This window comes from Halomonas smyrnensis AAD6 (assembly GCF_000265245.1).
GTDB lineage: Bacteria > Pseudomonadota > Gammaproteobacteria > Pseudomonadales > Halomonadaceae > Halomonas > Halomonas smyrnensis.
Window position 1 is genome coordinate 165,024 of the sequence record NZ_AJKS02000006.1, and the last position, 56,197, is coordinate 221,220.

The 56,197-nt window shown below is 69.9% G+C and carries 49 protein-coding genes (1 of these 49 running past the window's edge); 21 read left to right on the forward strand and 28 right to left on the reverse strand.

Going from position 1 to position 56,197, the window contains the following annotated elements:
- The first annotated feature begins 121 nt into the window (after nucleotides 1–121).
- From UYS_RS0209100 to UYS_RS0209120, 5 genes are all read left to right on the forward strand, one after another.
- Nucleotides 122–1,645 carry a leucyl aminopeptidase gene (locus tag UYS_RS0209100; RefSeq protein WP_016855199.1) on the forward strand — a complete coding sequence of 508 codons (1,524 nt, stop codon included), beginning with the start codon at nucleotides 122–124 and terminating at the stop codon, nucleotides 1,643–1,645.
- A gap of 171 nt (nucleotides 1,646–1,816) precedes the next feature.
- The gene (locus UYS_RS0209105) at nucleotides 1,817–2,896 is read left to right on the forward strand and encodes a branched-chain amino acid aminotransferase (RefSeq protein ID WP_016855200.1); all 1,080 of its coding nucleotides are present in this window, start codon (nucleotides 1,817–1,819) and stop codon (nucleotides 2,894–2,896) included.
- Between the two features lie 57 nt (nucleotides 2,897–2,953).
- Nucleotides 2,954–3,694, forward strand: a complete 741-nt coding sequence (locus UYS_RS0209110; RefSeq protein WP_016855201.1) for an SDR family oxidoreductase — start codon at nucleotides 2,954–2,956, stop codon at nucleotides 3,692–3,694.
- Nucleotides 3,695–3,703: 9 nt separating this feature from the next.
- On the forward strand, nucleotides 3,704–4,147 hold the full coding sequence (locus UYS_RS0209115; protein ID WP_016855202.1) for a DNA polymerase III subunit chi: 444 nt from the start codon (nucleotides 3,704–3,706) through the stop codon (nucleotides 4,145–4,147).
- Between the two features lie 285 nt (nucleotides 4,148–4,432).
- Complete coding sequence (locus tag UYS_RS0209120) at nucleotides 4,433–7,270, forward strand: valine--tRNA ligase (protein ID WP_016855203.1); 2,838 nt, start codon at nucleotides 4,433–4,435, stop codon at nucleotides 7,268–7,270.
- 75 nt (nucleotides 7,271–7,345) lie between these two features.
- Here UYS_RS0209120 and UYS_RS0209125 read toward each other — a convergent pair whose 3' ends face one another.
- Nucleotides 7,346–7,786, reverse strand: coding sequence for an META domain-containing protein (locus tag UYS_RS0209125; RefSeq protein ID WP_016855204.1), 441 nt, complete (start codon nucleotides 7,784–7,786; stop codon nucleotides 7,346–7,348).
- A gap of 118 nt (nucleotides 7,787–7,904) precedes the next feature.
- Here UYS_RS0209125 and UYS_RS0209130 point away from each other — a divergent pair, with 118 nt between their 5' ends.
- A complete protein-coding gene (locus UYS_RS0209130; protein WP_016855205.1) occupies nucleotides 7,905–8,309 on the forward strand; it encodes a DoxX family protein in 405 nt (134 codons plus the stop codon).
- A 91-nt stretch (nucleotides 8,310–8,400) separates the two neighbouring features.
- Here UYS_RS0209130 and uxuA read toward each other — a convergent pair whose 3' ends face one another.
- The 6 genes from uxuA to UYS_RS0209160 all read right to left on the reverse strand — a co-directional run bounded on the left by uxuA (nucleotide 8,401) and on the right by UYS_RS0209160 (nucleotide 14,813).
- Nucleotides 8,401–9,576, reverse strand: coding sequence for a mannonate dehydratase (gene uxuA, locus UYS_RS0209135; protein ID WP_016855206.1), 1,176 nt, complete (start codon nucleotides 9,574–9,576; stop codon nucleotides 8,401–8,403).
- A gap of 17 nt (nucleotides 9,577–9,593) precedes the next feature.
- Nucleotides 9,594–11,060 (reverse strand): mannitol dehydrogenase family protein, encoded by a 1,467-nt coding sequence (locus tag UYS_RS0209140; protein ID WP_016855207.1) that lies wholly within the window; start codon nucleotides 11,058–11,060, stop codon nucleotides 9,594–9,596.
- A 112-nt stretch (nucleotides 11,061–11,172) separates the two neighbouring features.
- Complete coding sequence (locus UYS_RS0209145; RefSeq protein WP_016855208.1) at nucleotides 11,173–12,462, reverse strand: TRAP transporter large permease; 1,290 nt, start codon at nucleotides 12,460–12,462, stop codon at nucleotides 11,173–11,175.
- The gene (locus tag UYS_RS0209150) at nucleotides 12,459–12,950 is read right to left on the reverse strand and encodes a TRAP transporter small permease (protein WP_016855209.1); all 492 of its coding nucleotides are present in this window, start codon (nucleotides 12,948–12,950) and stop codon (nucleotides 12,459–12,461) included. The genes UYS_RS0209145 and UYS_RS0209150 overlap by 4 nt, the downstream gene beginning before the upstream one ends.
- A gap of 64 nt (nucleotides 12,951–13,014) precedes the next feature.
- The gene (locus tag UYS_RS0209155; RefSeq protein ID WP_026068445.1) at nucleotides 13,015–13,983 is read right to left on the reverse strand and encodes a C4-dicarboxylate TRAP transporter substrate-binding protein; all 969 of its coding nucleotides are present in this window, start codon (nucleotides 13,981–13,983) and stop codon (nucleotides 13,015–13,017) included.
- A 116-nt stretch (nucleotides 13,984–14,099) separates the two neighbouring features.
- On the reverse strand, nucleotides 14,100–14,813 hold the full coding sequence (locus UYS_RS0209160) for a GntR family transcriptional regulator (protein WP_016855211.1): 714 nt from the start codon (nucleotides 14,811–14,813) through the stop codon (nucleotides 14,100–14,102).
- Between the two features lie 186 nt (nucleotides 14,814–14,999).
- On the opposite strand from UYS_RS0209160, the gene UYS_RS17210 reads away from it, so the two are divergent.
- Nucleotides 15,000–16,244, forward strand: coding sequence for an AGE family epimerase/isomerase (locus tag UYS_RS17210; RefSeq protein ID WP_237738441.1), 1,245 nt, complete (start codon nucleotides 15,000–15,002; stop codon nucleotides 16,242–16,244).
- Nucleotides 16,245–16,360: 116 nt separating this feature from the next.
- Here the strand turns inward: UYS_RS17210 and UYS_RS0209170 are convergent, their stop codons facing one another.
- Nucleotides 16,361–16,801 carry a VOC family protein gene (locus tag UYS_RS0209170; RefSeq protein ID WP_016855213.1) on the reverse strand — a complete coding sequence of 147 codons (441 nt, stop codon included), beginning with the start codon at nucleotides 16,799–16,801 and terminating at the stop codon, nucleotides 16,361–16,363.
- Between the two features lie 100 nt (nucleotides 16,802–16,901).
- On the opposite strand from UYS_RS0209170, the gene UYS_RS0209175 reads away from it, so the two are divergent.
- Both UYS_RS0209175 and UYS_RS0209180 read left to right on the forward strand, forming a co-directional pair.
- Nucleotides 16,902–17,444, forward strand: a complete 543-nt coding sequence (locus UYS_RS0209175) for a DNA-3-methyladenine glycosylase I (protein WP_016855214.1) — start codon at nucleotides 16,902–16,904, stop codon at nucleotides 17,442–17,444.
- Between the two features lie 59 nt (nucleotides 17,445–17,503).
- Nucleotides 17,504–18,586 (forward strand): metal-dependent hydrolase, encoded by a 1,083-nt coding sequence (locus UYS_RS0209180; protein WP_016855215.1) that lies wholly within the window; start codon nucleotides 17,504–17,506, stop codon nucleotides 18,584–18,586.
- Between the two features lie 86 nt (nucleotides 18,587–18,672).
- On the opposite strand, the gene UYS_RS0209185 is transcribed toward UYS_RS0209180, so the two are convergent.
- The gene (locus tag UYS_RS0209185; protein ID WP_016855216.1) at nucleotides 18,673–19,272 is read right to left on the reverse strand and encodes an FMN-dependent NADH-azoreductase; all 600 of its coding nucleotides are present in this window, start codon (nucleotides 19,270–19,272) and stop codon (nucleotides 18,673–18,675) included.
- Nucleotides 19,273–19,391: 119 nt separating this feature from the next.
- On the reverse strand, nucleotides 19,392–20,165 hold the full coding sequence (locus tag UYS_RS0209190) for a COG3650 family protein (RefSeq protein WP_016855217.1): 774 nt from the start codon (nucleotides 20,163–20,165) through the stop codon (nucleotides 19,392–19,394).
- A gap of 175 nt (nucleotides 20,166–20,340) precedes the next feature.
- Here UYS_RS0209190 and UYS_RS0209195 point away from each other — a divergent pair, with 175 nt between their 5' ends.
- Nucleotides 20,341–21,255 (forward strand): LysR family transcriptional regulator, encoded by a 915-nt coding sequence (locus UYS_RS0209195; RefSeq protein ID WP_016855218.1) that lies wholly within the window; start codon nucleotides 20,341–20,343, stop codon nucleotides 21,253–21,255.
- Between the two features lie 10 nt (nucleotides 21,256–21,265).
- On the opposite strand, the gene UYS_RS0209200 is transcribed toward UYS_RS0209195, so the two are convergent.
- Together UYS_RS0209200 and UYS_RS0209205 are read right to left on the reverse strand one after the other, a co-directional pair.
- Complete coding sequence (locus UYS_RS0209200; protein WP_016855219.1) at nucleotides 21,266–22,903, reverse strand: ATP-binding protein; 1,638 nt, start codon at nucleotides 22,901–22,903, stop codon at nucleotides 21,266–21,268.
- Nucleotides 22,903–23,616 (reverse strand): winged helix-turn-helix domain-containing protein, encoded by a 714-nt coding sequence (locus tag UYS_RS0209205; RefSeq protein ID WP_016855220.1) that lies wholly within the window; start codon nucleotides 23,614–23,616, stop codon nucleotides 22,903–22,905. Before UYS_RS0209205 ends, UYS_RS0209200 begins: the two co-directional genes overlap by 1 nt.
- Nucleotides 23,617–23,967: 351 nt before the next feature.
- On the opposite strand from UYS_RS0209205, the gene UYS_RS0209210 reads away from it, so the two are divergent.
- From UYS_RS0209210 to UYS_RS0209245, 8 genes are all read left to right on the forward strand, one after another.
- On the forward strand, nucleotides 23,968–26,877 hold the full coding sequence (locus UYS_RS0209210) for a ribonucleoside-diphosphate reductase subunit alpha (RefSeq protein WP_016855221.1): 2,910 nt from the start codon (nucleotides 23,968–23,970) through the stop codon (nucleotides 26,875–26,877).
- Between the two features lie 191 nt (nucleotides 26,878–27,068).
- Entirely contained in the window at nucleotides 27,069–28,304 is a 1,236-nt protein-coding gene (locus UYS_RS0209215) for a ribonucleotide-diphosphate reductase subunit beta (RefSeq protein WP_016855222.1), read from the forward strand.
- A gap of 145 nt (nucleotides 28,305–28,449) precedes the next feature.
- Nucleotides 28,450–29,430, forward strand: coding sequence for a phosphogluconate dehydrogenase (NAD(+)-dependent, decarboxylating) (gene gnd / locus UYS_RS0209220; protein WP_016855223.1), 981 nt, complete (start codon nucleotides 28,450–28,452; stop codon nucleotides 29,428–29,430).
- A gap of 344 nt (nucleotides 29,431–29,774) precedes the next feature.
- A complete protein-coding gene (locus UYS_RS0209225) occupies nucleotides 29,775–31,862 on the forward strand; it encodes a TonB-dependent receptor family protein (protein ID WP_016855224.1) in 2,088 nt (695 codons plus the stop codon).
- A 69-nt stretch (nucleotides 31,863–31,931) separates the two neighbouring features.
- Complete coding sequence (locus UYS_RS0209230) at nucleotides 31,932–32,336, forward strand: NUDIX hydrolase (RefSeq protein WP_016855225.1); 405 nt, start codon at nucleotides 31,932–31,934, stop codon at nucleotides 32,334–32,336.
- 1 nt (nucleotide 32,337) lies between these two features.
- Complete coding sequence (locus UYS_RS0209235; RefSeq protein ID WP_016855226.1) at nucleotides 32,338–32,559, forward strand: DUF3565 domain-containing protein; 222 nt, start codon at nucleotides 32,338–32,340, stop codon at nucleotides 32,557–32,559.
- 68 nt (nucleotides 32,560–32,627) lie between these two features.
- Nucleotides 32,628–34,454 (forward strand): monovalent cation:proton antiporter-2 (CPA2) family protein, encoded by a 1,827-nt coding sequence (locus UYS_RS0209240; protein ID WP_016855227.1) that lies wholly within the window; start codon nucleotides 32,628–32,630, stop codon nucleotides 34,452–34,454.
- Nucleotides 34,455–34,465: 11 nt separating this feature from the next.
- Nucleotides 34,466–35,659: an amino acid deaminase gene (locus tag UYS_RS0209245; RefSeq protein ID WP_016855228.1), complete on the forward strand. Its 1,194-nt coding sequence runs from the start codon at nucleotides 34,466–34,468 to the stop codon at nucleotides 35,657–35,659.
- Between the two features lie 166 nt (nucleotides 35,660–35,825).
- Here UYS_RS0209245 and modC read toward each other — a convergent pair whose 3' ends face one another.
- From modC to UYS_RS0209280, 7 genes are all read right to left on the reverse strand, one after another.
- The gene (gene modC / locus UYS_RS0209250; RefSeq protein WP_016855229.1) at nucleotides 35,826–36,968 is read right to left on the reverse strand and encodes a molybdenum ABC transporter ATP-binding protein; all 1,143 of its coding nucleotides are present in this window, start codon (nucleotides 36,966–36,968) and stop codon (nucleotides 35,826–35,828) included.
- A gap of 228 nt (nucleotides 36,969–37,196) precedes the next feature.
- Nucleotides 37,197–37,892 carry a molybdate ABC transporter permease subunit gene (gene modB / locus UYS_RS0209255; protein ID WP_016855230.1) on the reverse strand — a complete coding sequence of 232 codons (696 nt, stop codon included), beginning with the start codon at nucleotides 37,890–37,892 and terminating at the stop codon, nucleotides 37,197–37,199.
- A gap of 3 nt (nucleotides 37,893–37,895) precedes the next feature.
- The gene (gene modA, locus UYS_RS0209260; RefSeq protein ID WP_016855231.1) at nucleotides 37,896–38,720 is read right to left on the reverse strand and encodes a molybdate ABC transporter substrate-binding protein; all 825 of its coding nucleotides are present in this window, start codon (nucleotides 38,718–38,720) and stop codon (nucleotides 37,896–37,898) included.
- 70 nt (nucleotides 38,721–38,790) lie between these two features.
- Nucleotides 38,791–39,171 (reverse strand): winged helix-turn-helix domain-containing protein, encoded by a 381-nt coding sequence (locus tag UYS_RS0209265; protein ID WP_016855232.1) that lies wholly within the window; start codon nucleotides 39,169–39,171, stop codon nucleotides 38,791–38,793.
- Between the two features lie 50 nt (nucleotides 39,172–39,221).
- Nucleotides 39,222–41,498: a helicase C-terminal domain-containing protein gene (locus UYS_RS0209270; protein WP_040478170.1), complete on the reverse strand. Its 2,277-nt coding sequence runs from the start codon at nucleotides 41,496–41,498 to the stop codon at nucleotides 39,222–39,224.
- The gene (locus UYS_RS0209275) at nucleotides 41,483–43,168 is read right to left on the reverse strand and encodes a VRR-NUC domain-containing protein (RefSeq protein ID WP_026068447.1); all 1,686 of its coding nucleotides are present in this window, start codon (nucleotides 43,166–43,168) and stop codon (nucleotides 41,483–41,485) included. Before UYS_RS0209275 ends, UYS_RS0209270 begins: the two co-directional genes overlap by 16 nt.
- A gap of 48 nt (nucleotides 43,169–43,216) precedes the next feature.
- A complete protein-coding gene (locus UYS_RS0209280) occupies nucleotides 43,217–43,744 on the reverse strand; it encodes a retropepsin-like aspartic protease family protein (protein WP_016855235.1) in 528 nt (175 codons plus the stop codon).
- A 97-nt stretch (nucleotides 43,745–43,841) separates the two neighbouring features.
- Between UYS_RS0209280 and UYS_RS0209285 the strand changes: the two genes are divergently transcribed.
- Nucleotides 43,842–44,480, forward strand: a complete 639-nt coding sequence (locus tag UYS_RS0209285) for a flavin reductase family protein (RefSeq protein WP_016855236.1) — start codon at nucleotides 43,842–43,844, stop codon at nucleotides 44,478–44,480.
- A gap of 223 nt (nucleotides 44,481–44,703) precedes the next feature.
- Here the strand turns inward: UYS_RS0209285 and UYS_RS0209290 are convergent, their stop codons facing one another.
- The 5 genes from UYS_RS0209290 to UYS_RS0209315 form a co-directional block, all read right to left on the reverse strand.
- Complete coding sequence (locus tag UYS_RS0209290; RefSeq protein ID WP_016855237.1) at nucleotides 44,704–46,077, reverse strand: MFS transporter; 1,374 nt, start codon at nucleotides 46,075–46,077, stop codon at nucleotides 44,704–44,706.
- Between the two features lie 81 nt (nucleotides 46,078–46,158).
- The gene (locus UYS_RS0209295) at nucleotides 46,159–48,189 is read right to left on the reverse strand and encodes a CocE/NonD family hydrolase (protein ID WP_016855238.1); all 2,031 of its coding nucleotides are present in this window, start codon (nucleotides 48,187–48,189) and stop codon (nucleotides 46,159–46,161) included.
- Between the two features lie 17 nt (nucleotides 48,190–48,206).
- Complete coding sequence (locus UYS_RS0209300) at nucleotides 48,207–49,514, reverse strand: ATP-grasp domain-containing protein (protein ID WP_016855239.1); 1,308 nt, start codon at nucleotides 49,512–49,514, stop codon at nucleotides 48,207–48,209.
- Between the two features lie 197 nt (nucleotides 49,515–49,711).
- Complete coding sequence (locus UYS_RS0209310) at nucleotides 49,712–50,896, reverse strand: toxic anion resistance protein (RefSeq protein ID WP_016855240.1); 1,185 nt, start codon at nucleotides 50,894–50,896, stop codon at nucleotides 49,712–49,714.
- Nucleotides 50,897–51,000: 104 nt separating this feature from the next.
- Nucleotides 51,001–51,933, reverse strand: a complete 933-nt coding sequence (locus UYS_RS0209315) for a hypothetical protein (RefSeq protein ID WP_016855241.1) — start codon at nucleotides 51,931–51,933, stop codon at nucleotides 51,001–51,003.
- A gap of 209 nt (nucleotides 51,934–52,142) precedes the next feature.
- On the opposite strand from UYS_RS0209315, the gene UYS_RS0209320 reads away from it, so the two are divergent.
- On the forward strand, nucleotides 52,143–52,379 hold the full coding sequence (locus tag UYS_RS0209320; RefSeq protein ID WP_016855242.1) for a hypothetical protein: 237 nt from the start codon (nucleotides 52,143–52,145) through the stop codon (nucleotides 52,377–52,379).
- A 6-nt stretch (nucleotides 52,380–52,385) separates the two neighbouring features.
- Here UYS_RS0209320 and UYS_RS0209325 read toward each other — a convergent pair whose 3' ends face one another.
- The gene (locus tag UYS_RS0209325) at nucleotides 52,386–53,087 is read right to left on the reverse strand and encodes an extensin-like domain-containing protein (protein ID WP_016855243.1); all 702 of its coding nucleotides are present in this window, start codon (nucleotides 53,085–53,087) and stop codon (nucleotides 52,386–52,388) included.
- Between the two features lie 57 nt (nucleotides 53,088–53,144).
- Nucleotides 53,145–53,321 (reverse strand): hypothetical protein, encoded by a 177-nt coding sequence (locus tag UYS_RS18680; protein ID WP_016855244.1) that lies wholly within the window; start codon nucleotides 53,319–53,321, stop codon nucleotides 53,145–53,147.
- A 146-nt stretch (nucleotides 53,322–53,467) separates the two neighbouring features.
- Here UYS_RS18680 and UYS_RS0209335 point away from each other — a divergent pair, with 146 nt between their 5' ends.
- Nucleotides 53,468–54,469, forward strand: coding sequence for an LLM class flavin-dependent oxidoreductase (locus UYS_RS0209335; protein WP_016855245.1), 1,002 nt, complete (start codon nucleotides 53,468–53,470; stop codon nucleotides 54,467–54,469).
- Here UYS_RS0209335 and UYS_RS19085 read toward each other — a convergent pair.
- Nucleotides 54,430–55,854 carry a sensor histidine kinase gene (locus UYS_RS19085; protein WP_474995137.1) on the reverse strand — a complete coding sequence of 475 codons (1,425 nt, stop codon included), beginning with the start codon at nucleotides 55,852–55,854 and terminating at the stop codon, nucleotides 54,430–54,432. The two genes, UYS_RS0209335 and UYS_RS19085, sit on opposite strands and share 40 nt — an antisense overlap.
- A protein-coding gene (locus UYS_RS0209345) for a response regulator transcription factor (RefSeq protein WP_016855246.1) crosses the window boundary here: on the reverse strand, nucleotides 55,851–56,197 show its 3' portion. Its footprint extends 328 nt past the window's final position; the window shows 347 of its 675 coding nt (coding positions 329–675); its start codon lies off the right edge, out of view; the stop codon is at nucleotides 55,851–55,853. Before UYS_RS0209345 ends, UYS_RS19085 begins: the two co-directional genes overlap by 4 nt.

The following is a 56,197-nucleotide window of genomic DNA, read 5'->3' on the forward strand; positions in this document are numbered from 1 at the left end:
GGGGAGTGTCGGGCGCCACAGATCGGTGTGAAGTCCGGCAGGCTCCTGGGGTACACTGGGACGACTCGGCAATATGCCGGCATTATCCAGAATCCCCCACCGCTTGTCTTGTGGAGACACCATGGAATTCCCAGTTCAGACGGCCAATCCCGCCAAGGTCGAGACGGCCTGCCTCGTGGTACCGGTGTTCAAGGATGGCGACCTGCTGCCCGCCGCCGCCAAGCTCGACGATGCCAGCGAGCGGCTGATCGGCCAGCTGATCGAGCGCGACGACTTCGACGCCAAGCTGGGCAACGTGCAGATGGTTCCCTTCGCCCCCGGGCTGAACGCCGACCGCCTGCTGCTGGTCGGCCTGGGAAGCCGTGACAAGTGCCAGGAAGGCGCCTTCCGCAAGGCCGTGGACGCGGCCTTCACCGCCCTGGCGACGCTGCCCGCCGACGACGCCGCGGTGACCTTCACCGACGTGCCGGTCCCCGACCGCGACAGCGGCTGGAAGGCGCGCACGGTCGCCGAGGCCGCCCACCGCGCGGTCTATCGCTTCACCGAATTCAAGTCCGAGCCCGGCCCGGCGCCGAAGCTCGAGCGCGTGTCCCTGCTGGTCAGCGAGGGCGACGACGCCGAGGCGGCCCGCGAGGGCGCCCGGGTCGGCGACGGCATCGGCCAGGGCATCAACGCCGCCCGCACCCTGGGCAACCTGCCCGGCAACGTCTGCACGCCGCGCTACCTGGCCGAACGCGCCGAGCAGCTGGCCGCCGGCTCCGGCGGCGCGCTGAGCGCCGAGATCCTCGACGAGGAAACGCTGGAGGCGCTGGGCGCCCACTCGCTGCTCTCCGTGGGCCACGGCAGCGACGAGCCCTCGCGCCTGATCGTGATGAAGTACCAGGGCGCCGAGGACCCCGACGAGGCGCCCCACGTGCTGGTCGGCAAGGGCATCACCTTCGACTCCGGCGGCATCTCGCTGAAGCCCGGCGCCGGCATGGACGAGATGAAGTTCGACATGTGCGGCGCCGCCAGCGTGTTCGGCGCCGTCACCTCGGTGCTCGCCGTGCGGCCGAAGATCAACCTGGTGGCCATCGTCGCCAGCGCCGAGAACATGCCCAGCGGCCGCGCCACCAAGCCCGGCGACATCATCAAGACCCTCAAGGGCCTGTCGGTGGAAGTGCTCAACACCGACGCCGAGGGCCGCCTGGTGCTGTGCGACGCCCTGACCTACGCCGAGCGTTTCGAGCCGGCCAGCGTGGTCGACATCGCCACCCTCACCGGCGCCGCCATCATCGCCCTGGGCCACCACGCCACCGGCCTGATGGCCAACGACGACGACCTGGCGCTGGACCTGCTCGACGCCGGCGAGACCTCGTGGGACCGCGCCTGGCACCTGCCGCTGTGGGACGAGTACCAGGAGCAGCTGGACTCCAACTTCGCCGACCTGGCCAACATCGGCGGCCGCCCGGCGGGCACCATCACCGCCGGCTGCTTCCTCTCGCGCTTCGCCGACAAGTTCCCCTGGGCACACCTGGACATCGCCGGCACCGCCTGGAACTCCGGCGCGCAGAAGGGCGCCACCGGCCGCCCGGTCAGCCTGTTGACCCAGTATCTGCTGGACCGCGAGGCCGAGGGCCAGGTCGAAGCCGACGGCGAGGCCTGAGCGCCGCCGCCACGCCCGGGCTTGTCTTTTGGGCGTGGCGATCTTTTCATGTGAATGTCGACATTCCTTGACCGGGCGGCCTCCCGCCCGGTCACCCTGTTCAGCCTGCCGGGGCGCCGGCCGCGCCCCGAGAGAAGCGGAGACCAAGCCGTGTCCACCGAACGTTTTTCCATGCTGCCCACCGCCGATGCCACGGCGACCCCGATCCGTGAGGAGATCCTGAGCGACCCCGGCTTCGGGCGCTACTTCACCGATCACATGGCCCATGTCCGCTGGACCGTCGACGCCGGCTGGCACGGCCATGAGGTACGCCCCTACGGTCCGCTGACCCTGGACCCGGCCGCCGCGGTGCTGCACTACGGCCAGGAAATCTTCGAGGGCGTGAAGGCCTACCGCCATGCCGACGGCTCGGTGTGGACCTTCCGCCCCGAGAAGAACGCCGAGCGCTTCCGTCGCAGCGCGCGTCGCCTGGCCCTGCCGGAGCTCTCCGACGAGGACTTCATCGACTCGCTCAAGGGGCTGCTGGCCCAGGACCACGACTGGGTGCCGACCCCCGCCAGCGAGGCCGACGAATCGAGCCTCTACCTGCGCCCGTTCATGATCGCCAGCGAGACCTTCCTCGGCGTGCGCCCGTCCCACGAGGTCGACTACTACGTCATCGCCTCGCCGGCCGCGGCCTACTTCAAGGGCGGCATCAAGCCGGTGTCGATCTGGCTGTCCTCGCACTACAAGCGCGCCGCCCCCGGCGGTACCGGCTTCGCCAAGTGCGGCGGCAACTACGCCGCCTCCCTGGCCGCCCAGAAGGAAGCCGCCGACCACGAGTGCAGCCAGGTCGCCTTCCTCGACGCCGCCGAGAACAAGTGGATCGAGGAGCTGGGCGGCATGAACCTGTTCTTCGTCTACCGCGACGGCCGCATCGTCACCCCGCGCCTGACCGACACCATCCTCGAGGGCGTGACCCGCGACTCGGTGCTGACCCTGGCGCGCGACGAGGGCCTGACCCCGGAAGAGCGCCCGATCAGCATCGACGAGTGGCGCGAGGGCGCGGCCAGCGGCGAGATCGTCGAGGTCTTCGCCTGCGGCACCGCCGCCGTGATCACCCCGGTGGGCGAGCTGGTGACCGAGGACGACACCATCCGCCTGACCGCCGAGGGCGACAACGAGATCGCCAAGCGCCTGCGCACCCGCCTGCTGGACCTGCAGTACGGCCGCAGCGAGGACAAGTACGGCTGGCTGACCCGCCTGGTGTAAGCCTCCCTCCCCGGGCCTTCGCCCGGGGAATCCGCCCCTTCCCGCAGGAGACATCGCATGAATCCCGTGATGCTGATCACCGGTGCCGGCCGCGGCATCGGCGCGGCCACCGCGCGGCTGGCGGCTCGCCGGGGGTATACGGTGGTGGTCAACTATCTGCGCGACCATCGGGCCGCCGAGGACGTGGTCGACGCCATCCGCGAGGCGGGCGGCCAGGCCATCGCCGTCCAGGCCGATGTCGCCAGCGAGGACGGCATCCGAGGGCTGTTCGCCGCCGTCGATGCCGAGCTTGGCCGCCTGGACGTGCTGGTCAACAACGCCGGCGTGGTGGACATCAACTGCCGCGTCGAGGACATGGACTTCGACCGCGTCGAGCGCATGATGCGCGTCAACGTCGCGGGGCCGATGATCTGTGCCCGGGAGGCGGTGAAACGCATGTCGACTCGCCGCGGCGGCAACGGCGGCGCCATCGTCAACGTGTCGTCGGTGGCCGCCCGCCTGGGCGGGCCCAACGAGTACGTCGATTACGCCGCGTCCAAGGGCGCCGTCGACAGCCTGACCCGCGGGCTGGCGCGCGAGGTCGCCGGCGAAGGCATTCGCGTCAACGCCGTTCGCCCCGGCGTGATCCGCACCACGATCCACGCCAGCGCCGACAATGCGGGCAAGGTCGACACCGCCGGCCAGCGCATCCCGCTGGGCCGCATCGGAGAGCCCGAAGAGATCGCCTCGGCCATCCTGTGGCTGATCGGCAGCGAGTTCTCCACCGGCTCGATCATCGACGTCGATGGCGGCGTGTAACGAGGAACCATGACCCGCATCGATTTCTATATCCTCCCCGAGACCACCCTGGAAGCGCGGCTGGCGTTCGCCTGCCGGCTGGCCGAGACCATCGCCCGCAAGGGCTACCGGCTGCACCTGCACGCCGAGGACGAGGCCATGGCCCGGGAGCTGGACGACACCCTGTGGACCTTCCGGCCCGACGCCTATCTGCCCCACGCGCTGCTCGGCAGCGAGCAGGCCGACAGCGTGCCGGTGACCCTCGGCTGGCAGGAACCGCCGCCCGGCGACGCCGGCGTGCAGGCGATGCTCAACCTGCACCCGGAAATTCCCGAGTGGTTCTCGCGCTTCGAGCGGGTCGCCGAGATCATCAACCAGCACCAGGCGGTGCTGACCGCCAAGCGACGATGCTGGCAGACCTACAAGAAGCGCGGCTACCCGGTCACGCCGCACCATCTGCGCGCCGGGGCCTGAGTTCCGCCTCTTCTTGAGCCGCACCGTTCGGGGCTACACCGTCGACAGGTCTCCGAGGGGCGCTATGAACCCTTCCCTGGGCGCTTCTTTGGCCATCCATGGCCAAAAACCCCCTCTTCGACCTGTCCCCGGCGCCCTTCACTACTCAGAGAAGCCCCTCTCCCGGCCCATGACGCCGCCCGGCCCCTCGGGCTATAATCGACCCCATTTTTCGCGTCCCGCACCGCCGGCCTGACGGGCCCGCCGTGCCGCGTCGTCGCCACCTCCTTCGACCCGGAAGACCCCATGGACAAGACCTACCAACCCGAGCAGATCGAATCCCGCTGGTACGAGCGCTGGGAAGCCGACAACCGCTTCGCCCCCGCAGGCGAGGGCGAGCCGTTCTCCATCATGATCCCGCCGCCCAACGTCACCGGCAGCCTGCACATGGGCCATGCCTTCCAGGACACCATCATGGACACCCTGACGCGCTGGCGGCGCATGCAGGGTCGCAACACCCTGTGGCAGGTGGGCACCGACCACGCCGGCATCGCCACCCAGATGCTGGTGGAGCGCAAGGTCGCGGCCGAGGAAGGCAAGAGCCGCCACGATCTGGGCCGCGAGGCCTTCACCGACAAGATCTGGGAGTGGAAGCAGGAGTCCGGCGGCCACATTACCCGCCAGCTGCGCCGCATGGGCGCCAGCGTCGACTGGTCCCGCGAGCGCTTCACCATGGACGACGGCTTCTACAAGGCCGTGCAGGAAGTCTTCGTGCGCCTCTATGAAGAGGACCTGATCTACCGCGGCAAGCGGCTGGTCAACTGGGACCCGACCCTGCACACCGCGATCTCCGACCTCGAGGTCGAGAACAAGGACCAGCAGGGCCAGTTCTGGCACTTCCGCTACCCGCTGGCCGACGGCGTGACCACCGACGACGGCAAGGACTACCTGGTCGTCGCCACCACCCGCCCCGAGACCCTGCTCGGCGACAGCGCCGTGGCGGTCAACCCGGAAGACCCGCGCTACGCCTCGCTGGTCGGCAAGTTCGTCGAGCTGCCGCTGGTCGGCCGCCGCATCCCGGTGGTGGCCGACGAGCACGCCGACATGGAGAAGGGCTCCGGCTGCGTGAAGATCACCCCGGCCCACGACTTCAATGACTACGAGGTCGGCAAGCGCCAGAACCTGCCGCTGATCAACGTCTTCTCCAAGGACGCCGCCGTCCTCGAGGCCGCCGAGGCGTTCGACCTCCAGGGCAGGCCGCTGGCCGACATCGACACCTCGCTGCCCGCCGCCTACTCGGGCCTCGGCCGCTTCGAGGCCCGCGAGCGCATCGTCGCCGACATGGACGCCGCCGGCCTGCTCGAGCGGGTCGAGACCGTCAACAATACCCTGCCCTTCGGCGATCGCTCCGGCGACGTCATCGAGCCGCTGCTCACGGATCAGTGGTTCGTCGCCGTCGAGGAGCTGGCCAAGCCGGCCATCGCCGCGGTGGAGAACGGCGACATCGAGTTCGTGCCGAAGAACTACGAGAACATGTACTTCGCCTGGATGCGCGACCTCCAGGACTGGTGCATCTCGCGCCAGCTGTGGTGGGGCCACCGCATCCCGGCCTGGTACGACGCCGAGGGCAACGTCTATGTGGCGCGCAGCGCCGAGGAGGCCCGCGCCAAGCACGGCCTGGCCGATGACCTCGCGCTGACCCAGGACGACGACGTGCTCGACACCTGGTTCAGCTCCGGGCTGTGGACCTTCGGCACCCTGGGCTGGCCCGAGCAGACGCCGGAGCTCGCGACCTTCCACCCGTCCAGCGTGCTGGTCACCGGCTTCGACATCATCTTCTTCTGGGTCGCCCGGATGATCATGATGACCCTGAAGTTCACCGGCGAGGTGCCCTTCAAGCAGGTCTACGTGCACGGCCTGGTGCGCGACGGCCAGGGCCAGAAGATGTCCAAGTCCAAGGGCAACGTGCTCGACCCGATCGACCTGATCGACGGCATCGGCCTGGACGCCCTGGTCGAGAAGCGCACCGGCAACATGATGCAGCCGCAGAAGGCCAAGGCCATCGCCAAGGCCACCCGCGGCGAGTTCCCGGAGGGCATCGAGCCCCACGGCACCGACGCCCTGCGCTACACCTTCCTGTCCCAGGCCACCACCGGCCGCGACATCAAGTTCGACATGGGCCGCCTCGACGGCTACCGCAACTTCTGCAACAAGCTGTGGAACGCCTCGCGCTACGTGCTGATGAACGCCGAGGGCGAGGACTGCGGCGTCGCCGGCGGCGAGCTCGAGCTGTCGCTGGCCGACCGCTGGATCATCTCCCAGCTGCAGAAGACCGAGGCCCAGGTCACCAGGGCGATGGAGGAGTTCCGCTTCGACCACGCCTCCCAGGCGCTCTACGACTTCGTCTGGAACGAGTACTGCGACTGGTACCTCGAGCTCTCCAAGCCGGTGCTGTGGGACGACGGCGCCTCCGAGGCCGCCAAGCGCGGCACCCGCCGCACCCTGGTGCGCGTGCTCGAGGCCGTGCTGCGCCTGGCCCACCCGATGATGCCCTACATCAGCGAGGAGATCTGGCAGCGCGTGGCCCCGCTGGCCGGCGTCGAGGGTCCGTCGGTGATGACCCAGCCGTGGCCGCAGGCCGACGAGGCGCTGATCGACGAGGACGCCACCCGCGACATCGAGTGGCTCAAGGGCGTGATCGTGGCCATCCGCAACATCCGCGCCGAGATGAACATCGCCCCGGGCAAGCCGCTGGAGGCGCTGCTGACCAAGGGCACCGCCGGCGACAGCGAGCGCCTGGAGGCCAACCGGCGGTTCCTCTCCAAACTGGCCAAGCTCGAGCGCGTCACCTGGCTCGACGATCCCGAGCAGGCGCCGCTGTCGGCCACCCAGCTGGTCGGCGAGATGGAGGTGCTGGTGCCCATGGCCGGGCTGATCGACAAGGACGCGGAGCTCGCGCGCCTGGCCAAGGAGATCGAGAAGCAGGACAAGCTGATCGGCGGCATCGAGAAGAAGCTCGGCAACGACAGCTTCGTCGCCAAGGCCCCCGAGGCGGTGGTGCAGAAGGAGCGCGACAAGCTCGCGGACTTCGCCGCCGCCCGCCAGGTGCTGGTGGAGCAGCGCGACAAGATCGCCGCGCTCTAGGCCCGCCATCCTGTGCAACGCGAAGGGCCCGCCTGAATCAGGCGGGCCCTTCGCGTATCGGCGCTCTCGACCGCGTCAGTTGGCGCGGCGGAAGCCGCCCAGCACATGCTGGTCGGGGCCGAAGAACACCAGCCGGTCGTGATCGATCAGGTAGCGATAGGCCTCGTCCAGCATCTCGGTGACCTGGCGGGCGCCGGCCATGTTCGGGCAGGCGCGGCGGGTCGAGGTCAGCGAGGAGAACTCGACGCGGTTCTTCGCGTCCAGCGCGACGCTGCCGGTGAAGCGGTTGCAGCCGTCGCTGCCGGTGACGCTGCCGTCCGCCGCGACCTGGAACCAGGGCGTGGCCGGCATCTCGAGGCGGTCGCTGGTGCCCACCAGCAGCAGGTTCCAGCGCGGGCCGACCACCGGGCCGGAAACGGTGTCGCCGGGCTGGCTGACCGGTGCGGGGCCGGAGGCACAGCCGGCCATCAGGGCGACCAGCAGCAGCGGCAGGGCGAGGCGTAGCGTGGCGATCATGTGGCTCATCCTTGATCGTGGCAGGGGGTGGAAAGCAGGGGTGGAAACGCACCCAAGCTTGCCCCAGGCTAGCCCTTCGGACAATGCTTGCCATGATCCCATCGACACGGAGAGGTCCATGCTCAACGCCCTGCACAACGATCCCCTCGGCAAGCTGCTGCTGCGGCTCGCCGTGGGCGGCCTGATCCTGCTTCACGGCATCTCGAAGCTGCTCACCCCGGGCTCGTTCGACTGGATCGGCGGCCTGCTGGAGGGCTACGGGCTGCCCGCCGTGCTGGCCTACGGCGTGCTGATCGGCGAGATCGTCGCCCCGGTGATGGCCATCCTCGGCTGGCAGACCCGGCTCGCCGGCCTGTTGATCGCCGGCAACATGCTGGTCGCCGTGCTGCTGGCCCACACCGGTCAGCTGTTCATGCTCAACGACAGCGGCGGCTGGCAGCTCGAGCTCCAGGGCATGTTCTTCGTCGGCGCCCTGGCGCTGGTCCTGCTCGGCAGCGGACGCATGGCGCTGCGGCCCGACTGAGGCCCGGCGACATCGATGACGGCGCCGGCAGGATCGAGATCCTCCCGGCCCCCTGCCACTCGACAACCCGCCGCCTGTGACTCACCTGGCGTCAGGTGAGCCGACGGACGGCCGTCTCGACGCCCCTCAATTCCGCCAGTCCACGCAGCCTGCCGTAGAGCGGATACCCCGGGGCGGTGGCGCGGTGCTGATCATCGAGGATGTGGTGGCCGTGATCGGGGCGCAGCGGCAGGCGTCGTCCGCCTTCGCGCTCGCGGCGGCGTTCCTCGGCGACCAGCTCGGCGATGACCGCGACCATGTCGACATCACCATCCAGGTGCGGCGCCTCGTGAAACGAGCGAGCATCGGGAGACTCGCGCTTGGTCGAGCGCAGATGCACGAAGTGGATCCTGGGACCGAAGCGCTGCACCATGGCGGCCAGGTCGTTGGCGGCGAGCACGCCGTAGGAGCCGGTGCACAGCGTCAGGCCATTGGCCGGGCTGTCCACGGCCGCAAGGATCCATTCGGCGTCCGCCGTCGTCGAGACCACCCGGGGCAGGCCCAGCAGCGGGCGGGGCGGGTCGTCGGGGTGGATGGCCATCTGGATGCCGACCTCCTCGGCGACCGGAATGACCGCTCGCAGGAAATAGCCGAGGTTGTCGCGCAGGCGCTCGGCGTCGATCTCGGCGTATCCCGCCAGGACTTCGCGAAAGCGCGCCAGGGTGTAGTGCTCCTCGGCGCCGGGCAGCCCGGCGATCAGGGTATCGACCAGCGTCTGGCGATCCTTGTCGTCCAGGCCGTCAAGGTAGGCCCTGGCGGCGGCCTTCTCGTCGTCGCTGTACTCGCCCTCGACACCGGGCCTGGCGAGCAGGTACAGATCGAAGGCGGCGAAGGCGACCTGATCAAAACGCAGCGCCAGGGCACCGTCCGGCATCGCCCAACGCAGGTCGGTGCGGGTCCAGTCGAGCACCGGCATGAAGTTGTAACACACCGTATCGATGCCGCAGGCCGCCAGGTTGCGCAGGGTCTCGCAGTAGCTGGCGATCAACGCATCGCGCTCGGGCAGGCCCTTCTTGATCGCCTCGTGCACCGGCACGCTTTCCACCACCGACCATTCGAGGCCGGCGTCTTCGATCATCCGCTTGCGCTCGGCGATGGCCTGCCGCGGCCAGACCTGGTCGTTCGGCATCTCATGCAGCGCGGTGACGATGCCGGTCGCGCCCGTCTGGCGAATCTCCTCGAGTCGGATCGGGTCCTTGGGGCCGAACCAGCGCCAGGTATGTTCCATATGATTCTCTCCTCGTCTCAGGCCATTTCCAGCAGGGGTAAAAAGCCGGCCAGGCCATCCCGGCTCAAGGCGCGGTAACTGTCGATCACCGCCCGTGCGAAGCCGTCATGAGTCGCCAATGAAGGGGGGATGATGTCGTCCAGCGCCAGAAATGCCATCACCAGAGCCTCGGGATCCCCGCCATGGCGCTCGTGGAGAGCGGCAAAACGGGCCGACAGCGGGTCGCTCACCTCATGCCGCCGGCCGTCGAGCGAGACGCCGGAGGTGTAGCGAATCCAGGCGGCCAGCCCCAGCGCGGTACAGGGCACCTCGTGGCCATCCTGCAGTCGCGCGAGCGCGCCATGAAGCCAGCGTTGGGGCAGCTTCTGGCTGCCGTCCATGGCGATTTGAGCCAGCCGGTGGCGCAGGCTGTCGTTGGCGAACCTGGCCAGCAGCTCGTCGGCGTAGCGTTCCAGATCGACCCCCTCCGGCATGCGCAGCGTCGGCGCCGCCTCCTGGAGCATGTAGCGGCGCAGCAGGGCGCGAAACTCGGGGCGGCTGACCGCCTCGAAGACCGTCTCGATGCCATCGATGGCGCCCAGGTAGGCCAGCAGCGAGTGGCTGCCGTTGAGCATCCGCAGCTTCATGGTCTCGAAGGGGGCCACCTCGTCGACCATCTCGACCCCTTCGGCTTCCCAGGCGGGCCTGCCCAGGGGGAAGTCATCCTCGATGACCCATTGGGAAAAGGCCTCGCAGACCACCGCGTTGGGATCATCGATGCCCAGCTCGCCCAGCCGGGCGAAGTCGGCGTCGGTCATGGCCGGCACGATGCGGTCGACCATGCTGCAGGGAAAGGCCACCCGATTGCCGATCCAGTCGGCCAGCTCGCTGTCACGCAGGGCGGCGAGCTGGACGACGGCGTTGCGGGTGCGTCGGCCGTTGTCCGGCATGTTGTCGCAGGACAGCACGGTGAAGGGAGCCAGCCCGGCGTCGCGGCGGCGGGCCAGCGCCTCCACCAGGATGCCGGGGGCGGTCTGCGGCGTGCCCGGCGAGGCGATGTCGGCCTCGATCATCGGATCGTCGACGCGCAGCTCGCCGCTGGTCGGGCTGAGAAAGTAGCCCTTCTCGGTCACCGTCAGGGTCACGATGCGTACCCTGGAAGACGCCAGTCGCGTCAGCAGCGCTTCCAGGTCGCGGCCCTGCTGGCCTGCGCCGTCGCGGCCGGTGAACAGCGTCTCTTGCATCACGCCGATCTCTCTGAGCGTGACGCTGTCGCTATCGGTGAACTCGGCCACGTGATAGCGATGGCCGGCGGCACGCAGCCCATCGACCAGGCCGACGCTGGAGCGCAGGTTGGCGCTGCACAGCCCCCAGGCGGTGTCACCGCTGCGCGCGAGATAGCGCGCCAGATAGACCGCCTGGTGGGCACGGTGGAAGGCGCCGAGCCCCAGGTGGACGATACCGATGTCGCAGGCGATGTTCGGCGCTTCGACGAAGTGGGTCATCTTGTTCTCTACCTCAGTCCCGGAGGAAGGCCCGGAGAAAGGCCCGTGGGCTCGGTCGGTTGTGTGGTGCGGGGGCCTGGCAGGCCCGCTGAATCAAGTGCTTGTGCATCCGCTAACCCATCAGATAGTCGGGCAGAAAGAGCACGATCTGCGGGAAGAAGATGATGGCCAGCACCACGGCGAACACGGCGACGGCAAAGGGCAGCATTTCCCGGGTGTAGGAGATGAAGGAGCAGCGCAGGATGCCGCACACGGTGTACATCGACACCCCGACGGGGGGCGTCATGCCGCCGAAGGTCACCAGCGTCATCATCAACAGGCCGAAGTGCACCGGGTCGATGCCGGCGGCCTTGATCACCGGCACCAAGATGGGGGCCAGCAGCATGACCACCACCGTCGCCTCCAGCAGCATGCCCAGCACGATCAGCAACAGCGACAGCACCAGCAGCAGGGTGGTGGGGCTCTCGAACACCCCGAGGGTGACCTCCGTGATGGTCTGCGGCACCCGCTCGAAGGACACCACATAGCTGATGGCGCCGGAGAACATGATGATCAGCATGATCATGCCGACGTCACGAACCCCGGCACGGAAGGCATCGATGATCGAAGCCAGGGTCAGCTCCCGGTGGATGAAGCAGCCCACCACCATGGCATAGACGATGGCGAAGGCGCCGGCCTCGGAGGGGGTGAACAGGCCATAGCGGATGCCCACCAGCAGCCACACCGGGAACAGCAGCGCCCAGATGCTGCTCCGGGTCGCCCGCCACACCTCGGCCAGCGACGGCGCCTTCTCGAGCTCCGGCACGTAGCCACGCCGGTACGACATCACGCTGGTGGCGATCATCAGCGCGACCAGCAGCAGGATGCCCGGCACCACGCCGGCGATGAACAGCCGGCCGATCGACACCTCTCCGAGGAAACCGTAGATGATCAGGCCGATGCTCGGCGGAATGGTCGCGGTGATCAGCCCGCCGATGGACAGCAGGGCGGCGGTGAAGCCCGGCGAATAGCCCCGTGTGATCAGGTTGCCACCCAGCACCCGGGACTGCATCGCCGCGTCGGCCACCGCCGAGCCGGAAATGCCCCCCATCATGGCGCTCAGGGCCAGGCTCGACTGGGCCAGGCCGCCGGTCATCCAGCCGGTCAACAGGGTGGCCAGGCGCAGCAGACGGGGCGTGATGCCGCTGGCGTTCATCAGGTGACCGATCAGGATGAACAGCGGCACCGCCAGCAGCGGGAAGGACTGGCTGGCCGAGACGATCCGCTGTACCGCCGTGCTGGTCGGCAGGAAGGTCTCGGGCAACAGGAAATAGGTGAAACCGGCCATGCCGATGGCGAAGGCGACCGGCATGCCGATGGCCATCAGTACGAGGCCGAGGATCAGGATGGCGAGTGTCGTCACAGAAGTTGCTCCTGCTGGTCGCTGTCGGGCTCCAGCGCCTGAGCGATGCCCACCGCGGCAAGCCGCCTGACCAGCGAGACGATCATCAGCATGGCGCCCACGGGCAGTGCCAGCGTCACGTAGCCGTAGCTGATCCCGGCAAAGCCGAGGGGACGCTGCCAGTTGGAGAACGCCAGCGAGAAACCATAGCGCGCCAGGCACGCCAGGAAGACGATCATCAGCCCCACCGTCACCAGGTTCGCCAGCCACTGGCCCGACCGGGGCAGCCGGGCCAGCAGGGCATCGACCCGGATCTGGCCTCCCTTCTTCAGGGTGATGTCGGCGCCGAACATGCAGGCCCAGATGAAGAACAGCTGGGCCAGTTCGGCGCCGCCGAGCATGGGGTTGCCCATGGCCCGGGTGGTGGCGCTGAACAGGATGCTGGCCGCGGTGAGAAACAGCAGCGCGACGGCCAGCCACTCCTCGAGAGTGTCATAGTGCTTCCACATGGGTCCTCCCCAGCCGCTGCCGGCATCGGCAGCGGTGGACGCTTGGATCGGGTCTTGAGGGGGATTATTCGTCGGCGCTGAGCACGGGCTCGAGCTGCTCGCGCAGTTCGGTCCAGCCCATGTCGTCGTAGACCGCCTGCATCTGGCTGCTGAACCGTTCGGTGTCGACCTCGGCGAACTCGACGCCGGCCTCTTCCATCTCCTTGCGCACCTCGGCCTGGGCGTCGACCGTCATCTGGGTGGCCTCGTCGCCGGCCTTCTTGAGCTCTTCGTCGAGCATGGTGCGCAGCTCGTCGGGCAGCTCCTGGTACCAGCGCTCGGAGACCAGCAGGCCGGTCATCAGGTGGATGTGATTGGTCAGGGTGACGTCGCTGGTCACTTCCTGCAGCCTGAGGCCATGGGCGCCGGTCAGCTGGGCCTCGGCGCCGTCGATGGTGCCGAGCTGGATGGCCGAATAGATTTCCGACCAGGGCAGCGGCACCGGCGTCGCGCCCATGCCTTCGATGGTCTTGATCCAGCCCGGGGAATTGATGGTGCGAATGCGCACACCGTCCAGGTCCTCGGGACCTTCGATCGGCTTCTGGGTGAACATCTGGCGGGTGCCCTGGAACCAGTTGTAGTTCATCAGCCGCATGCCGGTATTGTCGGCCAGCATTTCCACCCACTCGAGATAGGGCTCGGAGGAGGTGATGCGGGCGTAGTCCTCGTGACTCTCGACCAGGTAGGGCGCGGCCAGGATGCCGAGCTCGGGCTGAAACTCGGCCAGGCGGCCTGCGTCCGTCAGCACCGCGATGTTGGCGCCATTGCGGATCTGCTCGATCATGTCGTTGTCGGCACCGAGCTGGCTGCTGGAGAAGATGTTCAGGGTGACGTCGCCGTCGCTTCTTTCCTCGATCCGTTCGGCGGCGTTCTCCATCGCCTTGACCATGGGGTCCTGACTGCTCTGTGCCGTTGAAAGGTTCAGCTCATACGCGGCCAGGACGGGGGCGCTATTCAGGACAGCGGCGGCGAGAATGGCGGCTTTCTTCCACATGGTGGTGTCTCCTTTGCGATTATTGTTGTGACTTCTGGCGTGGTGAAGGCCCGGAAAGCACTACCAAAAAGCATGACTGTCTTCCTGCCAGCTTCTCGCCTCTCCGAGCATCGGGGTTAGTGATCAGCGTCTTCGAATATCGAGGAAAAACGCTGAACCATTTGAGGGAGAGAAATCAGGATTTCGCGCTGGTGCACATACATGGCCTGCCGTGCCTGTTCGACATCCTGCCGTTCGATCGCATCGACGATATCGGCGTGCTGCTGGACGAGTTTCTCCAGGGGGGTGGTGTCGGGAACACTCAGGTAGCGCACCCGGTCGAGCTGTGCCTTGACCTCCTCGGTCACTCGCCAGGCCGTCTCATGCCCGGCACCGAGGGACAGAACGCGATGAAACGCCTCATCCAGGATGAAGAACTGATCGTACTGCCCGCCATGGGCACAGCGAAGCTGGCGCTCGATCAGGTCCCGCAATTCGTCGAGCACTCTCGGCGAGACCCCCTGCTCGGCGGCCGAGATGCTCACGGCAACCTCGATGGCCTCCCTCACAAACCGCGCTTCGAGCACGGACTTCTGAGATATCCCCACCACATAGGTCCCACGCTGGGGCTTCACCTCCACCAGCCCCGCCTCGGAAAGACGAATGAAGGCCTCACGGACGGGCTGACGACTGACGGCAAAGGCATCGGAAATCTCCTTCTCGGAGAGCGCCTGACCGGGAGCAAACTGCATGCGAATGATGGCGAGTCGCAGCACCCGATAAAGACGCTGACGCACCGAGCCACCGGTGCCATCCTGTTCCCAGAGTTCGGCGATAGCAGGAGTCAGCATGGATCACTTACCTTTGAGCTTTCGTCTGATATGACTTGTATGGTAGCCATACTAGGATAGTTGGAGCGCACTGTCAGGGCCGACCACATAGCACTTTGGTCTCACCTCTCCTTTCCGCCATTACCAGAGAATCTGGAGGACGCCATGCAAGTTCCCGCCTTCATCGCCCCGCCCGATGACTGCTTGTTGCTCAAGTCCGATCATCGACGCTGGCTCGAGAAGACCGGGCTCGCCCTGCTCGAGTTCGGGGCAGCTGCCGAACACCCGGCGGGCGGATACGGCTGGCTAGATACCGCCGGCCACCTGGACCCCGGGCGGCCAGTGACCACGCTGCAGACCGCTCGCCTCACCCATGTCTTCTCGCTCGCCCACCGGCTCGGCGTTCCCGAGGCCAAGGGCAAGGTCGAACATGGCCTGGCCGGCCTGCGGCAACTCGCGGACGATCAGTACGGTGGCTGGTATCAGGGACAACAGGCGCCTGGGGCGACCACCCACAAACACGCCTACAGCCATGCCTTCGTGGCACTGGCCGCTTCATCCGCCCATCAGGCCCTTGGCACCGCCCAGACGCGTGCCCTGCTCGATCGCGCCATCGATGTCATCGATACCCACTTCTGGTCCGACGACATGGGGCTCTGCCTGGAAAGCTATGACCGTGACTGGACCAAGCTCGACGCCTACCTCGGCGCCAACAGCAACATGCACACGCTCGAGGCTTATCTCGCGCTGTGTGACACCACCGGCGATGTCCGTTGGCTCGATCGGGCCCTCGCGATCGCCGAGACCTTCATCCATCACCATGCTCGTCGGCACGACTATCTGGTGCCCGAGCACTTCGATTCACAGATGAGGGTGTTGTACGACTTCCATAAGGACCAGCCCGCCGACCAGTTCCGCCCCTACGGCCTGACGCCCGGGCATTCCCTCGAGTGGTCACGCCTGCTGCTGAACCTGGAGGCGTCGTGCCTGAGACACGGCAGACCGACCCCTTCCTGGCTGCTGGAGGACGCGGAAGGATTATTCGCCGCGGCCGCAAGACATGGATGGGAGGCCGATGGGCAGCCAGGCTTCGTCTATACGCTGGACTGGGACAAGCGTCCGGTCATCACGGCTCGTCGCCACTGGGTCACCAGCGAGGCGGTCGGTGCCGCGCATGCGCTGCTGGTGAGAACGGGCCGGCAGGAGTATGCCGACTGGTATGCGACATGGTGGGCGTATATCGATCGCCACATCATCGATCATGACCAGGGGGGCTGGCTTCACGAGCTGGACGAGGCCAGCCGGCCGCGCGCACGTTACTGGCCGGAGGGAAAGCCGGACATCTACCACGCCTTTCAGGCCACCCTGCTGCCGCTATTGCCTCTGGCCCCCACACCGTCCACGGCCCTGTCGCGGCCCCCCTGGGCAGAGCGACTCGCGCGCCACCCCTGAGCGCCCATGCGCCCGAGGCCCCGACGCAAGAGAGCCGCCCTTTGGGCGGCTCTCTCGTGAATATCCGGCGAGCGGGCGGCCAGGCACCGATCGGCCATCCTCGGCCGAGGCCGGCCTCACCAGCTGCCGGTGTTCTCCATGGACGCCCAGGGCTCCTTCGGTGCCTGGGGCTCGCCGGCCTGCAGCAGCTCCACGGAGATGCCGTCGGGGCTCTTCACGAAGGCCATGTGACCGTCGCGGGGCGGACGGTTGATGGTCACGCCGTTGGCCTGGAGGTGCTCGCACAGTGCGTAGATATCGTCCACGCGATAGGCCAGGTGGCCGAAGTTGCGGCCGCCGGTGTAGGTCTCCGGGTCCCAGTTCCAGGTCAGCTCGAGCTCCGGCGCCTGCAGCTCCGTGGAGCGCGACTCGTCCGCCGGGGCGGCGAGGAACACCAGGGTGAAACGGCCCTTCTCGTTCTCCTTGCGGCGCACTTCCTGGAGCCCCAGCAGGTCACAGTAGAAGTGCAGCGAGGCGTCCAGGTCGCTGACGCGGACCATGGTGTGCAGATATTGCATGTCTCTCTCCCTGTTCACGGTTCGTTCGGGTTTCACAAGTCTGGGCAATGGGGGCATCCTGACGCATTACCCCCGATTCCTTCAGTGACGAGCAGGTGTCATGAGCCACTACTGTGACCTGGCCCCCGGCCATCCGTTTCACGGGCCCTATCACGACCACGAGTACGGGTTCCCCGTCGCCGATGACGACACGCTGTTCGAGCGTCTGGCCCTGGAGATCAACCAGGCGGGCCTGTCCTGGCTGACGGTGCTCAAGAAGCGCGACGCCTTCCAGGCGGCCTTCGAGGGCTTCGCCGTCGACCGCGTGGCCGCCTACGGCGAGGAAGAGCGTGCCCGACTGCTGGCCGACGCCGGCATCATCCGCAATCGCCTCAAGGTCGATGCCGTGATCCACAACGCCGGCGTGATCCAGACGCTGCGCGCCGAGCACGGCAGCTTCCGGGGCTGGCTGGAGGCGCATCATCCACGCCCCCACGCCGACTGGGTCCGGCTGTTCAAGCGCACCTTCCGCTTCACCGGCCCCGAGATCGTCGGCGAGTTCCTGATGAGCAGCGGCTACCTGCCCGGCGCCCATCGCGACGACTGCCCGGTCCAGGCCCGCGTCCTCGCCGCCGGCCCCGCCTGGGCCCGGGGCGATGCCTAGCCCGGCGCGCCCCTCCACTCCACCCCTGACACCACGACGACCCGAGGACTCTCCCGCCCATGGACTCCCTGACACAGGCCGCGCTGGGCGCGGCGATCGGCGGCACCGTACTGGGCCGACGGCTGGGGCGCAAGGCGGTGCTGATCGGCGCCGCCCTGGGCACCCTGCCCGACCTGGACGTGGCCATCGACTACGGCGACGCGGTCGCCGACGTCACCCAGCATCGCGGCTTCAGCCACTCGCTGTTCGTGCTGGCCGGGCTCTCGGTCGTGCTCGCCGGGCTGTCGGCCCGCGTCGCCAGGGTGCGGGACATTTCCCCGGGCCGCTGGCTGGCCTTCTTCGGCCTGTGCCTGCTCACTCATCCGCTGCTGGATGCGCTGACCACCTACGGCACCCAGCTCTGGTGGCCGCTGGACGCGCGCCCGGCGGCCTACCCGCTGCTGTTCATCATCGATCCGCTGTACTCGCTGCCGCTGCTGGCCGGCGTGCTGATCGCGCTGTTCGGCGGCAGGGCCACCGCCACCCGCTGGGGGCTGGCGCTGTCCTGCCTGTACATCGTGCTGTCGCTGGGCGCCCGCACCCTGGTCGAGCAGCGCGTCGAGCCGGTGCTCGCCGCGCAGGGCCTCGATGACGCCCCGCGACTGATCCAGCCCACGCCCTTCAACATCCTGCTGTGGCGCGTCAGCGTGGCCGAGGAGGATCGCTACCACGAGACCCTGGTGAGCGTCTTCGACGGCGACCGGCCGCCCCGGCTGGAGAGCTTCTCCCGCGGCGCCGAATGGGAGGCGATCGCCCTGGACGACGCCAGCGGGCGGCGCCTGGACTGGTTCGCCGGCCCCTTCCTGCGCTACGAGGTCGACGAGCGCCAGCATCCCGCCACCCTGGTGGCCACCGACCTGCGGCTGGGCTTCCCGGGCTTTCATGTCTTCCACTTCGCCCTCGCCGAGCGCAGCGACGACGGCTGGCGGCCGCTCGACGCGACCTACCGCCTCGAGGCGCCACGCCAGGGCGAGGCACCGGGCCAGGATCGCAACACGGCGCTGAGGCGGCTGGGCACGCGAATCCTCTCCGCCGAGTCGCTGCTGTGCGTCGGTCAGTTCGTCGAGCCGCGCTGGCGGCTGTCGACATCCGCCAGCTGCTGACCGGCCGCCCCGTAACGTTAACAGGGCGACCCGAGGGTCGCCCTGCTGCGTTCTACGATGATGCTTAAGTCGGCACCAGCGCCGGCTCAGAGGCGCTCGACCAGCCCGGCGATGGCCTGGCGGGCCTCGCTCATGGCCGCGTCGTGCTTGGCCTCGCCCATGTTCAGGCCCTCGGCGAACACGGTGTCCACCTCGCCGATGCCCATCAGGCCCAGCATGTGGGTGAGGTGCGGGGTCTGGCTGTCGAGCTCGGAACCGGCATACTCGCCGCCGCGCGCCGCCAGCAGGATGGCCCGCTTGCCCTCGATCAGGCCCACCGGGCCGTTCTCGGTGTAGCGGAAGGTCACGCCGGCGCGCAGCACGCGATCGAACCAGGCCTTCATCTGGGTCGGCAGGCCGAGGTTGTAGAGCGGCACGCCGAGCACCACCACGTCATGGGCCAGCAGCTCCTCGATCAGGGCGTCGGAGCGGGCCGCCAGCTCGCGCTGTTCGGTGTCGCGTGCTTCCGGCGCCAACTGCCAGCTGGAAAGCTCGGCCAGCCCCAGGTGCGGCAGCTCGTCGGCCACCAGATCGCGGCGGGTGATCTCCACCCCGTCGCGCTCGCCGGCCAGGGCGCTGAAGTGATCGGCCAGGGCCTGGGAGTTGCCGCCGAGGATGGAAGAGGTCAGGACGAGGACGCGGGTCATGGCGATCTCCTTGGAGCTTCGTGAGCGGAAGAATAATCGCCATTATATATTCGTTTTTGGCCACGATAAGCGGGAAAAACCGCAGCTATCGTTCGACCATATCGAATACTGAAGCGCCCCTAGGGCGCGATGCCCTGCCCGCAGCCCCGATAGGTATCGCCGTTGAGCGACAGGGTCACCCGGGCCGGCCAGGGCTGGCCGCTCATGTCGTCGAAGCAGGCCTTGGCCTCGATGCGCAGCGTGAAGGGCCGCGCCGCCTGGCCGCTGGCCAGGATCACCCGGCCGGCGCCGTTGTCGAGGGTGGTCACCCGATAGGGCAGCGTCAGCTCGCGCTCGCCGTAGTCCAGGGTCAGGTCGAGCCGCGGCACGTCGTTGGCCAGCTCCACGTGCCAGCCCGGCTCGTTGCCGCGGCCGTGGAACATCACGCCCGGATGGCCCTCGCGGGTCAGGGCATCGAGGGTGATGTCGCGCCGGCAGTCCAGCCGCCCCCGCTGACTCTCGACCAGCGCCTCATCGCCCTTCAGCCACACGCTCAGCCCGCCGTTCTGATAGCGGCTGCCGCTGGCCACCACGGACGGCGTGAGCCGGTTGGCCCCAAGGGCCGACCACAGCCGCAGCTCGTCCTCGCCTTCGGCGGTCACCAGGTCCTGGGCCGGCGTGCAGCGCCAGCCGACCAGCTCGTCGGCCTCGCCGGGAAACAGCGTCGAGGGCAGCAGCGGCGCCTTGGGCGCGGCGGCATCATCGGCGTCGGCGGCATCATCGGCCGCGGACACCGTGGGAGCGGGTTCGGGGGCCGGCTCGGTGGCCGGCGAGTTGACGTAGGTGATGCAGCCGGACAGGCCCAGCGACATCAGCAGCGGAAGGGCAACCCGGCAGGACGAGAGACGGGGCATGGCAATGACTCCTTGTACGACGAAACTCCAGCGCTGCCAGCATACCAGCCACCGGCCGGGAGTGGCGCGACGCCGGGCGCGCGCCGTTCCCGGCGACGGAAACGGAATCCGGCTGGCCCGAACGACTGAATAAAACTAAACTTGCTCTTCATCATCATGAAGTTAGCTCAGAAACATGCTCGAACTCCGCCATCTCCGCACGCTCATCGCCCTGCGCGATGCCGGCTCCCTGGTCGAAGCCGCCGAGCGGGTGCACCTGACCCAGTCCGCCCTCTCCCACCAGATCAAGGACCTGGAGGAGCGGCTGGGCAACCCGCTGTTCCTGCGCAAGACCCGGCCGGTGGAGTTCACCCGCGCCGGGCTGCGGCTGCTGGCGCTGGCCGAGCAGGTGCTGCCCCAGGTGCGCATGGCGGAGCGCGACCTGGCGCGGCTGGCCGGCAACGAACAGGGCCGGCTGCACATGGCCATCGAGTGCCACAGCTGCTTCCAGTGGCTGATGCCCACCGTCGACCACTTCCGCGACCACTGGCCCGAGGTCGAGATCGACATTCCCGGCGGCCATCACTTCGATCCGCTGCCGGCCCTGGCCCGCGAGCAGCTCGATCTGGTGATCACCGCCGATCCCCAACCGCTGCCCGGCGTCCACTACGAGCCGCTGTTCCGCTACGAGGGGCTGCTGGCCGTGGCTCGCCAGCACCGCCTGGCCGGCAGGCCGTTCGCGGTGCCGGAGGACCTGGCCGACGAGACGCTGATCACCTATCCGGTGGAGCACACCATGCTGGACGTCTTCACCCAGTTCCTCGATCCGGCCGGCTGCCGGCCGCGCGAGGTGCGCACCGCCGAACTGACGATCATGATGATGCAGCTGGTGGCCAGCGGGCGGGGCGTCTGTGCGCTGCCCAACTGGGCGCTGACCGAGTATCTGGAGCGGGACTACGTCAAGGCCGTGCCGCTGGGCGAGCACGGGGTGTGGAGCACGCTGTTCGCGGCGATCCGCGAGGAGACACGCGACGCGCCCTGGATGGAGGATTTCCTGCGTACCGCGCGGGAAACGTCGTTCTCGGTGCTGACCGGCATCAAGCCGGCCTGAACCGCGAACCTCAGCCGTCGCGAGCGGCGGCGCGCTGGGGCAGCAGCAGCGTGAAGCGCGCCCCGCCGAGCGTGGGGCTGGCGTCCACCATCACGCTGCCGCCGTGCCAGGCCATGACCTTCTGCACGATCGACAGCCCCAGGCCGTAGCCGCCCGAGTGGCGGGCGCGGCTGTCGTCGAGCCGCGCGAAGGGCTTGAAGATCTCGCTGCGCTTGGCCACCGGCACGCCGGGGCCGTCATCCTCGACGTCGATGCGCACCAGCCGCGGCTCGCCGTGGATGCGGATCGCCACCCGGCTGCGGGCGTGGCGGCAGGCGTTGGCCACCAGGTTCTGCAGCGCCCGCTGCAGATAGCGCGACTCCGCCGCCGCCTCCACCTCGTCCCCCGGCAGCAGGCCGAGGCTCAGATGGCCGTGCAGGGGGTGCAGCGCCTCGATGACGCGCTCGGCCATGGCCCGGCACTCCACCAGCGAGGTCTCCATGGGCACGCCGTTGGCCGTCTCGCTGCCCAGGCGCGCGTAGGTGAGGATCTCGTCGACCAGGTCGTCGAGCTCGGTGATGTCGGCGTCGATGCCCTGCAGGTGGCGCCGCACGCCCGGCTCGTCGGTCATGTCCTCGACCATCTGCACGGCGAAGCGGATACGCGCCACCGGGGTGCGCAGCTCGTGGGACACCGCCCGGATCATGTCCTGCTGGCCGCGCAGCAGCGACTGCACCTGGGCGGCCATGCCGTTCAGCGCCATTCCCAGCCGGCTCAGGAAGTCGTTGCCCTCGACCTTGACCCGGGTGTCCAGGCGCCCGGCGGCGATGCGCGTGGCGGCGAGCTCGAGCCGCGCCATCCGGGCCTCGACGCCGCGCACGATCAGATAGATGATCACCGCCAGCAGGCCCAGCAGCATCAGCAACAGCAGCAGCAGCAGCGAGGCCGGCAGCGGCTCGAAGGCATTGAGCGGGCCGACCTCGACCCACTGGGTGGCGCCCTGTTCGCCCGGCAGCTGGAGATAGAGCGACATCGCCCAGCGCTGGGGCAGCAGGCGCACCACCACCTCGGCATCGTTCAGCGTGACCAGCCGCGCCGGCGCCAGCCCCTCGGGCGGGGTGTCGGTGAGGCTCAGCTGGATCACGCCGCTGCGCAGCCGGTCGAGCCGCGTCGAGCGCCGCTCCGGCGGCACCGCCAGCAGCCACTGGCCAAGCTGACGGGCCAGGCCCATCAGCTGATGCTCGCCCAGCGAGGCCAGCTCCATCCGCAACAGCAGCGGCTCGTCGTCCAGCCGGCGGTGCAGCAGCCAGCCCATGTCCTCGGTCTGGCGCACCAGGGTCTGGCCGCTCTCGAGCCGCGCCCGCTCGAAGTAGCCGTGCGGCCCCTGGGTGATGTCATGCAGGGACAGCTCGATGCCGAGCCGCGCGCTCTGCTCGCGCAGCCAGGCATCACGCCGCTCGGGAGCGAGCGCCTCGAGCTGGGCACTGAACAGCGTCATCGGCGCCTCGGCGAGCTGCTCCTGGTAGTGCTGGCGGCGCACCTTGTCGACCACGGTGATGGCCAGCAGCGCCAGGGCGAAGCTCATCACCAGCGCCAGCGCCAGCAGCACGTAGACGCGCAGGAAGGTGCTGTCGGAGAGGGCACGGGGCAGCAGGCGGAAGGACGCCATCAGCCGTCCTTGACGAACAGGTAGCCCTTGCTGCGCACGGTCTTGATCCGCTGCGGCTGGTTGGGATCGTCACCGATCTTGGGGCGAATCCGCGAGACGCGCACGTCGATGGAGCGATCCTGACCGTCGTACCTGATGCCGCGCAGCTGGGAGAAGATCTCCTCGCGGGTCAGCACCCGGCCGGCGTTGCTGGCCAGCAGCCACAGCAGGTCGAACTCGGCGCTGGTCAGGTCGACGCGCTCGCCGGCGAGGAAGGCCTCGCGGGTCGAGTTGTCGATCTCCAGCGGGCCGAAGGCCAGGCGGGGCTCCTCGCCGACCACGCCGCTCTCGCGGCGCCGCAGCAGCGCCCGCATGCGCGCCAAGAGCACCCGCGGCTGCACCGGCTTGGCCACGTAGTCGTCGGCGCCCATCTCCAGGCCCAGCACCTGATCCATGTCATCGGTGCGGGCGGTGAGCATCAGGATCGGCCCGGGATACTCGGAGCGCACCCGGCGGCAGATCGAGAGGCCGTCCTCGCCGGGCAGCATCAGGTCGAGGACCACCAGGTCGGGCAGCAGGGCGAGGATCCGATCGACGCCGTTGGCCCCGTCGGGCTCGAGGGTCACGCGGAAGCCGTTGGCCTCCAGGTAATCGCGGGTCAACTCGGCCAGGCGCTCATCATCCTCGATGATCAGTACGTGATCCTGCTCGGAAGGGTCCAGGCTGTCGTCCATTTGTGCGTCATCTTCCTCAATGGGCGTGCGGGAAACGAGGGCGTCGGCGCCCGGCCGACCACCAATGGCTAAAGAATACCCGACAACGCTTCCCTTCGCTCGTCGATACTCGGCGTGAATCGGCGCCAGCCGCTCAACCATGCGGTCTGCCGCCGGGCCCCGCAATCACCCCCTGAAATACCACAGTTCATCCACAAAGTTATCCACTTGATGATCGCGATAAAGCACACTATCTTGTGCCCGCTTGGGGCTGGCACACCATATACTGTGCTCTTAGCAACCACTCCAGATTCTGTCAACCGTCGTACCACGGCGGCCTTCTTCAACCGACAAGGTAGGGACCCCGGCGCCATGGATACCACCGCTGCCCAGGACCACTCGTCCGTCTCCGTCACCGCACCGCAGACCCTGCGTGTCATCAAGCGCACCGGCGATGTCGTGCCCTTCGATGCCGGCAAGATCGCCGTGGCCCTGAGCAAGGCCTTCATCGCCGTGGAGGGCGACAACGCCGCCACCTCCTCGCGGGTCCGCGACCTCGTCCAGCAGGCCTCCGAGAGCATCGCCCAGGCCTTCCAGCGCCGCATGCCCGACGGTGGCACCGTGCACATCGAGGACATCCAGGACCAGGTCGAGCTGGCCCTGATGCGCGCCGGTGAGCAGAAGGTCGCCCGCGCCTACGTGCTGTACCGCGAGGAGCACGCCCGTGCCCGCGCCGAGGCCGGCGCCGACATCGAGAAGCCGCACCCGACGCTCAACGTCACCGCGCCGGACGGCAGCACCCGCCCGCTGGACCTGGGCCGAGTCGAGACGCTGGTCTTCGACGCCTGCGAGAACCTCACCAACGTCGATCCGCAGAAGATCGTCGAGGACTCGCTGAAGAACCTCTACGACGGCGTCAGCGCCGACGGCGTCTCCCAGGCGCTGATGATGACCGCGCGGACCCTGGTCGAGAAGGATCCCAACTACACCTACGTCACCGCCCGCCTGCTGCAGGACAACCTGCGCCGCGAGGCGCTGTCGTTCCTGGGCATCGCCGACGAGGCGACCTACCAGGAGATGGCCGACTTCTACAAGCCGGCCTTCCAGGCCTACATCGAGAAGGGCATCGAGTTCGAACAGCTCGACCCGCAGCTCGCCGAGTTCGACCTCGAGCGTCTGGGCGATGCCCTGGACCACACCCGCGACGCCCAGTTCACCTACCTCGGCCTGCAGACCCTCTACGACCGCTACTTCATCCACCGTGACGAGGTCCGCTACGAGCTGCCCCAGGTGATGTTCATGCGCGTCGCCATGGGCCTGTCGCTCAACGAGGACGACCGCGAGGCACGGGCCATCGAGTTCTACGAGCTGCTCTCCAGCTTCGACTACATGGCCTCCACGCCGACGCTGTTCAACGCGGGCACCGTGCGCAGCCAGCTCTCCAGCTGCTACCTGACCACCGTGCCGGACGACCTGGACAGCATCTACAGCGCCATCCGCGACAACGCCCTGCTCTCCAAGTGGGCCGGCGGCCTCGGCAACGACTGGACCCCGGTGCGTGCGCTGGGCTCCTACATCAAGGGCACCAATGGCAAGTCCCAGGGCGTGGTGCCGTTCCTCAAGGTGGTCAACGACACCGCCGTGGCCGTGAACCAGGGCGGCAAGCGCAAGGGCGCCGTCTGCGCCTACCTCGAGAGCTGGCACCTCGACATCGAGGAGTTCCTCGAGCTGCGCAAGAACACCGGTGACGACCGTCGTCGTACCCACGACATGAACACCGCCAACTGGGTGCCGGACCTGTTCATGAAGCGCGTCTTCGACGACGAGGAGTGGACCCTGTTCTCGCCGGCCACCTGCCCGGACCTCCACGACCTGTACGGCGCCGCCTTCGAGAAGCGCTACAGCGAATACGAGGAGATGACCCGCAACGGCCAGCTCAAGCTGTTCAAGCGCGTCAAGGCCAAGGATCTGTGGCGCAAGATGCTCTCGATGCTGTTCGAGACCGGCCACCCGTGGATCACCTTCAAGGATCCGTGCAACCTGCGCAGCCCGCAGCAGCACGCCGGCGTGGTCCACAGCTCCAACCTGTGCACCGAGATCACCCTGAACACCTCGGTCGACGAGATCGCGGTGTGCAACCTGGGCTCCATCAACCTGGCCCAGCACGTGGTCGACGGCGAGTTCGACGGCGACAAGCTGAAGCAGACCGTCAAGACCGCGGTGCGGATGCTCGATAACGTCATCGACATCAACTACTACGCGGTGCCGCAGGCGAAGAACTCGAACTTCAAGCACCGTCCGGTGGGCCTCGGCATCATGGGCTTCCAGGATGCCCTCTACGCCCAGGACATCGCCTACGCCTCCGAGGACGCCGTGACCTTCGCCGACCGCTCCATGGAGCTGGTCAGCTATCACGCCATCGAGGCTTCCAGCGACCTGGCCGCCGAGCGCGGGCACTACCAGAGCTACGAGGGCTCGCTGTGGAGCCAGGGCGTGCTGCCGATCGATTCCATCGAGAAGCTGAAGGAAGAGCGCGGCGCCAAGTACATCGAGGTCGACACCTCCACGACCCAGGACTGGGACCGCATCCGCGACAAGGTCGCCGCCCAGGGCATGCGCAACTCCAACGTCATGGCCATCGCCCCGACCGCGACCATCTCGAACATCTGCGGCGTCTCGCAGTCGATCGAGCCGACCTATCAGAACCTGTTCGTGAAATCGAACCTGTCCGGCGAGTTCACCGTGGTCAACTCCTACATGGTCAACGACCTCAAGGAGCGCGGCCTGTGGGACGAGGTCATGATCAACGACCTCAAGTACTACGACGGCTCCGTGCAGCCCATCGACCGCGTGCCAGACGACCTGAAGGCCAAGTACGCCAGCGCCTTCGAGGTCGAGCCCAAGTGGCTGGTCGAGGCCGCCTCTCGTCGTCAGAAGTGGCTCGACCAGGCCCAGTCGCTGAACCTCTACATCAAGGGCGTCTCCGGCAAGAAGCTGGACGTGACCTACCGCATGGCGTGGTTCCGCGGCCTCAAGACCACCTACTACCTGCGCGCCCTGGGCGCCACCTCGGTGGAGAAGTCCACCGTGGACCGCGGCAACCTCAACGCGGTGAGCAACGCCTCGCCCGGTGCGGCACCGGCCCCGACGCCGTCCGCCGCCCCGGAAGCCAAGCAGGAGCCGAAGGGCATCGACGACTTCCTGCAGGGCAAGAACGGCGGCGGCTCCCGCGCGCCCTCGGCCGGCGAGATCGACGAGCTCGGCTGCGAGGCCTGCCAGTAACGGAGAGCGTGCGTATGAACATGAAGTGCAGAGTTAAAGCCGGACGTGACGGGTTTAGTTTCAGCATGTCAGTCACAAACGTACCTACTCCGATAATTATCGCCGCGTTGCAAACGCTTACGTTGATAATTTCCTAATTTCACGGGGGCTCTTCAGAGCCCCCTTAAGTCATTTATATAAGGAGGCCCCTAGTGCTGAACTGGGACGAGTTCCACGAAGACGACGCCGCTACCGCCGAAGCGCCCCAGCCGGCACCGGCACCGCAGCCCGCGCCCAAGGCCGAGGCCGAGGAAGTCCGCGACAGCGCCGGCAGCTACGAGGTCGCCGAGCAGGACCGCCTGGCCCGCGCCAAGCAGTCGCTCGAGGAGCTGGACGTGGCCCCCGGCCTCGAGGAACTCGAGATGGGCGCCAAGCGCATCGACGTCGAGCAGAAGCGGATGATCAACGCCCGCGCCGACCTCAACCAGCTGGTGCCCTTCAAGTACGAGTGGGCGTGGCAGAAGTACCTGGACGGCAGCGCCAACCACTGGATGCCCCAGGAAGTGAACATGAACGCCGACATCGCGCTGTGGAAGAGCGCGGACGGCCTCACCGAGGACGAGCGCCGCATCGTCGAGCGCAGCCTGGGCTACTTCTCCACCGCCGACTCGCTGGTCGCCAACAACCTGGTGCTGGCCGTCTATCGCCTGATCACCAACCCCGAGTGCCGCCAGTACCTGCTGCGTCAGGCCTTCGAGGAGGCGATCCACACCCACGCCTACCAGTATTGCGTGGAGTCGCTGGGCATGGACGAGGGCGAGGTCTTCAACATGTACCGCGAGGTGCCCTCCGTCTCGGCCAAGTCCGCCTGGAGCCTCAAGCACACCCAGTCGCTGTCGCGCCCCGACTTCAACACCGGCACCCCGGAGACCGACCAGGAGCTGCTGCGCAACCTGATCGCCTTCTACTGCGTGACCGAGGGCATCTTCTTCTACTGCGGCTTCAGCCAGATCCTGTCCATGGGTCGTCGCAACAAGATGACCGGCGTCGCCGAGCAGTTCCAGTACATCCTGCGCGACGAGTCGATGCACCTGAACTTCGGCGTCGACATGATCAACCAGATCAAGATCGAGAACCCGCACCTGTGGACGCCCGAGTTCCAGGACGAGGTCACCCAGATGATCCTCGAGGGCACCGAGCTGGAGATCGCCTACGCCCGCGACACCATGCCCCGCGGCGTGCTGGGCATGAACGCGGCGATCATGGAGGAGTACCTGCACTTCATCTGCAACCGTCGCCTGGCGCAGATCGGCCTCAAGGAGCAGTTCCCGGGCGCCGAGAACCCCTTCCCGTGGATGAGCGAGATCATCGACCTGCGCAAGGAGAAGAACTTCTTCGAGACTCGCGTCACCGAATATCAGGTGGGCGGCGCCCTGAGCTGGGACTGATCCCCCACTCCCTCATCGAGACGCGAGCGTCACGCTCGGCGGGCCATGTCAGGCGACATGGCCCGCTTTGCGTCGCGACGCCGCAATGGGTAGGCTTTGCCGCCGTCCCGCTCCCCCATCCCGTATCATCGTCAGAGGAATCCCCATGCAACTCGGTATCATCGGACTCGGCCGAATGGGCGGCAACATCGCGCGCCGCCTGGTGCGCGACGGCCACGAAGTCGTCGCCTACGACCAGGACGCCGCCACCGCCACGGCCCTCGTCGACGACGGCATCGGCCACGCCGAGAGCCTCGCCGCACTGGTCGCGAGCCTCGACGCGCCGCGCGCCATCTGGGTGATGCTGCCCGCCGGCGATCCGACCGAGGCCACCATCGACGCCCTGTCCGAGCTGATGGCGCCGGGCGACACCATCATCGACGGCGGCAACACCTTCTACAAGGACGACATCCGCCGCGCCAAGGCGCTCGAGCCGAAGGGGCTGCACTACGTTGACGTCGGCACCTCCGGCGGCGTCTGGGGCCTGGAACGCGGCTACTGCATGATGGTCGGCGCCGAGGACGCGACCTTCGACCGCCTGGAGCCGCTGTTCGACAGCCTGGCACCCGGCTACGGCGACCTGGAACGCACCCGCGGCCGCAACGCCCCGGACGAACGCGCCGAGCGCGGCTACATCCACGCCGGCCCGGTCGGCGCCGGTCACTACGTCAAGATGGTCCACAACGGCATCGAGTACGGCCTGATGCAGGCCTACGCCGAGGGCTTCGAACTGATGCAGAGCAAGGCCTCGCCGGAGCTGCCGGAAGACCAGCGCTTCGACCTGAACCTGGCCGACGTGGCCGAGGTCTGGCGCCGCGGCAGCGTGGTCTCCTCCTGGCTGCTCGACCTCACCGCCCAGGCGCTGGCCGGCGACCCGCGCCTCGACCACTACAGCGGGGCCGTCTCCGACAGCGGCGAAGGCCGCTGGACCGTCGACGCCGCCGTCGAACAGGGGGTCTCCACCCCGGTGCTGGCCAACGCGCTGTTCTCGCGCTTCGCCTCGCGCAAGGAGAATACCTACGCCAACCGCCTGCTCTCGGCCATGCGCTTCGGCTTCGGCGGCCACGTCGAGCCGCCCAAGCAGTAAGCCGGAAGGCTCATGGGCGCCGGCGCCGCGCCAGGATCAGCGCCAGCCCCACCAGCATGCCCGCCAGGTGCGCGAAGTGCGCGACGCCCTGGCGGGTCCCGGCGACGCCCGACCCAGCACGCACAGGACGCAGTAGCAGGCGAAGCGCTGGCTGCCCCAGTCGCGCTCCGCGCCCTCCCGGCTGCCGTCTTCTCGGGGTCGCCGCCGGGCGGGCATGTCGTCGTTGCCAGGCCGTGGCCTGGCCGACGCCGAAGGTCCGGCCACGGCGCCCTTCGATTTGCCTGACACTCGTTAGAATGAGAACATTCGCGCCCTCATTTTCCGCCCCGGAGACTCGACGCCCCATGCCCCGACGGTCACTCGCCCCCACCCTGATGACGCCCCTGTTGCTGCTGCCCGCCGCCGGGCAGGCCGCCGAGCTCGCCCTCGAGCCGCTGACGGTCAGCGCATCGCGTCTCGAGCGTGAGCTCTATGCCACGCCCGCCGCCGTGTCGGTGGTGGACGACGAACAGATCGCCCGGGGCCAGTCCCGCGAGCGCCTCAACGAGTCGCTGGCCACCGTGCCGGGGCTGTATCTCCAGAACCGTCACAACTTCGTCCAGGGCGAACGGGTGTCGATCCGCGGCTTCGGCGCCCGCACTCCCTGGGGCGTGCGCGGCATCACGGTGCGCGTCGACGGCATTCCCTACACCCTGCCCGACGGCCAGGCCCAGCTCGATGCCATCGATCTGGACAGCGCCCGGCGCATCGAGGTCATCCGCGGCCCGGCGGCGGTGCAGTACGGCAACGCCGCCGGCGGCGTGATCGACGTCACCACCGCCGACGGCGAGAGCGATCCGGGCACCAAGCTGCGCGTCGAGGGCGGCAGCGACGGCTATCGCAAGCTGGCCCTCAGCAACGGCGGCGTCGAGGGCCCCTGGTCGCATCACGTCAGCGTCTCGGCGCTGGGCATGGACGGCTATCGCGATCACAGCGAGGTCGAGAAGTACCAGCTCAACGCCAAGCTGCGCCGCGAGCTAGACGCCGACCGCTCGATCACCGCCATCGTCAACCTGCTCGACAACCCGCGCTCCGAGGATCCGGGAGCGCTGGATGAAGAGGGCGTCGGCGAAGATCGGGAAGGCACGCTGGATTCTCTGGGCTATTACTCCTACTCGCCGACGCGTATCGATGCGGGGCAGTCGGTCGACCAGCAGCTGCTCGGCCTCGAGTACGAGGACCTGGCCGCCGGCCCCGGCGAGCTGACCCTGCGCGGTTTCTACCTGCAGCGCGACTTCGAGCAGCAGCTGGCCTATGCCGGCCCCCGCAGCACCGTCGGCGTGGGGAACTTCGTCGCCTACGAACGCGATTACTATGGCGGCAGCGCCGAGTATCGCCAGTCGCTGACCCTGGGCGGCCTGCCGCTGAGCTACGTGGCCGGCGTCGACGTGGCGCGCCAGGAAGACGAGCGCTACCGCGATGACGTCGCCATCGACGGCGAACATCTCAGGCGCTCCGCCGACGAGACCCAGACCGCCACCTCGATCGGCGCCTTCGCCCAAGGCGACCTGGCCCTGACCGACCGCTGGACGCTGTCGCTCGGCACCCGCTTCGACCACACCAGGTTCGACATCGACGACCACTACCTCGCCGATGGCGACAACGGCGGCGATCGCAGCTTCGACCAGTGGAGCGGCAGCGCCGGGCTGAGCTATCGCTACCGGCCGAACCACCAGGCCTATCTCTCGACCGGCACCGCCTACGAGACGCCGACCTTCGCCGAGTTCGCCAACCCGACCGGCGTCGGCGGCTTCAATCCGGACCTCGAGCCGCAGAAGGCCTGGAACCGCGAGATCGGCCTGCGCGGCAGCTTCGTCGATGCCGGCCTCGACTACGACGTAGCGCTGTTCTCGACCCGGGTGCGCGACTCGCTGATCTCCTACCAGCTCGAGGGACGTGACCGCGACTTCTATCGCAACGCCGGCCGCAGCCGTCAGGACGGCCTGGAAGTGGCCCTGGGCTGGCAGTTCGCCGAGGACTGGCGCCTCGACAGCGCCCTGACCCTGGCGCGCTACGAGTTCCAGGACTACGAGGATGAAGACGGCAACTACGACAACCACCGCATCCCGGGCCTGCCCGAGCGCACCTGGGTCAACCAGCTGACCTGGCAGGGCCTCGGCGAGCGCTTCGCCACCCTGGAGACCCGCTACGTGGGCTCGATGTTCACCGACGACGCCAACCGCGTGAAGGTCGACGACGTCTGGCTGGCCAACCTGCGCGCCGGTGACGGCTGGCGCCTCGACGACGACACGATGCTCAAGGCCTACGTGGGCGTGCAGAACCTGTTCGACCGCGAGCACTACGACAACATCGCCATCAATGCCAACAATGGCCGCTACTTCTATACGGCGCCGGACCGCAGCGTGTACGCCGGCGTGGAGCTGGCGTTCTAGGCCGCGTCTTCCCGCCTCTCTCGGGGCCGCCTCAGGGGCGGCCCCGCGTCGTTGCCAGGAGCCTGCCCGATGAATGACACCCCCATCCTGCATATCGCCGCCGCCCTGATCGAGGACGCCGAGGGCCGCCTGCTGCTGGTGCGCAAGCGCGGCACCGAGGCCTTCATGCAGGCCGGCGGCAAGATCGAGCCCGACGAGTCTCCCGCCGAGGCCCTGGCCCGGGAGCTCGAGGAGGAGCTCGGCCAGCCGCCGACACGCCTCGCGCCGCTGGGCGAGTTCCACGCGCCCGCCGCCAACGAGCCCGGCCACGGGCTGCGCGCCCATCTGTTCCGCGCCGAGATCACAGGCCCGCTGCAGGCCGCCGCCGAGATCGCCGAGCTGCGCTGGGTAACGCCGGCCGAGGCCCAGGCGCTGCCGCTGGCGCCGCTGACCCGCGACGAGGTGCTGCCCCGCGCCGGCCTGACCGAGGCCTGAGATGGAACAGCCGATCGTCGGCTATCACCGCGACGACGAGGGCCACTGGGTCGCCGAGCTGGCCTGCGGCCACCATCGGCACGTGCGCCACCAGCCGCCCTGGGCCGAGCGCCCCTGGGTGACCACCGAGGCCGGCCGCCGCTCGCGGCTGGGCCTGGCGCTGCCCTGCGTCAAGTGCGACCGCGGCGAGCCGCGCGACGCACCGTCTCTCCTAACCCCCTAGCCAACGGGGCGCATGCGATAGGATAGAGAGACCGCCCTCCCACCATTCCGCCATCGAAGGAGCCCGACGTGGCCATCGCCCTGCTCTACAACGCCCTGATCTTCCTCGCCGCCGCGGTGCTGATCGTGCCGCTCGTCAAGCGGCTGGGCCTCGGCGAAGTGCTCGGCTATCTGGTCGCCGGCGTGGTGATCGGCCCCTCGGCGCTGGGCCTGGTGCCGGACGCCGACGCGGTGCTGCAGTTCTCCCAGGTCGGCATCGTGTTCCTGCTGTTCGTGATCGGCCTGGAACTCAAGCCGGCCCGCCTCAAGCTGATGCGCAAGGCGGTGTTCCACTTCGGCAGCCTGCAGGTGGCCGTGACCACGGCGCTGCTCACCGGCCTGGCCCTGCTGGCGGGCCTCTCGCCCGCCGCGGCGCTGGTGGCCGGCTTCAGCCTCGGGCTGTGCTCCACGCCGCTGGTGCTGCAGCTGCTGGGCGAGCGCGGCGAGCTGGGCAGCCGCCACGGCCGCTACGCCTTCGCCCTGCTGCTGTTCCAGGACATCGCCGCCATTCCGGTGCTGGCGGCCATTCCGCTGCTGGCCGGCGGCGCCTCCCTGGGCGGCGGCTGGACCCACCTGCTGGCCGAGGCGCTGATCGCCGTCGGCGCCTTCGTCGGGCTGATCGTCGGCGGCCGCTACCTGCTGCGCCCGCTGTTCCGCTTCGCCGCCGGCACCCGCAGCCGCGAGGTGTTCGCCGGCACGGCGCTGCTGGTGGTGATCGGCGCCGCCCTGCTGATGGAGCTGGCCGGGCTGTCCATGGCCCTCGGCGCCTTCATCGCCGGGGTACTGCTGGCCGACTCCGAGTATCGCCACAGCATCGAGGCCGACATCGAGCCCTTCCGCGGCCTGCTGCTGGGGCTGTTCTTCATGGCGGTGGGCATGACCGCCCAGATCGGTCTGCTGGCCGAGCGGCCCGGCCTGGCGCTGGGCCTCGCCGCCGGCCTGCTGGCCGCCAAGTGGCTCTCCATGACGCTCGCCGCGAGGCTCTACCGCAGCGACTGGAAGACGGCGCTGAACCTCGGCGCGCTGCTCTCCCAGGGCGGCGAGTTCGGCTTCGTGCTGCTCACCGCGGCGGGCGCCGCCGGCCTGCTCGACGCCTCGCTGGTCGGCCTGCTGGTGCTGGTGGTGTCGCTGTCCATGGCCGCCACGCCGGTGCTGTTCCTGCTCCATGCGCGGCTGATCCGCCCGCTGCTGAAGGCCGACAAGCCGCGCCGCGACTACGACCGGCCGCCACCCACCGGGCCGCAGATCATCATCGCCGGCTTCGGGCGCTTCGGGCAGATCATGGGGCGCATCCTGCAGGGGCTGAAGATCCCCTACACGGTGCTCGACAGCAACGCCGAGCGCGTCGACGTGGTGCGCCGCTACGGCACCGAGATCTACTTCGGCGACGCCTCGCGCATCGACCTGCTGGAGGCCGCCGGCGCCGACAAGGCCCGGGTGATGGTGGTGGCGATCGGCGACATCGAGACCTCGATGCGCATCGTCCAGCGGGTCAAGCGGCGCTTCCCGCACCTGCGCGTCTACGCCCGGGCGCGGGACCGCTACCACGCCCAGCTGCTGATGCGCGCCGAGGTCACCTACATCATCCGCGAGCTGCTGCCGGCGAGCCTGGAGCTGACCCGCGAGGTGCTGGTCGGCGTCGGCATCTCCCGCGAGCAGGCCCAGCACACCGTGGAGACCTTCCGCCCCCACGACGAGCGGGCCCTGGAGCGCCAGCTCGAATCGTTCGGCAACAAGCGCGAGCAGATCCAGACCATCCAGCAGGCCGCCCGCGAGCTCGAGGAGCTGTTCGAGGCCGACGAGGACATCGCCACCACCGCGCCCGAGCGCCCGCCGGAGCGGCGCGGCACCACGTGACAGGAGACCCCATGAGCCATCACAAGGGCACCCGGGAGACTGGCCGCGACCTGCTGGCCGACGTCAGCCTGCCCGCCGCGGTGATCCATGAGGCGCCGCTGGCCCATAACCTGGCCTGGATGCAGGCCTTCGCCGAGCGCCACGGCGCGCGGCTGGCGCCCCACGGCAAGACCACCATGACCCCGGCGCTGTTTCGCCGCCAGCTCGAGGCCGGCGCCTGGGGCATCACGCTGGCCACCCTGCCCCAGTGCCGGGCCGCCTTCGCCGAAGGCGCCACCCGCCTGCTGCTGGCCAACCAGCTCATCGGCCGCGCCAACATGGCGATCGCCGTCGACCTGGTGCGCGCCGGGGCCGAGCTCTACGTGACCGTGGACGGCCACGACAACGTGGCGGAGCTGGGCGAGGCCTTCGCCAGCGCCGGCCTGACGCTGCCGGTGCTGATCGAGGCGGGCGTGGCCGGCGGACGCTGCGGCTGCCGAGACGACGCGCAGATCGCGGCGCTGGCCCGGGACATCGCCGCCCGGCCGGGGCTGACGCTGGCCGGCCTGGAGGGCTACGAGGGCGTGGTCCACGGCGACGATCCGGCGGCGAGGATTCGTGCCTACGCCGAGCGGCTGGTGGAGAACCTTCACCGGCTGTCGGACGAGGGACTGTTCGGCGTCGCATCGCCGATCGTCACCGCCTCGGGCTCGGCCTGGTACGACCTGATCGCCGAAACCTTCCGCGACGGCGGCCTCGAGGGCCGCTTCACCCCGGTGCTGCGCCCGGGCTGCTACGTGGTGCACGACCACGGGCTCTACCGCGAGGCCCAGCGCGGCGTGCTGGCGCGCCGCCCGGACCTGCACGAGGGCCTGCGCCCGGCACTCACGGTCTACGCCCAGGTGCAGTCGCTGCCGGAGCCGGGGCTCGCCATCGTGGCGCTCGGCAAGCGCGACATCGGCGGCGACCGCCTGCCCGAGCCGCTGGTGCGCTATCGGGAAGGCGGCCGCGTCGAGGCGCCGCTGTCGGTGGCGGGCTGGGACGTCACCAAGCAGATGGATCAGCACACCTTCGTCGCCCTGTCAGAAGATGCCGGCGACGTGCGCGTGGGCGACGTGGTCGCCTTCGGCGCCTCCCACCCCTGCCTGACCTTCGACAAGTGGCGGCTGATCCACCTCGTCGACGACGGCCTGACCGTCGTCGACACCTGGGAGACGTACTTCTAGAGTCTTATCCAGGCTTTGTGCGAAAAGTCGACGAGCGAAGGCCAGACAAGGCAAAACTCGGTGAAAAGGCGGAGTTTACAAGCTGTAAATGAGTACTTTGACCGAGCTCGCGCACGAGCCGATTTTTAACGCCGTATGGGCGAGCGCAGGCACTTTTCGTAAAAGCCTAGGGCCGCCGGGTATCAAAGGCCACGCTGCGCACCAGGGCGATGACCGACATGCCCGGCTCGAGTCCCATCTCGTCGAGGGACTTGCGGGTCAGCCGCGCGCGCAGCCTCTGCTCGTCGGCCCCCTTCTCACCGAGCCGCAGGCGCAGCTCCACGGCGGCCTGCCCGGGCCGCGACGGCCCGATCTCCTCGACCGTCGCGCGCAGCCGGTTGCGGTAGCTGATGGCGCCAGGTTCGTCCAGGGCCAGCGCCACCTCGCGCACCGGGATGCGCAGCCGCAGCCGCGTGCCGGGCGCGGCGTCCACCGCGGGCAGCGTCAGCCGCTGGCCGTCGGCCAGGCGCAGCCGGCTGAGCGCATAGTGCGGGTCGTGTTCCTCCACCGTCGCCGTGACCAGGGTCGCGGCATCGAAGCCGCCCAGCCGCTCGGTGAGCTCGAAGCGCTGCAGCAACGCGTTCAGCGGGCCGTCGGCGACCACCCGGCCCTGCTCGAGCAGCACCAGGTGGTCGGCGATGGCGGTCAGCTCGTCGGGATCGTGGCTGACGTAGACGATGGGAATGTCGATGTCGCCGGCCAGCCGCGCGATGTAGTCCAGGAGCTCCTGCTTGCGGGCGCCGTCGAGGCCGGTCAGCGGCTCGTCCATCAGCAGCAGCCGCGGCTCGCTGAGCAGCGCCCGGCCGATCGCCACCCGACGCGCCTCGCCGCCGGACAGCGTGCCCGGGAAGCGCTCCAGCAGCGCGCCGATGCCGAGCAGCTCGACCACGGCATCGAAGCGCTCGCGTCCGGCGCCGCGCATGCCGTAGGCGAGATTGCCGCGCACCCGGTAGTGGGGAAACAGCCTCGGCTCCTGGAACACCACGCCCAGATGGCGCCGATGCGGCGGCACCCGGATGCCGCGCCCGGTGTCCACCAGCGTCTCGTCGCCGAGGCGGATCGCCCCGCGGTGCGGCGCATCGAGCCCGGCGATCATCCTGAGCAGGCTGGTCTTGCCGCTGCCCGAGGGGCCGAACAGCGCGGTCACGCCGCTCGCAGGCAGCGCCAGCGATGCCGACAGCGAGAAGTCGCCGAGGCGCTGCTCGACGTCCAGGGTCAGCGCCGAGCGCGCGCCGGCGGCGCCGTCATGGGCGGCGGTCACATATGACATGGCACTCCCTTGGGACTCATTCCAGGCACTCGAAGAAATCCTGCCGGGGCAAGGCGTCGCGAGGGCGCTATGAACCCATCCCTGGGCGCTACTTTGGCCCTGCAGCGCTCTCGCGTCCTGCTCCGCTTGCAGGACCGGTGCTGGCCATCCATGGCCAGCCCGTTCGGCGAGGGTCGCCTCACCCATGGCCAAAAACCCCTCGCTATGCCTTGCCCCGGCATCCCAGACTTACCCATCGCGCTGGCGAAGCCGGCGCCGGGCCCGCCGGGCCAGCCACTCCGAGGCCACCAGCGAGACCATGGCGATGATCACCGACAGCGCGCACAGCCGCGCCGCCGCGCCTTCCTGACCGGGAGTCTGGATCAGCGTGTAGAGCGCCAGCGGCAGGGTGCGGGTCTCGCCGGGAATGTTGGCGGCGAAGGTGATGGTGGCGCCGAACTCCGACAGCGCCCGGGCGAAGGCCAGCACGGTGCCGGTCAGAAGCCCCGGCAGCGCCAGCGGCAGGGTGATGGTGAACAGCACCCGCAGGCGGCCGGCGCCCAGGGTGCTGGCCGCGGCCTCCAGGTCGACGTCCACCGCCTCCAGCGACAGCCGCACGGCCCGCACCAGCAGCGGGAAGGCCATCACCCCGCCGGCCACCGCCGCGCCCTGCCAGCTGAAGGGCAGGCTCACCGCGAACCACTCGTTCAGCCACCGGCCCAGCCAGCCCTGGCGGCCCAGCGACAGCAGCAGCAGATAGCCGACCACCACCGGCGGCAGCACCAGCGGCAGGTGCAGCACGCCGTCGAGCAGCGCCTTGCCGCGGAACTCGCGGCGCGCCATCAGCCACGCCAGGGCGATGCCCGGCACCAGGATCCAGGCCACCGCGGTGCCCGCCACGCGCAGGCTGATCAGGATGGCCTCGACCTCCACCGGCGACAGCATCGACTAGCCCTCGGCGCCGTCGGCGGCCGGCTCGGTGCCGGCGGCGTCGAAACCGAAGCGGGTGAAGATGGCCCGGGCCTCGGCGCCGCCCAGCCAGGCGCGGAAGGCCTCGGCGGCGTCATCGGCCGGCGGGTCGATCAGCGCCACCGGGTAGCGGATCGCCGGATGGCTGTCGCGCGGGAACTGGCCCAGCTCGTGCACCCGGTCGCTGGCCAGGGCATCGGTGCGATAGACGATGCCCAGCGGCGCCTCGCCGCGCTCGACCAGCGCCAGGGCGGCGCGCACGTTGTCTGCCCGGGCCAGGCGCGGGGCCAGCGCGTCCCACTCGCCGAGGGACTCGAGCGCCTGCCTGGCGTAGATGCCGGCCGGCACGTGGTCGGGATCGCCCACCGACAGGCGTTCGCCGTCGGCCAGCAGCGCGCCGAGCGGCGTGCCCTCGCCGGGGGTGAAGGACGCCGGCTCGTCGGCGGCGGCGATCAGCGACAGGCGATTCTGCAGCAGGTCGGCCCGCTCGGCGAGTTCGATGCCCTGCTCGCCCAGCCAGTCCATCCACTGCTCGTTGGCGGAGAAATAGAGGTCGGCCGGCGCGCCCCGGGCGACCTGGCGGGCCGCGGTGGACGAGGAGGCATAGACCGGCACCACGTCGACGTCGTGGCTCGCTTCGAAGCGCGCGATGGCGCTGTCCAGGGCATCGGTGAGCGAGGCGGCGGCGAAGATGTGCACCTTGGCGGCGGGCTCGGCCCGGGCCGGCACGACGGCGGCGCCCAGCGCCAGGACGAGGCCGGCGCCGAGGACGCGCAGCGGATGACGAGCGGTGCACGACGGCATGAAGACTCCCGTTATGTCTTGCTGGAAACAACGGAACGTTAGCGCTCGATGAACGCCCGGGCAAGCGCGATCAGCTCGACGCCTCCGGCGCCGCCACGGTCATCAGCGCGAGCAGCGCCCGGGCATCGTCGCAGGCCTCGGGGTCGAGGCGGCGCTCGATCGCCCGGTAGCGCGCCAGCAGCTCCTCGCCCAGCGGCGTGAGCTCGGCCCCGCCGCGGGTGCTGCCGCCGGTGCTGGTGGCGATTACCTCGCTCGGGAAGTGGCGATTCATGGTATCGATCAGCTGCCAGGCCTTCTTGTAGCTCATGTTCAGCGCGCGGCTGGCCGCGGTAATCGAGCCCTCCCGGGCGATCGCCGCCAGCAGGTCGATCTTGCCGGGCCCCAGCACCACGTCGCGGTCGGCGACCAGCCGCAGCTGGAAGGTGGGGCGTTCATGGCGGGTTCGGGTCATCGGCGTGTCCTCGTCGGCAAGAGCGGCATAGCGACATCGTGCGGCGCGGTTCAGGTCGCCAGCCGCCACCAGTCGGGCAGCAGGGCGAGATTCTCGGCCCGGGCGAAGCGGTCGTCCATCAGCACCACCACGCCGCGGTCATCGGGGCCGCGGATCACCCGGCCGGCGGCCTGCACCACCTTGATCATACCGGGCACCCGGTAGGCGTAGTCGAAGCCGCGGCCGAAGCGTTCCTCCAGCCGCGCCTCCAGCGCCGCATGGTAGGCGTCGAAGGGCGGCAGGCCGAGGCTCGCCACGAAGGCGCCCACCAGCCGCTCGCCGGGCAGGTCGATGCCCTCGGCGAAGGCGCCGCCGAGCACCGCGAAGGCGATGCCGGTCTCGCCGGGCGCAAAGCCGGCCAGGAAGGCCTCGCGCTCGTCTTCCTTCATGCCGCGCCTCTGGGCGCGCACCGGGATCTCGGGGCATTCCTCGCGGAAGCGCGAAAGCGCCGCCTCCAGGTAAGCGAAGCTGCTGAAGAAGGCCAGGTAGTGGCCGGGGCGGCGCCGGTACTGGCCGGCCAGCTCGGCGACGATGGGCGAAAGCGACGCCTCGCGATCACGCAGCCGGGTCGAGACGTCGCGGCGCAGCCGCACCTCCAGCTGCTCGGCGACGAAGGGCGCGGGCACGCTGCGGATGACGGTATCGTCGGGCAGGCCCAGCAGGTCGCGATGATAGCCCGGCGGGCTCAGGGTCGCCGAGAACAGCACCGCACAGCGGGCGGCGCGAAAGCGCGGCGCCAGGAAGTCCGCCGGCACCAGGTTACGGATCGAAAGCCTGGCCCGGCCGCGGCCGTGGCGCTCGAGCTCGCACAGCGAGTGCTCGCCGAAGGTCTCGGCGCGCCGGGCGAAGGCCAGCGCCTCGAACAGGAACTCCTGCAGCGCCGGATCGGCCCCGGCGGGATGCTCGCCCAGGTAGTCGGTGATCGCCGCCACCGCCTGCTGCAGGGCGCCGAGCAGCCCGCCCGGCACCTCGTCCAGCGCCTGCCACTCCCGCTCCTCGGCCTCGCGCAGCAGGTCCTGCCAGCGCCGCGCGAGCCGCGACAGCGGCCTCGACAGCGCCGGCGGCGCGCCCTTGCGCAGCCGGTTGAGCCGGCGCTGATCCAGCCCCGCGCTGTACATGCCGCGGGCCCGGTCGACCAGGTTATGGGCCTCGTCCACCAGCACGCCGAGCCGCGCGCCCTCGGCCTGGGACAGACCGTGGATCAGGGCGCCGTCGTCGAAGTAGTGATTGACGTCACCGACCAGCACGTCGGCCCAGCGGGCCAGCTCCTGGCCCAGGTAGTAGGGGCAGACGCCGTGCTCGAGGGCCAGCGAGCGCAGCGACGCGCGATCCCAGAAGCCGCGGGCCACGGCGTCGCGGCGCGCCGCCGGCAGCCGATCAAAGAAGCCCTGGGCGAGGGGGCAGGATTCGCCGTGGCAGGCGCGATCGGGATGCTCGCAGGCCTTGTCGCGCGCCACCAGCTCGAGCACCCGCAGCGGCAGCCGCTCGCCGTCGCGGTCGGCGCCCAGGTCCGTCAGGGCGTCCAGCGCCAGCCGCCGCCCCGGGGTCTTCATGGTCAGAAACGCCAGCCGGTCGAGGCCCTGGCGGGGCATGGCGGCGAGCAGCGGGTAGAGGGTACCCAGCGTCTTGCCGATGCCGGTGGGCGCCTCGGCCAGCAGGCAGCGGCCGGTGGCGGCGGCGCGATAGGCGTCCTCGGCCAGGTCCCGCTGGCCGGGGCGGAAGTCGCCATGAGGGAAGACCAGCGCACCGAGGGCCGCGTCCCGCGCCGCGCGATGCCGGGCCTCCTGATCGGCCCACTCGGCATAGGCCCGGGCGTGGGCCTCGAGCCGCGCCCACAGATCACAGGCGCTCGCTTCTCGGGTCAGCACGGTCTCGCGGCCGGTGGCGATATCCAGGTAGACCAGCGCCAGGGTGATCGACTCAAGGCCGCGCTCGGCGCACAGCAGCGCCCCGTAGGCCTCCGCCTGGGCCCAGTGCAGGGCGCGCTGGTTGGCGGCCATGCGCTCGAGGCTGCCGCGATGGGTCTTGACCTCCTCCAGGCGCTTGGCCGCGGGGTCGAAGCCGTCGGCGCGGCCGCTCACGGTCAGGCCGGCGACGTCGGCGGACAGCGCCACCTCGGCTTCAAAGCCGTCGCCGCGCCGGCTTTGCACCCGGGCGTGGCCCTCGATGCCCTCCCGGGCGCTCGGCGCCGGGGTGAAGCGATGGTCCAGATCGCCCTCGCGGGCGGTGAACTCGCACAGCGCCCGGACGGCGACGCGCCGGCCCGCCTCGCTCACGCGCCCTCCCATCTCACGTGGCAGACCGCCACCGGGATGTCATGGGCGTGGAAGAAGGCCAGCCAGCGGCGCTGGTTGTCCTGCAGCCGGTCGCCGGGGCCCTTGACCTCGATCAGCCGATAGCCGGGGCCGCCTTCTCCTTGCTCATCCTCGGGGAAGAACTGGATCAGATCGGGCAGCCCGGCGCGATTGGCCCGCGGGTCGTCGAGCAGCCGCTCGAACAGGGCACGCAGATGCGCCGGCGGGATGGCGGCCAGGGCGCGCTGGAGGAGCGCCTCGTCGAGCGCCCCCCAGTGCACGAAGGGCGAGGCCAGGCCCTGCTTCTCGCCGAAGCGTGTGCGGACGGTCTCGCGATGGCGGCCGTCGTCGAGCTCGGCCAGGCAGGCGTCGAACAGGTCGCGGCGCCGGGCCACGAAGTCCTCGCGGTGGAGATCGGCGGGCCCGGTGTGGAAGGGGTGGAAGAAGGCGCCGGGCAGCGGCGCGAAGATCGCGTCCCAGCACAGCAGGCCGAACAGCCCGGTGATCAGGGCGTTCTCCACAAAGTGCACAGGCGCCTGGGGCGTGGCCAGGTGTTCGGCCACCGCGCGCTCGACGCCGCCGGGAGACGCTGAAAGCACCAGGTCGAGCCGTTCGGGCACGGGCTCCGGCTCGTGGGGCGGCGATGGCAGACCCAGCTTGCGGCACAGCCGCGGCCGCAGCCGGGCCAGCGCCTGGCGCTCGGCCTCGTCCACCGGTTCGGCCGCCTCGATCAGCCGATGGGCCAGGGCGAACTCGCCACGCCGCTCGAGCAGGCGCAGCCGGCGCACGCGCGCCTCGCCGAGGCCGGCGGCGGCATAGGCGTCGAGCGCCGCCTCGGCCTCGCCCCTTCGCTCGGCCTCGCGGCCCAGCTTCAGCAGCAGCCGCGAGCGGCGGGCGGCCAGCCAGGCGTTGTCGGGCGCCGGCGGCACCTCGGCGGCCAGCGCCGCCGGGCACTCGCCGTCGTCGAGGCGCTCGCGCAGCCGGTGCAGAGCCAGGTAGGCGTCGACCTCGTCGCGACGCTGGAAGGCGCGGGACTCCGGACCGAAGGGCACGCTCTCGAAGCGCTGCAGGCCGAGCTCGGCGAGCACGAACTCCGCCCAGTCCTGGCGCAGGTTGCCGAAGAACATCAGCCTGAGCCGGTCGCAGCGCTCCATCAGGGTCAGGCGCACCACGCGATCCGGGGCCGATGGCCACCAGTCCTCCAGTCGCCGAGACTCGAGCCCGCGCTCGGCCAGGGCCGCGTGCAGCGCGCCCTTGGCCACGCTTTTCGGCAGGCCGGCCGCGGCGATCTCGTCGGCGAAGGCCCGCCTGAGCTCGGCCAGGCGCAGCTGGCGAAACAGCTCGCCGAGGGAAAGCGGAGGCGCGGCCTCGACCCAGCCGGCCTCGATCAGCGGGCCGAGGGCGGCATCGGCGTCGCCGATCTCGTCGTAGGCCAGTCGCGAGACGCGAAAGTGCTCGCCCTTGCGCATCACCATGCGCACCAGCAGCGCCCGGGAGGCCCGGGGCAGGGTCGGGAAGTCGGCGAGGAAGGCGCGCTCGGGCTCGGAGAGCAGGTCCGCGTGGCGCGCGGCCACCCAGTCCAGCACGCACTGGAAGTTCGCCAGGTAGTAGAAGGGGTCGTCCAGGGAGGCCGTGAGCACGGCGGCGGACGTGGCGCTGTTCATGGGCGCCATGGTATCAGCCTCGCGCCGGCGGGTGAGCCCCGTCGGCACTCAGCCCTTGCCCTTCTCGGGCAGCCGAAGGGTCAGGGTGTCGCCGCGCATCTGCAGATCGAAGCGGCCGAGGAAGCTCATGCCCAAGAGCACCGTGTCGCCCTCGAGGCCCGGCACGACGGAGCCCTGGACGTCGCGGGCGACCAGCCCGCCCAGACGCACCTCGTCGAGGGCCGTCAGATGGCCGCGCACCCGGCCGTTGGCGGTGGAGAAGCTGGCCGAGCCGTGCCGCGGCAGGTCGAGGCGCTCGGCCAGGTCGGCGGGCACGGCCACCTGGGTGGCGCCGGTGTCGAGCAGCATGGTCACCGGCTCGCCGTTGAGGCGCCCGGTGGCGACGAAGTGGCCGTTGGCGTTGCGCGCGAGCGTCAGCGGGCCGCCATCCAGCGACTCGGCGAGGTTGGCGTTGGGGTTCTCCCGCGCCTCGAACCAGCCCTGGAACCACCAGGTGCCGAGCCCGATCAGCAGCGCCCAGAAGGCCAGCATCATGCCCAGCCCCGCACGCCTCACGCCACCGCCCTGCTCGCTCATTCACCGCCCTCCCGTCGTCCGGCGCCCATCATGACACTGGACGCCTGCCGGCGCCCATGCTGGGATGAGACCTTTCGTTCACCCTCAAGGAGCGATCATGAGCGACGCCTCTGCCGATGCCCAGCCCACCGACGCCATGCCCGCCGAAGCCCTCGAGGCCGGCACGATCTACCGGCTGTTCTCCGGCGCCATCGCCCCGCGCCCCATCGCCTGGGTCGCCACCGTCGACGCCGAGGGGCGCGCCAACCTGGCGCCCTTCTCGTTCTTCAACGTGGCCAGCGTCAACCCGCCGGTGCTGGCCTTCTCGCCGCTGCTCAACGGCGAGGGCAAGGCCAAGGACACCCTTCAGAACCTCGACGAGGTCGGCGAATGCGTGATCCACGTCGGCAGCGAGGCGCTGGCCGAGGCGCTCAATGCCACCAGCGCCAGCCTGCCCCGCGGCGAGGACGAGTTCGACCACGCCGGGCTGGCCAAGGCGCCGATGGGCGAGCTCAGGGTGCCGCGCATCGCCGCGTCGCCGATCGCCTTCGGCTGCCGGCTGCGCGAGGTGATCCGCTTCGGCGACAGCCCGCTGGCCGGCAACCTGGTGCTCGCCGAGGTGGTCACGGTGCACGCCGCACCCGAGGTCTGGGACGGCCGTCACGTGGATATCGAGACGCTGCGCCCGGTCGGCCGCATGGCCGGCTCGGACTATAGCCGCACCACCGATCGTTTCTCCCTCGAACGCCCCGCCTGAAATAGCGTTTTATACCCGCTAGATGGCCCCAGTGAGCCATGTCGGGGACAAGCTTAAGCGAGGGGTTTTTGGCCATGGGTGAGGCAACCCTCGCCGAACGGGCTGGCCATGGATGGCCAGCACCGGTCCTGCAAGCGGAGCAGGACGCGAGAGCGCTGCAGGGCCAAAGTAGCGCCCAGGGATGGGTTCATAGCGCCCTCGCGCGAGCTTGTCTCCGGCCTCATTAGCCCCCTGAAGACACAGTCGAACCATTTATCCTCTCCCACTCTCTCGCCGCCCGCATGCCTCTCTGCTGATCGACGAACAGGCAGATCAGGATGGCGACGATGAACAGCCCCGCACACAGCAGGATCGAGGCCTGTAAGCCGACCACCGACTGCAGCAGCCCAAGGGCGACGATGCCCACCACCCCGGCGAGCTTGTTGGCCAGGCCCCAGAAGCCGAAGAACTCGGCGGCCTTGCGGCTCGGCGAAAACAGCCCCACCAGGGCACGGCTGGCGGACTGGCTCGAGCCCAGGCTGAGCCCCGCCAGGCAGCCGACCAGCAGGAACAGGTGCTGGGCCTGCCAGTCGAGGCCCAGCGCGGCGTTCAGCCAGGCGGTGAGCGCGGGCGTGGCCCAGATCGCCAGGATCGCCGCCACCCACAGCACCAGGGTGATCAGGTAGGTCCCCCGGGTGCCGATGCGGTCCTGGATCGCGCCGAAGCCGATCGCCCCGGCGGCGGCGGTGATCTGCACGATGATGAACATGACATTGCGCACCGACTCGTCCCAGCCGATCACCTGGGCGCCGTAGATGAAGGCGAAGGCGATGATGATGTAGACCCCGGCCATGGAGAACAGCAGCGACACCAGGAAGATGGCCAGGTCGCGGAAGCGTCGCAGCTCGTGGAGGGTGGTCGAGATCCGCCGCCAGGCGATCGTGCGATAGGACAGGCCGCTGTTCTGCGGCGTGCCGCGCTCTTTCACCCACAGGAAGGTGGGAATGGCGGTGACCAGGAAGAAGCCGGCGGCGAAGGGCCCGACCCAGCGGATGCGCTCGAAGTTCTCGGCGCTGGCCTCGCCCAGCACCACCAGGGTGAAGCCGGCCGCGAACAGCCCGCCGACGTAGCCCAGCGCCCAGCCGAAGCCGGAGATGCGGCCGAGCGACTCCGGCGGCCCGAGCCCCGGCAGGAAGGCGGCGATGAAGGACTCGCCCATGGAGTAGGCGTAGTTCGAGACCACGATCAGGATCAGCCCCAGCCACACGTGGCCCGGGGCGACGAAGTAGAGCAGCGCCGTGGCGACGATGGTGACCACGTAGCTGGCGAACAGGAAGCGCTTCTTCTCCGCCCGGTAGTCCATCACCGCCCCGCACAGCGGCCCGGTGATCACCACCAGCAGGTAGCTGATCGCCAGCGCCAGGCTCCACAGGAAGTTGGCAAGCCGGTAGCCGTCGCCGCGGTCGCCGACGATCACCGTGGTGAACAGCTCGCCGAACACCACGGTGATGATCAGCAGGGTGTAGGCCTGGTTGGCGAAGTCGAACATCGCCCAGCCCAGGATCTCCTTGCGCGAGGCCCGGGGCGTCGAAGGCGCGTCGGCGGTGGTCACGCTCATGGCGGGGCATCCCTGTCGCGAAAGAGGCCAAGATAGCAGCCGCGCCTCTCGCCGACTATCGACGACGCCCCTTGATCCCCGCTACACCAGATCCCGCGGAATCGTCTCGTCCCAGGTGCGGGCGAAGATGCGCGTCTCGCCCTCCCAGGCGTCCAGGGTGGCGCGCAGGCGGAAGCTGTCCGGGTCGCTGGTCATCAGCGTTCGGGTCAGGGTGCGCACCTCCCAGTCGCCGCGCCGGAAGGTGCGTTCCCATTCGGTCCAGCCGCTGACGCTGTCGTAGCTGCCGTAGGAGTAGCGGTAGCGCTCGGTGACCCGCCCGGCGATCTCCAGGTCGATGGCGTCGAGCCGGTAGCGGCCCTCGTCGTTGATCACCTCGAGGGTGGTCTGGTCGTTGGCCAGGTCGCGGATCACCCGCCAGCTCTCCTGGGTGGGCTGGATCAGGGTCTTGGCGATCGGCGGCGCGCCCTCGGGCTCGAGGAAGGCCGGCAGCGCCGCCTCCTCCTCGGGCTGCGGCGCGCGCACCGGCAGCATCAAACGGCTGCGCCCGGGGCAGAGGGTCAGGGTGACCGGCCGCGGCGCCGGCCAGGCCAGCGGCCAGTAGCTGGTGGACAGCGACAGGCGGATCGCGTGCCCGGCCGGAAACTGCTGGGCGATGTGCTTGAGCGCCACCGTCACCCGATAGCGCCGGCCGGGCTCCAGCGGCTCGGGATGCTCGTCGCTGTCGCGATGGGTCAGGTTCAGGAGGCCGAAGGACACCCGGGTGGCCTTGTCGTCCTCGGCGACGTCGATCAGCCGCAGCGCCACCATGGCCACCGGCCGGTCGGCCTCGAGCTCCAGCTCGACCGTGGGCTGGCCGCAGATCTCGATCGCCTCCTCCAGCCGCGGCGTCTGGAACACCAGGCAGCCGCCGTCCTCGTCGCGCTGGTCGTGGGGCAGGTCCGGCGGCGCGTTGTAGGAGCACCACTTGCCGGCGTAGAGCCCCACCGAGAGCGGCGAGCGCAGCGTCATCACCTCGTCGCCCCCCGGCGCGTCCGGCGCCTCGGGCAGCAGGTCGTGGCCCACGCTCAGGCTGAACGACGCCGGCACGATGCGCGGCGACGGCCAGCTCGGCTCGGCCACCCAGCGCCCCGGTCGCTCGGCGTAGCGCGCCGAGGGCGGCACCGACTCCTGCATCCACACCCGCAGCATCGGCTCGTCCATGATCCCGGTGTCACGGCCCTTGAGCCACTGGTCCCACCAGCGCAGCGATTCCTGCAGGAAACCGATGGCCGGCCCCGGCACGCCCAGGTGCGGATACTTGTGCGACCAGGGGCCGACCAGCCCCTTGCGCGGCACCTCGAGCCCCGCCAGCAGGCGGAAGACGGCGTTGCAGTAGCCGTCGGCCCAGCCGCTGATGGCGTACACCGGGCAACGGATGGCGGCGAAGTCCTCGCACACCGAGCCGTGTTTCCAGTAGTCGTCGCGGCGCTGGTGCTCGAGCCACTGGGCCAGCCACAGGCCGCTGCCGTCGAGGCGCTCGAGCCACATGTCGCGCCAGCGGTCGCCGACCAGCGCCGGGTCCGGCGGGCAGGCGTTGCCGTCGAACATGGTCGAGGCCCAGGACAGGTTGTCGCCCAGCAGGCAGCCGCCCATGTGGTGGATGTCGTCGGCGTAGCGGTCGTCGGTGGAGCACAGGGTGATCACCGCCTTGAGCGCCGGCGGCCGCAGGGCGGCGATCTGCAGGCCGTTGAAGCCGCCCCAGGAGATGCCGATCATGCCGACCTCGCCGCTGCACCAGGGCTGGGCGATCAGCCACTCGATGATCGCCACGCCATCGGCCAGCTCCTCGGGCAGGTACTCGTCGGTGAGCACGCCATCGGACTCGCCGGTGCCGCGGATGTCGACCCGCACCCCCGCATAGCCGTGGCCGGCCCAGTAGGAATGGCTCTGAACGTCGCGGGCGGCGGTGAGGTCGCGCTTGCGATAGGGCAGGTACTCGAGGATCGCCGGCACCGGGTGCTCCTCGGCGTCCACCGGCCGCCAGATGCGGGCCGCCAGGCGCGTGCCGTCGGCCATGGGGATCCAGGTTTCCTGCTCCTGAACCCTGCGGGGAAAGTCCTCGACGATGCGCATCCTGCCGCCCTCCTTCTTCAGCCCACGATGTCTTCGAACTCGAAATTCAGCCGCGCCGCCAGGCGCTCGTAGTGCTCCAGCAGCCGCTCGGCGCGGTCGGCGCCCATCCAGACATGCGCCAGCGCGAAGCTGTAGCTGTCCTGCTCCGGCAGGGTCGACAGCCGCTGGCCGGGCGCCACCTGCAGGTGGATCACCGTGCCCGGGAAATCCGCTTCCAGGGCGGCGATCTCCTCGTCGCCCGGCACCCTGACGGCCACGGCATCGACGAAGAACACCCGATAGAAGAACTTGGCCGCCACCGCGAACTCGCCCCGGCGATGCGGCATGCCGGGCCGCCGGCCCAGCGCCAGGTCGACGGCGACCTGCTGGTGGCTGGCGCCGTCGACCTTCTCGAACAGGTCGCAGTGCGACTGCGACAGCCGGGTGTTGATCTCGAGCAGCCAGATGCGGTCCTGCGCCTCGTCCCAGAAGAACTCGATGTTGAACGCCGAGTTGTCGAAGCCGATGTGGCGCATCACCCGCTCGGTCAGCTCGCGCATGATGGCCTGGACGGGCTCGGGCAGCCCGGACGGATAGCGGTAGTGGAAGAAGCTCAGCACCTGGGGATAGCGCAGCGAGTCGACGATGCCGTAGCTGACCACCTCGCCCTCGAAGACGTAGCCCTCCACGGTGCACTGCCAGCCGCCGATGATCGCCTCGGCCATGCAGAAGTGGCCCTCCACGGCGGCGATCTCGCCCGGCAGCCGGGCCTGCTCGAGCACGGTGTTGAAGGGATCGGCGATCAGGCCGATCTCGGCGCGGAGGCGCTCGATGGCGTGGTAGAAGTCTTCCGGGGTGTCGATGCGAAAGCCCAGCCGCGAGCCGGAGGACTTGATCGGCTTGACGAAGAACGGGAAGTGGAGCCCCTGCTCGCCGATGTGCGTCAGGGCCTCGTCGTCGAAGGGGTCGAAGGCGGTGAAGGCCGGGATGTGCGCCGCGATGACCTCCTGCTGCACCCGCCGGCTCCAGTACTTGTGCTCGCACTTGAGCAGGCTCGACAGCGTCGGCGAGCGGGTGCCGAAGCGCTCGCAGAGGATCGGCAGCATGGTCGAGACGGGGAAGTCCATGTAGCCGACGATGGCGTCCACCGTGCCGTCGAAGGCCTCCAGCTGCGCGGTGGACGCCTCGAGCATGGCGGCGATGTCGAAGACCTCGGTGTCGTAGACCGCCTCGGGGGGGATGACGCCGTGGAAGCGGCAGTCCTCTGCCCCCTTCAGGCCCTCGAGCCGCTGACGATTGAAGTCGTCCAGCCCCACCACGAAGACGTTGCGTGCTGCGGTGTTCATGATCGCTCCCTGCCGCCCGTCGGCGGCGCCACGGGCCGACCCCGGGCGCCGTCACGGCGACGCGAACATTACTCCTGCAGCATAGTCCAGCCGGCGACGCCTCAGACGCCGCGCGCGCCTCGATGGCCTCGAGGGCGGCCCACTCTGGGAGACAAGAACAGCAAGGAAAAACGGCGAAGGGGCCGGCAGCGCCGGGATCAGCGCTTGCCTGTCCCCGCGGGCTCGCCGGATTCACGGGCCAGGCGCTCCACGGCGTCGCCGCCCTCGCGGGTCAGCCCCTCCAGCCGCTCGATCTGCTCGCCCAGCCGCGGCAGCGCCTCGCGGCGATAGCTCGCCAGGTCGTCAACCGCCGCCATGACGTCGGCGAAGGCGCCCTCGAGGGCCTTCATGTCGAGGTTGGCGGAGGCGGCGCGGGTCTGGATGTCCACGCCCTGCTGGCGCAGCGCCCGGGCGGTGCCGGCGATGGTCTCGCTGGTGGTGGCGTTGAGCGACTCGACGCGGTCGAGCACCAGCCGCTGGTTGGCCAGCGCCAGGGCCACGGTGGCCGCCACGCTCAGCGCCGACACCGTGACGTTGACCGCCCGGTCGACGCCGCGCATCAGCTCGCGGTTGTTGCGGATGATCACCTCCAGCGCCAGCACGCCCTGCTGGCACACCGCCTGCTGCTGCTGGAGGTCGAGGATGCGCTGGCGCAGCGGGAACAGCAGCTCCTCCTCGACGAAGGCGCGACGGTCGTCGTCGGCGATCTCGTCGCGGGCCGCCATCAGGCGCTCGTCGATCAGCCGCCCCAGCGACACCTGGCGCTCGAGCTGGTCGAGGGTGGCGCGCATGGCCTCCTGGTCGTCGGACAGCGTCAGGTTGTCCCGCTCCAGCATGTCGCGGCCCCCCTGGAGGTCGGCGATGATCGCCTCCAGCGCCTGCTGGGCGGTCTCGAAGCGGTGGAAGTAGCGCTGCAGCCGGCTGCTGGCGCCCGGCAGCAGCCGACGCAGCCGGTCGAAGCGGCCGGGCTCGAGGCGATGATGGCGCGGGTCCAGGTCGTCCATGCGGCCGCGCAGCGCCGCCAGCGCCTTGGCGACCGGCCCGCCCTCCTCGCCGTGGCGGGCCAGCTGGCGCAGCGGCGTCTTGAGCATCTCGCTCTGGCGCGCGGCCTGCTGCTGGAGCTCGAGGCCCATCTCGTCCACCGCCCGACGCTGGCGGGCGGCGGCGCCCTCGGCCTCGTCGCCCAGGGTCTCGGCCACGAAGGCCTCGGCCATGGCGGCGAGCCGCGGGTCCGCCGCGGCGCGCCCGGCCTCGTCCGCCGCCGGCCGCTCCAGCTCCTCGGCGATGCGTTCCACGGGCGGCAGCGACAGCGGGCTGCCCTCGGGCTGAGGCGCGTCGGTCATTGGCAGGCTCTCCTCTTCTCTCGCTGATGCCATGTCTTCTCTGGCGGTGGCTGCCGCGAATGACCGCGGCCAGGACGTGCCGCCAGTCTATCCGGCGCGCCCGGTCAGGTCTCGCGGCCGTAGCGCCCGGCGCCGTCGATGAAGCGGCGCAGCTCCTCGCAGGCCTGGTCGGCGCCGACCCGGGCCCGCGGGCGACCAGTGACGATGCGCGACAGCGCCACGCTGGTGTCGTCCAGCGCGGTCAGCGCCGCCTCGTTGCGCGCCGCCAGCCGGCGCAGCGATTTCTCGGTGTCCTCGATCAGCGCCAGCCGGCGGCGCAGGGCGTCGGTCTCGTTGGCCGACAGATTGCCGGCCTCATGGCCGAGGCGGCGACGGATGAAGTCGACGTCGAGGCCGGCCACGCCGCGGGCCTGGGAGGCCATGGCGGTGAAGTTGTCCACCGCCCCCATGCACACCTCGACCACCAGCGAGCGGGCCCGCTCGTGGGCCAGCTCGCCGGCCGTGAAGCGCGAGGCCATGACCTCCAGCACATTGCCGTAGCGGCTGTAGAGGCGGTCGACCTGGGCGGCGTGATCGGCACGGTCGACCTCCAGCAGCGCCCGCTTGGCCCGGCACAGCGCCTGCACCACCTCGTCGGCGTCGGCCGGCGGATGGTCGGGATCGAGCTCGCTGACGCCGGCCTCCCGGGCCGACTCGTGGCGGCGGCGGGTGGCCTCGGCGCGCAGCATCTCCTCGAGCCGGCGCTTGTGCCGCCTCGCCCGGAAACGCCGCCAGCGCCGTTCCAGCGGCAGCTCCACGGCGATGGCGGCGAGCCCCGCCAGCCAGCCGCCGAGGCTGGGGTCGAAGCCGCCCCACAGCGAGGTCAGCCACATCAGCAGGCTGAGGAAGGGCACCAGAAAGGCATAGCGCACCACCACCTGCCAGCGGCTGGGCTGCTCGACGGCCAGCGCCAGCCGCGGGCTGACCAGCCCCGCCAGGCACCAGGGCAGGCAGGTCAGGAACAGGCCGTAGGCGGCTCCCTGAAGGAATCCCAGCATGGCGTCGTCGTGGCCTCCCGTGGCTGCTCTCTGTGGTGACGGTCTCATGATGAGGCCAGCACGGCCATCCCGCCACCCCGGGCGGGGTGTCGTTGATCGTCCACAGTTGGCACCGCGGCAGGGATTCGACCACCATGGGTAACGACGACCGGCAGCGTAGCGGCCGGCTCCCCTGCAACGAAGCCTCCAGCACCGGAAGGAGATACACCATGAAACGGACCCTGATGCTTAGCCTCGGCGCCCTGCTGACCCTGGCCCTGGCCGGATGCGGCACGACGACCGGCGAACGCGCCGCGAGCGGTGCGGGCGTGGGCGCCGCGGTGGGTGCCGGCGCGGCGGCCGTGACCGGCGGCGATGTGAGCCAGGGCGCCGTGATCGGCGGCGGCGTGGGCGCCGCCACCGGCGCGGCCACCGACGAGGAAGACATCAACCTCGACGAGCGCTGATCGCGCTCAGCGGCAGACCCGCCAGCCGCGCAGGGCCAGGTGAAAGTGATCGGCATGCGCGGCGTTGTAGTCCGGGCCCAGCACGGTGCCGAAGACGTCACAGGCGCCCTGCCGGGCCCGCTCCAGGAAGTCACCTTCGGCATCGTCGCCGCCCCAGTCGCCGAGCAGCGCGATGCGCCGACCGTCGGCCAGCCGATAGGCGGCCACGTCCAGCGCCTCCGCCGTGGCATGCTGGCTGCGCCGCCCCTCCTCGCGGCCATAGATATTGCGGCAGGCGAAGCTGCCGTAGTGCTCCACCGTTGCCACGGGCTGGCCGAACAGCGCCCGGGCGGCGGGCTGCAGGCGATGGCGCTCGTAGCGCAGCCAGGCCACCGCCAGCGGGCAGGTGGCCACGAAGCTCGAGCTGAATCTCACCCCCGAACGCTCCAGCCGCACCACGTTCTCGAGCGGGCAGCCCGCCACCGGCTCGTGGTCGGCCAGCGGCGTATAGGCCAGCGCCGGCTCGTCGCTGCGCGCCAGCACCGCCAGACACGCCTCGGGATCGTCCTGCAGGCGGCCGAGCTTCCAGCGTGTCACCGGCGTCGGCGGGTCTTCCACGGCCAGCGGCCGCCAGGGATTCCAGCCGGCGGGCAGCGTCCAGATGCCCTTGTCGAAGGCGATGCCGACGCCGACCAGCCCCAGCAGCAGGATCAGGGTCCTTCCGCGCATTCACTCACCTCCCCTCGTGACGCCTTCCTGTCAGGCTCTCCTTCTCGGCCTAGCGTCTCACAAGATCAGGCTGACGATCAGCGCCGCGCCTCCCACCAGCAGGGCGGTGATCACGGCCAGGATGACCAGCCGATCCAGCCAGCGATCGAGGAGCGTCCAGTCGAGGCGGTGCGACCGGCGATGCGGGGTGGCCCCGCGTCGTCGCGACGGGGAGCCCGGGGACCTGGGCGACATGAGCAAGCTTCCTTGTGCATCCTGTCTTCTGAGCTTAAGGGGGGCGCCGCAACGAAGCCAGCGGGCGCGTCGATTCGGCCACGGCCATTGTGTCGCGCCGCGGTCGTCCCCATATAACCTTGAGCAAGCTAATGACTGGAGCCCCCATGCCCCGCCTCAACGAGATTCCGCTCTCGGTGCTCGACCTCGCCCCGATCCGCCAGGGCGGCAGCGCCGCCGAGACCTTCGACGACAGCGTCACCCTGGCCCGGCTGGCCGAGCGCCGCGGCTTCGAGCGCTTCTGGCTGGCCGAGCACCACAGCATCGACGGCATCGCCAGCGCCGCCACCTCGGTGCTGATCGGCCACGTCGCCGGCCAGACCTCGCGCATCCGCGTCGGCAGCGGCGGCATCATGCTGCCCAACCATCCGCCGCTGGTGATCGCCGAGCAGTTCGGCACCCTGGAAACGCTCTATCCTGGCCGCATCGACCTGGGCCTGGGCCGCGCCCCGGGCGCCGACGCCGCGACCATGGCCGCCCTGCGCCGCGACGCCTTCGCCGGCGTCGACGACTTCCCCCAGCGCCTCGAGGAGCTCAAGGGCTATCTCGACGACGAGCGCCCCGGCCAGCGGGTGCGCGCGGTGCCCGGCCAGGGCACTCGGGTGCCGCTGTGGCTGCTGGGCTCCAGCGACTACAGCGCGCGGCTGGCCGGCCGCGAGGGCCTGCCCTTCGCCTTCGCCGCCCAGTTCGCGCCGGCCCGGCTGCACGAGGCGCTCCGGGTCTATCGCGACAACTTCCGGCCCTCGGCGCTGCTCGACGAGCCCTACGCCATGGTCGGCCTGCCGGTGATCGCCGCCGACAGCGACCTGCAGGCCGAGTACCTGGCCAGCACCGCGCGTCAGAAGTTCCTCGGCCTGGTGCGCGGCCAGCGCATCCTGGCCCAGCCGCCGACGGAGCACCTGGACTGGTCGCCGCTGGAGCAGTCCCAGGTCGAGCAGTTCCTGGGCGCGGCGGTGATCGGCGGCCCGGAGACCGTGCGCGAGGGCCTGGAGGCCTTCCTCGAGGCCACCGGCGCCGACGAGCTGATGCTGCACACCGACGTCTACAGCCTCGAGGATCGGCTGCGCAGCTACGAGATCGTCGCCGACCTGTGGCAGGCCGGCGACTGACGGACAAGAGACGGAGAAACGACGGAAAGGGAGCCGGGCCGGCGGCCTACGCCGGCCCGCCGAGCGGCAGCCGGATGCGCGCCGCCAGCCCGCCCAGCGGCGCCGCCTCGAGGGTCAGCCGGCCGCCGTAGAGCGCCATCAGGTCCTCGACGATGGCCAGGCCCAGGCCGCTGCCCGAGCGCCGCTCGTCGAGCCGCGCGCCCCGTGCCAGCGCGGCCTCGCGCTGCTCGGGGCTCATCCCCGGGCCGTCGTCCTCGATATCCGAGGCGGGCCTCACCGGCCTCGCCGGCGACCCGCAGCGTCACCCGCCCCTGCGCCCAGTTCAGGGCGTTCTCGAGCAGGTTGCCGACCATTTCCTGCAGATCCTGGGCGTCCACCCTCAGCGACAGGGCATCCTCGAGCTCGGCGTCCAGCACGATGCCGCGCCGCTCGGCCAGCCGCCCCAGGCCGTCGATCACCGGCGCCAGCGCCTCGTCGGCCCGCACGCGCCCGGCCAGCGAGGCGCCGCCGGCGGCCGAGGCGCGGGCCAGATGGTGGCGCACCGCCTCGTCGAGCCGGGTCAGTTCGGCGCGGATGCGCTCCGGCTCGGGATGGCGACCGGCCAGGGTGCCCAGCACGCTGATCGGCGTCTTGAGGGCGTGGGCCAGGTTGCCGGCGGCGGCGCGACCGCGCTCGATCAGCCGGCGATCGCGGGCCAGCACCTCGTTCATGGCCCCGGCCAGCTCGGCCAGCTCCGCCGGCAGGCGGGTACCGAGGCGCGCCTCGCGGCCGGCCTCCACCTCGCGCAGATCGGCGTGCAGGCGGCGCAGCGGCGCCAGTCCCCAGCGGATCTGCGCCGCCAGTCCGCCCAGCAGCAGCACGCCCAGCGTCAGCAGCGACAGCCACAGCAGCCATTCGAAGCGCGCCACCTCGTCATCGAGCTCCTGACGCGACACCGCCAGCCCGACCCGCAGCGGGCGCGGATCGTTGGCCAGCCGGATGCGGCGCTCGATCAGCCGAAGCGGCTCGCCCCGCGGCCCGCTGATGTCGCGACGGGTCACGCCCTCGCCGCTCCCGCTCAGCGGCAGCCGCTGGTCCCACAGCGAGCGCGAGATGCGGGTCGTGCCCTGGCCGTCGCCGACCTGCCAGTACCAGCCGGAGAACACTCGCTCGAAGCGCGCGTCGCCCAGCGCCGGCGCCACCCTCAGCCGGCCGCTCAGCGGCTCGCGCTCCACCGAGGCCAGCAGCACGCGCAGCATCGAGTCCAGGCGCTCGTCGAAGGAGGCGGTGACGGTCTGGCGGAAGGTATAGGCGAGCCCGCCCCCGGCCAGCGGCAGCACCACCAGCACCAGCACCCCGGCGGCCAGCAGCAGTCGACGCGCCAGGCTCCAGCGGGTCGGGATCACGTCGGCTCGTCCTCCGGCGCCACCAGGCGATAGCCCTGGCCGCGGCGGGTCTCGATGCGCTCGCCGCCGAGCTTGCGCCGCAGCCGGCTGATCTGCACGTCGATGACGTTGGAGTCGGGCTCGTGGTCGCGGTCGTAGACGTGCTCGGCCAGCTCGCTGCGGCTGACCACCCGCGGCGTGGCGTGCATCAGATAGGCCAGCAGCCGCGATTCCTGGGCGGTCAGCGAGACCGGCCGCCCGGCCAGGGTCACGCTGCCGGTGTGGGTGTCGTAGGACAGCGCGCCGGCACAGAGCACCGGGTGGGCGTGGCCGTGGCTGCGCCGCACCAGGGCATGCAGGCGGA

Coding starts and splice junctions, on each gene's coding strand:
- UYS_RS0209100 (WP_016855199.1), top strand. CDS start 122: ATGGAATTCCCAGTTCAGACGGCCAATCCCGCCAAGGTCGAGACGGCC.
- UYS_RS0209105 (WP_016855200.1), top strand. CDS start 1,817: ATGCTGCCCACCGCCGATGCCACGGCGACCCCGATCCGTGAGGAGATC.
- UYS_RS0209110 (WP_016855201.1), top strand. CDS start 2,954: ATGAATCCCGTGATGCTGATCACCGGTGCCGGCCGCGGCATCGGCGCG.
- UYS_RS0209115 (WP_016855202.1), top strand. CDS start 3,704: ATGACCCGCATCGATTTCTATATCCTCCCCGAGACCACCCTGGAAGCG.
- UYS_RS0209120 (WP_016855203.1), top strand. CDS start 4,433: ATGGACAAGACCTACCAACCCGAGCAGATCGAATCCCGCTGGTACGAG.
- UYS_RS0209125 (WP_016855204.1), bottom strand. CDS start 7,786: ATGATCGCCACGCTACGCCTCGCCCTGCCGCTGCTGCTGGTCGCCCTG.
- UYS_RS0209130 (WP_016855205.1), top strand. CDS start 7,905: ATGCTCAACGCCCTGCACAACGATCCCCTCGGCAAGCTGCTGCTGCGG.
- uxuA (WP_016855206.1), bottom strand. CDS start 9,576: ATGGAACATACCTGGCGCTGGTTCGGCCCCAAGGACCCGATCCGACTC.
- UYS_RS0209140 (WP_016855207.1), bottom strand. CDS start 11,060: ATGACCCACTTCGTCGAAGCGCCGAACATCGCCTGCGACATCGGTATC.
- UYS_RS0209150 (WP_016855209.1), bottom strand. CDS start 12,950: ATGTGGAAGCACTATGACACTCTCGAGGAGTGGCTGGCCGTCGCGCTG.
- UYS_RS0209155 (WP_026068445.1), bottom strand. CDS start 13,983: ATGTGGAAGAAAGCCGCCATTCTCGCCGCCGCTGTCCTGAATAGCGCC.
- UYS_RS0209160 (WP_016855211.1), bottom strand. CDS start 14,813: ATGCTGACTCCTGCTATCGCCGAACTCTGGGAACAGGATGGCACCGGT.
- UYS_RS0209170 (WP_016855213.1), bottom strand. CDS start 16,801: ATGCAATATCTGCACACCATGGTCCGCGTCAGCGACCTGGACGCCTCG.
- UYS_RS0209175 (WP_016855214.1), top strand. CDS start 16,902: ATGAGCCACTACTGTGACCTGGCCCCCGGCCATCCGTTTCACGGGCCC.
- UYS_RS0209180 (WP_016855215.1), top strand. CDS start 17,504: ATGGACTCCCTGACACAGGCCGCGCTGGGCGCGGCGATCGGCGGCACC.
- UYS_RS0209185 (WP_016855216.1), bottom strand. CDS start 19,272: ATGACCCGCGTCCTCGTCCTGACCTCTTCCATCCTCGGCGGCAACTCC.
- UYS_RS0209190 (WP_016855217.1), bottom strand. CDS start 20,165: ATGCCCCGTCTCTCGTCCTGCCGGGTTGCCCTTCCGCTGCTGATGTCG.
- UYS_RS0209195 (WP_016855218.1), top strand. CDS start 20,341: ATGCTCGAACTCCGCCATCTCCGCACGCTCATCGCCCTGCGCGATGCC.
- UYS_RS0209200 (WP_016855219.1), bottom strand. CDS start 22,903: ATGGCGTCCTTCCGCCTGCTGCCCCGTGCCCTCTCCGACAGCACCTTC.
- UYS_RS0209205 (WP_016855220.1), bottom strand. CDS start 23,616: ATGGACGACAGCCTGGACCCTTCCGAGCAGGATCACGTACTGATCATC.
- UYS_RS0209210 (WP_016855221.1), top strand. CDS start 23,968: ATGGATACCACCGCTGCCCAGGACCACTCGTCCGTCTCCGTCACCGCA.
- gnd (WP_016855223.1), top strand. CDS start 28,450: ATGCAACTCGGTATCATCGGACTCGGCCGAATGGGCGGCAACATCGCG.
- UYS_RS0209225 (WP_016855224.1), top strand. CDS start 29,775: ATGCCCCGACGGTCACTCGCCCCCACCCTGATGACGCCCCTGTTGCTG.
- UYS_RS0209230 (WP_016855225.1), top strand. CDS start 31,932: ATGAATGACACCCCCATCCTGCATATCGCCGCCGCCCTGATCGAGGAC.
- UYS_RS0209235 (WP_016855226.1), top strand. CDS start 32,338: ATGGAACAGCCGATCGTCGGCTATCACCGCGACGACGAGGGCCACTGG.
- UYS_RS0209245 (WP_016855228.1), top strand. CDS start 34,466: ATGAGCCATCACAAGGGCACCCGGGAGACTGGCCGCGACCTGCTGGCC.
- modC (WP_016855229.1), bottom strand. CDS start 36,968: ATGTCATATGTGACCGCCGCCCATGACGGCGCCGCCGGCGCGCGCTCG.
- modB (WP_016855230.1), bottom strand. CDS start 37,892: ATGCTGTCGCCGGTGGAGGTCGAGGCCATCCTGATCAGCCTGCGCGTG.
- modA (WP_016855231.1), bottom strand. CDS start 38,720: ATGCCGTCGTGCACCGCTCGTCATCCGCTGCGCGTCCTCGGCGCCGGC.
- UYS_RS0209265 (WP_016855232.1), bottom strand. CDS start 39,171: ATGACCCGAACCCGCCATGAACGCCCCACCTTCCAGCTGCGGCTGGTC.
- UYS_RS0209270 (WP_040478170.1), bottom strand. CDS start 41,498: ATGGGAGGGCGCGTGAGCGAGGCGGGCCGGCGCGTCGCCGTCCGGGCG.
- UYS_RS0209275 (WP_026068447.1), bottom strand. CDS start 43,168: ATGAACAGCGCCACGTCCGCCGCCGTGCTCACGGCCTCCCTGGACGAC.
- UYS_RS0209280 (WP_016855235.1), bottom strand. CDS start 43,744: ATGAGCGAGCAGGGCGGTGGCGTGAGGCGTGCGGGGCTGGGCATGATG.
- UYS_RS0209285 (WP_016855236.1), top strand. CDS start 43,842: ATGAGCGACGCCTCTGCCGATGCCCAGCCCACCGACGCCATGCCCGCC.
- UYS_RS0209290 (WP_016855237.1), bottom strand. CDS start 46,077: ATGAGCGTGACCACCGCCGACGCGCCTTCGACGCCCCGGGCCTCGCGC.
- UYS_RS0209295 (WP_016855238.1), bottom strand. CDS start 48,189: ATGCGCATCGTCGAGGACTTTCCCCGCAGGGTTCAGGAGCAGGAAACC.
- UYS_RS0209300 (WP_016855239.1), bottom strand. CDS start 49,514: ATGAACACCGCAGCACGCAACGTCTTCGTGGTGGGGCTGGACGACTTC.
- UYS_RS0209310 (WP_016855240.1), bottom strand. CDS start 50,896: ATGACCGACGCGCCTCAGCCCGAGGGCAGCCCGCTGTCGCTGCCGCCC.
- UYS_RS0209315 (WP_016855241.1), bottom strand. CDS start 51,933: ATGCTGGGATTCCTTCAGGGAGCCGCCTACGGCCTGTTCCTGACCTGC.
- UYS_RS0209320 (WP_016855242.1), top strand. CDS start 52,143: ATGAAACGGACCCTGATGCTTAGCCTCGGCGCCCTGCTGACCCTGGCC.
- UYS_RS0209325 (WP_016855243.1), bottom strand. CDS start 53,087: ATGCGCGGAAGGACCCTGATCCTGCTGCTGGGGCTGGTCGGCGTCGGC.
- UYS_RS18680 (WP_016855244.1), bottom strand. CDS start 53,321: ATGTCGCCCAGGTCCCCGGGCTCCCCGTCGCGACGACGCGGGGCCACC.
- UYS_RS0209335 (WP_016855245.1), top strand. CDS start 53,468: ATGCCCCGCCTCAACGAGATTCCGCTCTCGGTGCTCGACCTCGCCCCG.